The 57,671-nt window shown below is 73.7% G+C and carries 42 protein-coding genes (1 of these 42 only partly in view); 12 read left to right on the top strand and 30 right to left on the bottom strand.

All coding sequences use genetic code 11. From position 1 onward, the window contains the following. The first annotated feature begins 33 nt into the window (after window positions 1-33). Window positions 34-1,347: a DUF4872 domain-containing protein gene (locus tag ACPFP2_RS01070; protein ID WP_424085095.1), complete on the top strand. Its 1,314-nt coding sequence runs from the start codon at window positions 34-36 to the stop codon at window positions 1,345-1,347. Window positions 1,348-1,390: 43 nt separating this feature from the next. On the opposite strand, the gene ACPFP2_RS01065 is transcribed toward ACPFP2_RS01070, so the two are convergent. After that, entirely contained in the window at window positions 1,391-2,965 is a 1,575-nt protein-coding gene (locus ACPFP2_RS01065; protein ID WP_424085093.1) for a 4-hydroxyphenylacetate 3-hydroxylase family protein, read from the bottom strand. 286 nt (window positions 2,966-3,251) lie between these two features. On the opposite strand from ACPFP2_RS01065, the gene ACPFP2_RS01060 reads away from it, so the two are divergent. Then, window positions 3,252-4,877, top strand: a complete 1,626-nt coding sequence (locus ACPFP2_RS01060) for an MFS transporter (protein ID WP_424085091.1) — start codon at window positions 3,252-3,254, stop codon at window positions 4,875-4,877. A gap of 307 nt (window positions 4,878-5,184) precedes the next feature. On the opposite strand, the gene ACPFP2_RS01055 is transcribed toward ACPFP2_RS01060, so the two are convergent. Then, complete coding sequence (locus ACPFP2_RS01055) at window positions 5,185-6,579, bottom strand: FAD-dependent oxidoreductase (protein WP_424085090.1); 1,395 nt, start codon at window positions 6,577-6,579, stop codon at window positions 5,185-5,187. Between the two features lie 353 nt (window positions 6,580-6,932). Between ACPFP2_RS01055 and ACPFP2_RS01050 the strand changes: the two genes are divergently transcribed. The 4 genes from ACPFP2_RS01050 to ACPFP2_RS01035 all read left to right on the top strand — a co-directional run bounded on the left by ACPFP2_RS01050 (window position 6,933) and on the right by ACPFP2_RS01035 (window position 10,986). After that, window positions 6,933-7,988, top strand: coding sequence for an RNA polymerase subunit sigma-70 (locus ACPFP2_RS01050; protein WP_424085675.1), 1,056 nt, complete (start codon window positions 6,933-6,935; stop codon window positions 7,986-7,988). A 254-nt stretch (window positions 7,989-8,242) separates the two neighbouring features. After that, a complete protein-coding gene (locus ACPFP2_RS01045; protein WP_424085088.1) occupies window positions 8,243-9,424 on the top strand; it encodes an acyl-CoA dehydrogenase family protein in 1,182 nt (393 codons plus the stop codon). 31 nt (window positions 9,425-9,455) lie between these two features. Next, window positions 9,456-9,878: an SgcJ/EcaC family oxidoreductase gene (locus ACPFP2_RS01040; RefSeq protein WP_424085086.1), complete on the top strand. Its 423-nt coding sequence runs from the start codon at window positions 9,456-9,458 to the stop codon at window positions 9,876-9,878. A gap of 94 nt (window positions 9,879-9,972) precedes the next feature. Then, the gene (locus tag ACPFP2_RS01035) at window positions 9,973-10,986 is read left to right on the top strand and encodes an SDR family NAD(P)-dependent oxidoreductase (RefSeq protein WP_424085084.1); all 1,014 of its coding nucleotides are present in this window, start codon (window positions 9,973-9,975) and stop codon (window positions 10,984-10,986) included. A 64-nt stretch (window positions 10,987-11,050) separates the two neighbouring features. Here the strand turns inward: ACPFP2_RS01035 and ACPFP2_RS01030 are convergent, their stop codons facing one another. The 4 genes from ACPFP2_RS01030 to ACPFP2_RS01015 are packed head-to-tail and all read right to left on the bottom strand — an operon-like array spanning window position 11,051 to window position 18,866. After that, window positions 11,051-12,442: a condensation domain-containing protein gene (locus tag ACPFP2_RS01030; protein WP_424085082.1), complete on the bottom strand. Its 1,392-nt coding sequence runs from the start codon at window positions 12,440-12,442 to the stop codon at window positions 11,051-11,053. 14 nt (window positions 12,443-12,456) lie between these two features. After that, the gene (locus ACPFP2_RS01025; RefSeq protein WP_424085080.1) at window positions 12,457-13,956 is read right to left on the bottom strand and encodes a tryptophan 7-halogenase; all 1,500 of its coding nucleotides are present in this window, start codon (window positions 13,954-13,956) and stop codon (window positions 12,457-12,459) included. 30 nt (window positions 13,957-13,986) lie between these two features. Then, window positions 13,987-15,594: a tyrosine 2,3-aminomutase gene (gene cmdF / locus ACPFP2_RS01020; RefSeq protein ID WP_424085078.1), complete on the bottom strand. Its 1,608-nt coding sequence runs from the start codon at window positions 15,592-15,594 to the stop codon at window positions 13,987-13,989. 5 nt (window positions 15,595-15,599) lie between these two features. Beyond that, entirely contained in the window at window positions 15,600-18,866 is a 3,267-nt protein-coding gene (locus ACPFP2_RS01015; RefSeq protein ID WP_424085076.1) for a non-ribosomal peptide synthetase, read from the bottom strand. A 280-nt stretch (window positions 18,867-19,146) separates the two neighbouring features. Here ACPFP2_RS01015 and ACPFP2_RS01010 point away from each other — a divergent pair, with 280 nt between their 5' ends. After that, window positions 19,147-19,437: a phosphopantetheine-binding protein gene (locus ACPFP2_RS01010; protein ID WP_363879099.1), complete on the top strand. Its 291-nt coding sequence runs from the start codon at window positions 19,147-19,149 to the stop codon at window positions 19,435-19,437. 279 nt (window positions 19,438-19,716) lie between these two features. Here ACPFP2_RS01010 and ACPFP2_RS01005 read toward each other — a convergent pair whose 3' ends face one another. The 13 genes from ACPFP2_RS01005 to ACPFP2_RS00945 all read right to left on the bottom strand — a co-directional run bounded on the left by ACPFP2_RS01005 (window position 19,717) and on the right by ACPFP2_RS00945 (window position 39,334). Beyond that, window positions 19,717-20,406, bottom strand: coding sequence for an O-methyltransferase (locus tag ACPFP2_RS01005; RefSeq protein WP_424085073.1), 690 nt, complete (start codon window positions 20,404-20,406; stop codon window positions 19,717-19,719). A 188-nt stretch (window positions 20,407-20,594) separates the two neighbouring features. Continuing rightward, the gene (locus ACPFP2_RS01000; RefSeq protein WP_424085071.1) at window positions 20,595-21,959 is read right to left on the bottom strand and encodes a cytochrome P450; all 1,365 of its coding nucleotides are present in this window, start codon (window positions 21,957-21,959) and stop codon (window positions 20,595-20,597) included. Then, window positions 21,956-22,537 (bottom strand): flavin reductase family protein, encoded by a 582-nt coding sequence (locus tag ACPFP2_RS00995; RefSeq protein WP_424085070.1) that lies wholly within the window; start codon window positions 22,535-22,537, stop codon window positions 21,956-21,958. Before ACPFP2_RS00995 ends, ACPFP2_RS01000 begins: the two co-directional genes overlap by 4 nt. 19 nt (window positions 22,538-22,556) lie before the next feature. Next, window positions 22,557-22,997, bottom strand: a complete 441-nt coding sequence (locus tag ACPFP2_RS00990; RefSeq protein ID WP_424085068.1) for an acyl-CoA thioesterase — start codon at window positions 22,995-22,997, stop codon at window positions 22,557-22,559. Between the two features lies 1 nt (window position 22,998). Beyond that, on the bottom strand, window positions 22,999-28,749 hold the full coding sequence (locus ACPFP2_RS00985) for a type I polyketide synthase (RefSeq protein WP_424085065.1): 5,751 nt from the start codon (window positions 28,747-28,749) through the stop codon (window positions 22,999-23,001). Next, window positions 28,746-29,756 (bottom strand): enediyne biosynthesis protein, encoded by a 1,011-nt coding sequence (locus ACPFP2_RS00980; RefSeq protein ID WP_424085063.1) that lies wholly within the window; start codon window positions 29,754-29,756, stop codon window positions 28,746-28,748. Before ACPFP2_RS00980 ends, ACPFP2_RS00985 begins: the two co-directional genes overlap by 4 nt. A gap of 5 nt (window positions 29,757-29,761) precedes the next feature. Beyond that, window positions 29,762-31,711, bottom strand: a complete 1,950-nt coding sequence (locus tag ACPFP2_RS00975) for a CRTAC1 family protein (protein WP_424085061.1) — start codon at window positions 31,709-31,711, stop codon at window positions 29,762-29,764. 372 nt (window positions 31,712-32,083) lie between these two features. Beyond that, entirely contained in the window at window positions 32,084-33,079 is a 996-nt protein-coding gene (locus tag ACPFP2_RS00970) for a DUF1702 family protein (protein ID WP_424085059.1), read from the bottom strand. Window positions 33,080-33,149: 70 nt separating this feature from the next. Beyond that, on the bottom strand, window positions 33,150-34,211 hold the full coding sequence (locus tag ACPFP2_RS00965) for a carboxymuconolactone decarboxylase family protein (RefSeq protein WP_424085058.1): 1,062 nt from the start codon (window positions 34,209-34,211) through the stop codon (window positions 33,150-33,152). Further along, window positions 34,208-35,863: an FAD-dependent oxidoreductase gene (locus ACPFP2_RS00960; RefSeq protein ID WP_424085056.1), complete on the bottom strand. Its 1,656-nt coding sequence runs from the start codon at window positions 35,861-35,863 to the stop codon at window positions 34,208-34,210. The genes ACPFP2_RS00965 and ACPFP2_RS00960 overlap by 4 nt, the downstream gene beginning before the upstream one ends. Beyond that, on the bottom strand, window positions 35,860-36,432 hold the full coding sequence (locus tag ACPFP2_RS00955) for a DUF5987 family protein (protein WP_424085054.1): 573 nt from the start codon (window positions 36,430-36,432) through the stop codon (window positions 35,860-35,862). The genes ACPFP2_RS00960 and ACPFP2_RS00955 overlap by 4 nt, the downstream gene beginning before the upstream one ends. Before the next feature lie 396 nt (window positions 36,433-36,828). After that, entirely contained in the window at window positions 36,829-38,352 is a 1,524-nt protein-coding gene (locus ACPFP2_RS00950; protein WP_424085052.1) for a polyketide synthase dehydratase domain-containing protein, read from the bottom strand. 31 nt (window positions 38,353-38,383) lie between these two features. Beyond that, complete coding sequence (locus tag ACPFP2_RS00945; protein ID WP_424085050.1) at window positions 38,384-39,334, bottom strand: DUF1702 family protein; 951 nt, start codon at window positions 39,332-39,334, stop codon at window positions 38,384-38,386. 476 nt (window positions 39,335-39,810) lie between these two features. Here ACPFP2_RS00945 and ACPFP2_RS00940 point away from each other — a divergent pair, with 476 nt between their 5' ends. The 5 genes from ACPFP2_RS00940 to ACPFP2_RS00920 all read left to right on the top strand — a co-directional run bounded on the left by ACPFP2_RS00940 (window position 39,811) and on the right by ACPFP2_RS00920 (window position 46,196). Beyond that, window positions 39,811-40,617 carry a TIGR03084 family metal-binding protein gene (locus ACPFP2_RS00940; protein ID WP_424085048.1) on the top strand — a complete coding sequence of 269 codons (807 nt, stop codon included), beginning with the start codon at window positions 39,811-39,813 and terminating at the stop codon, window positions 40,615-40,617. A gap of 468 nt (window positions 40,618-41,085) precedes the next feature. Further along, window positions 41,086-41,829 (top strand): helix-turn-helix domain-containing protein, encoded by a 744-nt coding sequence (locus ACPFP2_RS00935; protein WP_424085046.1) that lies wholly within the window; start codon window positions 41,086-41,088, stop codon window positions 41,827-41,829. A gap of 847 nt (window positions 41,830-42,676) precedes the next feature. Further along, window positions 42,677-44,122: an MFS transporter gene (locus ACPFP2_RS00930; RefSeq protein ID WP_424085044.1), complete on the top strand. Its 1,446-nt coding sequence runs from the start codon at window positions 42,677-42,679 to the stop codon at window positions 44,120-44,122. A 104-nt stretch (window positions 44,123-44,226) separates the two neighbouring features. Beyond that, the gene (locus ACPFP2_RS00925; RefSeq protein ID WP_424085042.1) at window positions 44,227-44,700 is read left to right on the top strand and encodes a winged helix-turn-helix transcriptional regulator; all 474 of its coding nucleotides are present in this window, start codon (window positions 44,227-44,229) and stop codon (window positions 44,698-44,700) included. 131 nt (window positions 44,701-44,831) lie between these two features. Then, window positions 44,832-46,196 carry a cation:proton antiporter gene (locus tag ACPFP2_RS00920; protein ID WP_424085040.1) on the top strand — a complete coding sequence of 455 codons (1,365 nt, stop codon included), beginning with the start codon at window positions 44,832-44,834 and terminating at the stop codon, window positions 46,194-46,196. A 155-nt stretch (window positions 46,197-46,351) separates the two neighbouring features. Here the strand turns inward: ACPFP2_RS00920 and ACPFP2_RS00915 are convergent, their stop codons facing one another. The 11 genes from ACPFP2_RS00915 to aroB form a co-directional block, all read right to left on the bottom strand. Further along, a complete protein-coding gene (locus ACPFP2_RS00915) occupies window positions 46,352-47,725 on the bottom strand; it encodes a cellulose binding domain-containing protein (RefSeq protein WP_424085038.1) in 1,374 nt (457 codons plus the stop codon). Window positions 47,726-47,772: 47 nt separating this feature from the next. Next, the gene (locus ACPFP2_RS00910; protein ID WP_424085036.1) at window positions 47,773-49,101 is read right to left on the bottom strand and encodes a pectinesterase family protein; all 1,329 of its coding nucleotides are present in this window, start codon (window positions 49,099-49,101) and stop codon (window positions 47,773-47,775) included. A gap of 299 nt (window positions 49,102-49,400) precedes the next feature. Continuing rightward, entirely contained in the window at window positions 49,401-50,078 is a 678-nt protein-coding gene (locus ACPFP2_RS00905; protein ID WP_424085034.1) for a DUF2238 domain-containing protein, read from the bottom strand. Between the two features lie 226 nt (window positions 50,079-50,304). Next, window positions 50,305-51,243, bottom strand: coding sequence for a mycothiol conjugate amidase Mca (gene mca / locus ACPFP2_RS00900; protein WP_424085673.1), 939 nt, complete (start codon window positions 51,241-51,243; stop codon window positions 50,305-50,307). 75 nt (window positions 51,244-51,318) lie between these two features. Further along, window positions 51,319-52,074, bottom strand: coding sequence for an SDR family NAD(P)-dependent oxidoreductase (locus ACPFP2_RS00895; RefSeq protein WP_424085032.1), 756 nt, complete (start codon window positions 52,072-52,074; stop codon window positions 51,319-51,321). Continuing rightward, on the bottom strand, window positions 52,071-53,396 hold the full coding sequence (locus ACPFP2_RS00890) for a glycosyltransferase (protein WP_424085030.1): 1,326 nt from the start codon (window positions 53,394-53,396) through the stop codon (window positions 52,071-52,073). The genes ACPFP2_RS00895 and ACPFP2_RS00890 overlap by 4 nt, the downstream gene beginning before the upstream one ends. After that, window positions 53,390-54,346, bottom strand: a complete 957-nt coding sequence (locus ACPFP2_RS00885; protein WP_424085028.1) for a sugar phosphate isomerase/epimerase family protein — start codon at window positions 54,344-54,346, stop codon at window positions 53,390-53,392. The genes ACPFP2_RS00890 and ACPFP2_RS00885 overlap by 7 nt, the downstream gene beginning before the upstream one ends. 45 nt (window positions 54,347-54,391) lie before the next feature. Further along, on the bottom strand, window positions 54,392-55,381 hold the full coding sequence (locus ACPFP2_RS00880; protein ID WP_424085026.1) for a BadF/BadG/BcrA/BcrD ATPase family protein: 990 nt from the start codon (window positions 55,379-55,381) through the stop codon (window positions 54,392-54,394). Beyond that, entirely contained in the window at window positions 55,368-56,288 is a 921-nt protein-coding gene (locus ACPFP2_RS00875; RefSeq protein ID WP_424085024.1) for an SDR family oxidoreductase, read from the bottom strand. The genes ACPFP2_RS00880 and ACPFP2_RS00875 overlap by 14 nt, the downstream gene beginning before the upstream one ends. Continuing rightward, window positions 56,285-56,956, bottom strand: a complete 672-nt coding sequence (locus ACPFP2_RS00870; protein ID WP_424085022.1) for an HAD-IA family hydrolase — start codon at window positions 56,954-56,956, stop codon at window positions 56,285-56,287. The genes ACPFP2_RS00875 and ACPFP2_RS00870 overlap by 4 nt, the downstream gene beginning before the upstream one ends. Then, a protein-coding gene (aroB, locus tag ACPFP2_RS00865) for a 3-dehydroquinate synthase (protein WP_424085020.1) crosses the window boundary here: on the bottom strand, window positions 56,953-57,671 show its 3' portion. Its footprint extends 412 nt past the window's final position; the window shows 719 of its 1,131 coding nt (coding positions 413-1,131); its start codon lies off the right edge, out of view; its stop codon occupies window positions 56,953-56,955. The genes ACPFP2_RS00870 and aroB overlap by 4 nt, the downstream gene beginning before the upstream one ends.

Below are 57,671 nucleotides of genomic sequence, written 5' to 3'. Positions count from 1 at the left end.
CGGCCACCAGCGACAGCGCGCCCGAGGGGGACCATGACCACCCGCAAGCCCAGCGAGTCCCGGATCCGGACCCGGATGGCCCGCACCGGGGAGAGCTACGCGACCGCGCGGGCCGGGCTCTCCGGCGCCCGGACGTCGCCGAAGCCGGTGACCGACGCCGGCTGGGCGCTGCGCGGCGGCCTGCACGCCGAGACCTCGAACGTGACCAACGTGCTGGCCCACCTGGGCGGGGCCACCCCGGCGCGGCTGAGCGAGGCGATGCTGCTCGGCGTCGGCGGCGGCCTGGGGGCCGGCTACATGCTGTGGGAGATCAAGGGGCAGACGCCGAACCTGTTCCTGGGCTTCCGGTACCGCTGGACCTTCCACGACTGGGCCGAGCGCACCATGGACCGGCTCGGCGTGGGCTACCAGGTGAAGACGACCGGCAGCAGCAAGACCGCGGCCGGCGCGTTGCACGAGCAGCTCGCCGACGGCACCCCGGTCCTCGTCGCGCCGGACCGGCAGGTGGTCGGCTACTGGCACCTGCCTCCGGAGGCCGCGCTGGCCGGCCGGGGCCGTCCGGTCTTCTCCGGCGCCCGGCGCAGCCCGGTGGTGGCGTACGCGGCCACCGACGACGGCATCCGCCTCGACGACCGCAACCTCGCCCCGCTCACCGTCGACGCGGACACCCTCGCCGAGGCCCGCGCCCGGGTCAGCTCCACCAAGAACCGCATGATCGTGGTGCACACGGTGCCGGAGGAGTTCGCGCTGGCCGACGCCGTACGGGCCGGCATCGCCGACTGCATCGCGCAGCTGGACGCCAAGGCCGCCACGGTGGCGCTGCCGGCGTGGAGCAAGTGGAGCCGACTGGTGACCGACCAGCGCAACGCCAAGGGCTGGCCCAAGCTGTACGGCAAGGGCGGGATGGCCACCACGCTGCTGTCGGTCTGGGAGCACGTCGAGCCGGCCGGGCTCACCGGCGGCAACCTGCGCGACCTCTACGCCGACTTCCTGGACGAGGCGGCGCCCCTGCTCGGCGACTCCGCCGACGCGGCGGCCGACGCGGCGGCGCTGTTCCGGCAGGCGGCGCAGCTGTGGCACGAGGTGGCCGAGACGGCGCTGCCCTGGGACGTGCCCGAGTACGCCCGGATCCGGGAGCTGGTCGCCACCATCTCCGCCGGCGTCGCGGCCGGCGACTCCGCCGTCGCCGAACGCGCCGAGGCCGCCGACACGCTGTGGGACCTGATCGCCGAGTACGACCGCAAGCCCCCCGCCGAGCCGGACCTGACCCGGCTGTCCGAGCAGATCCAGGCGGTCCACGACACCGAGCGGGAGGCCGTCGGGGCGCTGCGTCACGTGCTCCGGTGACCCGCCGGCCGGCGGCGGGCGCCCGACCTGCCGCCGGCGTGGCTCACTGGTCGCGCAGCACGTCGCGCAGTCCGCGCAGGTCCTTGAACGAGGAGAGGTCGTCGACCCGCCAACCCTCCAGGTCGTACTCCGCCAGGCACTGGTCGACGAACGCCTTGTAGCCGTCCAGCTCGCCGCCGAGGATCTGGGCGTTGAGCAGCTCGACCCGGGTGTTCTCGTGGTTGCCGGCGTAGTTGCGCTCGTACAGCTCGTGCCGGCCGCCGAACTCCGAGCCGACCGCGTCCCAGAGCAGCTTCATCAGCTTGACCCGCTCCACCGCGTCGACGCCGCCCGAGCCCCGCACGTACTTGTCGAGGTACTGGCGCAGGTCCGGGTTGGCGAAGTCCTCGGCGCTGGAGTTGACGTAGATCAGGCCGCTGGCCACGTCCTGGAGCACGATCTCCCGTACCCGGGCGTAGCCGACCTGCATGAACCACCGGTACGCCATGCCGTAGGCCGGGTTGGGCAGCACCGCGCCGTTGTGCCAGGCGATCGGGTTGCGGGCGGCGGCGTCGGAGAGCCCCCAGAACAGGTTGCGCCAGGCCAGCACCTCCCCCAGCCGGCTCTGCACGCCGCGGAAGTCGGCCGTACCGGTCGTCTCCAGGGCCTTGGCGAGCAGGCCGGCGATGAACTCCAGCTTGACCGCGAGGCGGGTGCACCCGTGGAAGGTGAAGCGCTCGGTGAAGCCGGACCGGCCGGCGAACATCTGCACCTTGCCGAGGTCGCCGTAGATGAAGACGTTCTCCCAGGGGATGAGGACCTTGTCCAGCACCAGGATGGTGTCGTTCTCGTCCAGCCGTGAGGAGAGCGGGTAGTCGAACGGGCTGCCCATCACCGCCGCACTGGCCGAATAGGACGGCCGGCAGATCAGCTTCATCCCGGGCGCGTCCATCGGTACGGTCGCCACCAGGGCGAACTCCCGCTTGCGCACCGGCAGGCCGTAGTGGGCCAGGAAGTTGTGGTGGGTCAGCGCCGAGGCGGTGGCGACCACCTTCGCGCCGCTGACCACCACCCCGGCGTCGGTCTCCCGTTCCACGTGGACGAAGACGTCGGAGACCTCGTCCGGCGGCCGGGACCGGTCCACCGGCGGATGCACGATGGCGTGGTTCCAGTAGAGGACCTTCTCCTGGGCCTCCCGGTACCAGCGGCGGGCGTTGTCGGCGAACGGCTCGTAGAAGTCGGCGTTGGCGCCGAGGGTGCCGAGGAACGAGGCCTTGTAGTCCGGGCTGCGCCCCATCCAGCCGTAGCTCAGCCGGGCCCACGCGGCGATGGCCTGCTGGTCGGCCACCAGGTCCTCGGCGGAGTGGGGGGTGGTGAAGAACCGGTGCGTCCAGCCCTCGCTGCCGGTGTCCGTCGGCGCGGTCAGCACCGGACGGGACTGCGGGTCGTGCAGCGCGTCGTAGAGCCGGGCGGTCATCCGCACCGGGTTGTGGAAGGCCGGGTGCCTGGTGACGTCGCGCACCCGGTCGCCGTAGAGGTAGATCTCCCGGCCGTCGCGCAACGACTCGACGTACTCGTCACCGGTCATCGGGCGGGTCCGGCGCACGCCGGTCGCCGGACGGTCTGCCAGTTCGGTCATGGATCGCCTTTCGCCGGGCCGGGCAGGCCGTCGGGGCGGAACGGACCGGGCGATCGGCATGCCGGCCCTGGTCCGCCTTCAGCATGGTGAGCGCCGGAGGGCGGGACAAGGCCGTACGCCGCAGAGCGCAACCGGGAAGACGCCGGGTGCGACGTCACGCCCGGTCGCCACCCCCGGTGGGACTTCCGTGACACCGGAGTCGCATAGAGCGATGACTTTCCCGGAGCCGTGCCGTCTCAACAGTGAGCCGCAGGACAGCGCGGCCGATATCGAGAGGACCAAGAGCATGACTACAGTCGACGGGCAGGCGGGCGCAGCCGCTGCCCCGGCCGTGGCTCCCAAGGCCACCTGGCGGGAGTGGCTCGGGCTGGCCGCGATGTGCCTGCCCACCATGTTGACGACGGTGGATCTCAACGTCATGTTCCTGGCGTTGCCACACGTCACGGCGGACCTGGGCCCGAGCAGCACCGAGCAGCTGTGGATCTCGGACATCTACGGCTTCATGATCGCCGGCTTCCTGGTCACCATGGGAACGCTGGGCGACCGCGTCGGACGCAAGAAGGTCCTGCTGTTCGGCGGCGCGGCCTTCCTCGCGTCGTCACTGCTGGCCGCGTTCGCGACCTCCACGATCGTCCTGATCATCGCCCGCGCCCTGCTCGGTGTGGCCGGCGCGACGCTGATCCCGTCGATCCTCGCCCTGCTGCGGACCATGTTCAAGGACCCGAAGCAGATGGGCGCCGCGATGGGTCTGTGGGGCACGTCCCTGATGGCCGGTGTGGTGCTCGGCCCGGTCATCGGTGGTCTGATGCTCGGCGCGTGGTGGTGGGGTTCGGTGTTCCTGCTCGCCGTCCCGATCATGGGCCTGCTGCTGATCGCCGGCCCGGCGCTGATCCCCGAGTCCAAGGACCCGAACGCCGGCCGGCTGGACCTGTTCAGCGTGGCGCTGTCGCTGCTGGCCATCCTGCCGTTCGTCTACGGCCTCAAGGAGTTGGCGCGCAACGGCTGGGAGCCGCTGCCGGTGGTCGCCCTCGTGGCGGGGCTGGTCTTCCTCGTCGTCTTCCTGCGCCGGCAGGCCACCCTGGCCCACCCGCTGATGGACCTGAGCCTGTTCAAGATCCGCGCCCTCTCGACGGCCCTGGCGATGGCCCTGATGATCGCCTTCGTCATGGGCGGCGCCGGCCTGATGGCCAGCCTCTACATGCAGATGGTCGAGGGGCTCAGCCCGGTCCGGGTCGGCACGCTGCTGCTGATCCCGTCCATCGTGATGATCGTCGTCGGCAACCTGGCGCCGGCGATCGCCCGCAAGGTCCGCCCCGCCTACGTGCTCGCTGCCGGCTCGCTGATCGCGGCGATCGGCATGGTGGTGCTGACCCAGGTCGAGAGCACCGCCGGGCTGACCACCCTGCTGGTCGGTCTCGGCGTCGTCTACGTCGGTGGCGCCTCCGTCGGCCCGATGACGCCGTTCCTGGTCATGTCCAACACGCCACCGGAGAAGGCCGGCGCCGCCGGCTCGCTCTCCTCGGCCGTCGGCGAGCTGGGCGTCGCCCTGGGTGTGGCCATCCTCGGCCTCATCGGCACCGCGACGTACCGGGGTCAGGTCGACGTCCCGGGCGAGCTGCCGGCCGACGCGGCGGCCACCGCCAAGGAGAGCATCGCGGGTGCCACGGTGGTCGCCGAGCAGGTCGGTGGCCCGTCCGCCGGCTCGCTGCTCGACTCGGCCCGTGAGGCGTTCACCAGCGGCCTGAACACCGTCGCGCTCGTCTGCGTCTTCGTCTTCGTCGCCCTGGCCGTGGTGGCGTTCGTCGGGCTGCGGCACGTGCCGTCGCTCGGGGACATGCCGATGCCGGGCATGCCGCCGAAGGAGCCGAAGCCGGCGGCCGACGCGGCCGGGTCGGCGCAGCCGGTGCACTGACCGCGGTGGACGGGTAGCGCACCACCACACCACGGCCGCTCCGGTCACCCCCTGCGGGTGCCCGGGGCGGCCGGTGCCGTTCCCGGGGACGTGGGTCCCGCGCCGGTGCGGCGGCGGCGCCGCCCCGCCCACCCGCACGTGCCCCGCTGAGCAATGGCTGGACGTGAGCGCGCCGGGCCCCAGGGCCGTCCCCGAGCGGTGGCGGACGTGACGGAACCCCGGCCCGGGGCCGGGTCCGGGCGGTGGGCGGACGTGCGGCGCCCCGGGCCGATGGTCGGCCCGGGGCGGCGTGCGCAGGTGGGGCGGGTCAGGCGGCCGGCGGGGCCACCGTACCGGCCGTGGGCGCGGCGAGCGAGGGGTTGGCGGGCGGGGCGGCCGGGCGCAGCGGCGCGTGCCGCAGCACCCGCAGCACCATCGACGGGCGCATCAGCGCCTGGGGCGGGTCGATCAGCCCGGCGACCCGCATGAAGCCCTCGGTCACCCGGGCGTCCCGGGTCGCCGCGTACTGCACCCGGGCCATGTAGGCGTTGCCGACCCGCACCTGGAGGGTGCGCCGACCCTGGACGCCCGGGAAGTCCAGGTCGCCACCGGCGGAGATGTCCCACGGGGTGTCGATCACCCGCGACACGTCGGCCATGAACGCCCCCGTCTGCGGCGGCCGGCCCCGGCGCAGGTGCTCCCGCAACGTCAGCGCCTCGATGGAGGCGACGCTCATCCCCTGCCCGTAGACCGGGTTGAAGCTGCACACCGCGTCGCCCATGACGAGGAGCCGGTCGGGCATCCGGGTCAGCCGCTCGTAGCGACGCCGGACGCTCGCCGGGAAGGTGAACGACACCGGGTCGTCGAGCGCCTCGGCGTCGTGCACCGCGTCGTAGACGTCCGGCACCGGCAGCGAGCGGACGAAGGCGAGGAAGCCCTCGGGGTCGGTCGGCGGGTGGTCGCCCAGCACCCCGGTCAGCGACAGGATGCAGACGTCCCGGCCGACCTGGCCGAAGAACGCGCCGCGGGGGTGCGCGGGCGAGGCGACCGGGTTGATCGACTGCACGCCGTCGAACATCTCCGGACGCAGCCGGTAGTGCCGGGTGGTGTAGGCCAGCCCGACCTTGACCCGCTCCTCCTCCGGCCGCTGGTAGCCCAGTTCGGCCAGCCACGCCGGCGTACGCGAGCCGCGCCCGGTCGCGTCGACCACCAGGTCCGCGTCCAACTCCTGTGCGGCGGCGCCGTCGGCGCGGGGACGGACCCGTACGCCGACCACGCGCTCCCGGTCGTCGGTGGTGACCAGGCCGAGGACGTCGTGCTGCTCCAGGAACCGCACGTTGGGCAGGGCCGCCACCCGGCTGCGGACGTGGTGCTCCAACACCGGGCGGGGCGCGGTCACCGAGACCAGGCCGGTGTGGGCGGGGCGGATCTTGCGGGCGTTGAAGAACCAGCGCATCTCGCCGAGGTCCCCGGTCGGCACGCCGGCCGCGCGCAGTTCGTCGGTGATGCCGGGGAAGAGCTCCTCCATGTTCAGGTGACCGCGGGCGTGCAGGCCGTGCGCGTGCACCGTGTGCGGCGCGCCGCGCCGGGGCTCGCGTACGCCCAGCAGCGTGTCCCGGTCGACGACCAGGACCTCGCCGTAGGACTCGGCCAGCACCCGGGCGGCGAGGACGCCGGCCATGCTGCCGCCCAGCACGACGGCGCGTCTACCGATCTCACTCACTGCCGCAACCTCCCTGACGACGACCAGTTCCCACCCACCGGCGACGACGCGGCCCGTGACGCCGCGGCGGTCGCCGCCGCACACCGGAGCACCTCCGCCCCCGACCGGCACGGCGTCCCCGGCGGGTCGCCGTCGACGGTGGGGCGGGCGTCGCCGCGGCGGTCGCACGGCCAGCGTCACGGTCACCCGGTGCCGGTCGCATCCTCTGCCGTGCGGTGCGGGTGACGGCCGGGTGCGCCGAGTGGCGCCGCCACGACGAAAGGTGAGCTGAGCGGCACCGCATCCGTGCTACGGTTTTGGCCGACCGTCATCGATCAGTTGCTGTCGGGAGCGGGGCACGATCAGTGAGCCGTGTGAAGGTCAACTCCATCGAGTTCGAGGCACGCCCGTCGACGCCCCTCGACGAGGTGGCGTTCGGCCGTCTGGTCGAGGGTCACCGCCGTGAGCTGCAGGTCCACTGCTACCGGATGCTCGGGTCCTTCGAGGACGCGGAGGACCTGGTCCAGGAGACGTTCCTGCGGGCCTGGCGCAAGCGGGACACCTTCGAGGCCCGGTCCACCTTCCGGGCCTGGCTCTACCGCATCGCGACCAACGCCTGCCTGGACTTCCTCAGCCGCCATCCCCGGCAGCCGCGTGCCGGTCGCAGCCCGCTGCCGACCGAGGCCGGCCCCCGTCCCACCACCTCGGACGAGGTGTACTGGTTGCAGCCCTATCCGGACCGGCTGCTGGAACCGGCCGCGCCGGCCGACGCGGAGCCCGACGCGGCGGTGGTCGCCAAGGAGACCATCGAGCTGGCGTTCCTGGTCGCCATCCAGCACCTGCCGCCCCGCCAGCGCGCGGTGCTGATCCTGCGCGACGTCCTCGGCTGGCCCGCCGCCGAGGCGGCCGAGCTGCTGGAGGTCAGCGTCGCCTCGGCCAACAGCGCGCTGCAACGGGCCCGGGCCAACCTCAAGGACCACCTGCCGCCCCGGCGGATCGAGTGGGCGCCCACGGAGGATCCGACCGACGAGGAGCGCGCGCTCCTGCAGCGCTACATGGGGGTGCTGGAGCGCGCCGACACCGGCGCGATGGCGCAGCTGCTGCGGGAGGACATCCGGATCACCATGCCGATGCCGGTGCCGTGCGTGCCGGGCATGCCCGACCCGGCCTGGTGGGACCGGTCCTCCTTCCTGTCCAGCCTGCGCGACGTGCTCGACCCGGGCTCGCCGGCCTACCTCGGCCAGTGGCGCAGCGTGCCGACCCGGGCCAACCGGCAGCCGGCGGCGGCCCACTACGTGCGCCGTCCGGGCGACACCGCCTTCCGTCCGCAGGTGCTGGAGGTGCTCCGGATCGCCGACGGCAAGATCGTCGAGATCACCGCCTTCGAGCCGGACCTGTTCCCGGCGTTCGGCCTGCCGGCGGCCCTGTGACCGCTCGCCCCGCCGCCGGGGCGACGACCGGCCGCCGTCGCGGGTCGGGCGAGCACTCTGACGTGCGGCGGAGTACCGCCCGCCGCAACGCATTCGGGGAGATGCGGGGCCCGTCCGGCCTCTGTGATCCTCGGGGTTGACCGGCCGCGCCGACCGGCGCCCGTCCTCGGCGGAGCAGCCCCGCACCGTACGCGCCCGATGGGGGCGACGGGGGACGTCCGTACCGCCCAGCCGACATGTCCAAGGAGGGTGCTTTGCTCACCACCGATGTCCCGACGCGCGAGGACCTCGTCCGCCGCGCCTCCGACCTCGTACCTGTGCTCCGTGGGCACGCGGCCTGGTCCGAGGAGAACCGCCGCGTCCACGACGAGACGATCGCCGCGATGGCCGACGCCGGCATCTTCCGGTTGCGCCGGCCGGTCCGCTACGGCGGCTACGAGGCCGACACCCGGACGCTGGTCGAGGTCGCCTCGGAACTGGGACGGGGTGACGGCTCCGCCGCCTGGGTCGCCTCGGTCTACTGGATCCCCACCTGGATGACGGGCCTCTTCCCCGACCACGTGCAGGACGAGGTCTTCGCCACCCCGGACGTGCGGGTCTGCGGCACGCTGAGCCCCACCGCCCAGGCCACCCCGGTCGACGGCGGCGTCGTGGTCAACGGCAAGTGGGGCTTCATCAGCGGCGCGCTGCACGCCCACTGGCAGGAGATCGTCGCGGTGCAGATCAGCCCGCAGGGCGAGCCGATGCCGATCCTGGCGCTCGTGCCGATGTCGGAGCTGCAGATCATCGACGACTGGCACACCAGCGGCCTGCGCGGCACCGGCAGTGTCAGCACCGTCGCCCAGGACCTGTTCGTCCCCGCCGACCGGGTGCTGCCGCTGGGCGCCATCGTGCAGGGGCAGGGCGCCTCGGTGGCCAACGCGGGGTCGCCGATCCACCGGGCCCCGCTGCTGCCGGTCGCCTCGGCCTCCTCGGTGGGCAGCGTCGTCGGTCTGACCCGCGCCGCCCGGGAGGTGTTCTTCGAGCGGCTGCCCGAGCGCAAGATCACCTACACCGACTACGGCAGCCAGCAGGACGCGCCGATCACCCACCACCAGGTGGCCGACGCGGTGATGAAGAGCGACGAGACCGAGTTCCACGCGCAGCGGCTGGCCGCCCTGGTCGACGGCAAGGCCGCCGACGGTGCGGAGTGGACCGTCGAGGAGCGGGCCCGGGCCCGCGCCGAACTCGGCGCGGTGTGCCGGCGCGGCAAGGAGGCGGTGGACGTCTTCGCCCTCGCCAGCGGCGGCTCGTCGGTCTACAACGACGTGCCGATCCAGCGCATCGCCCGCGACGTGCAGGCGATCAACCTGCACGCGCTGATGAACCCCACCACCAACGCGGAGCTGTACGGGCGGATCCTCTGCGGCCTCGCCCCCAACACCCTCTACATCTGAGCGTCCCCTCCACGACGGAAGGATCCCTCCCGTGACCACGAACAGCCTCGCACCGGACGTGTCCGCCGACGACCAGGCCGCCGTGGCGGCAGTGCCCGGGCGCATCGTGCAGGCGTGGGCGGCCAACGACGCCGACGCCTTCGCCGACGTGTTCACCGCCGACGGCACGATGATCCTGCCCGGCCTGACCCGCAAGGGTCGCGACGACATCCGCGCCTTCATGGCCCAGGGCTTCGCCGGGCCATACAAGGGCACCCAGGTGACCGGGCAGCCGTTCGACGTCCGCTTCCTCAGCTCCGACGTGGCGCTCCTGCTCACCGAGGGCGGCGTCCTCGCCCCGGGTGAGACGGAGGTGGCCGCCGAGCGCGCCATCCGGGCCTCCTGGCTGCTGGTGCGCACCGACGACGGCTGGCGACTGGCCGCGTACCAGAACAGCCCGCGCGACGCCGGCTGACCCGGCACGTCCCACGGCGCCGGTCGGAGTCCCCTCCGACCGGCGCCGTCGACGTGTCGACCCCACCCCCACCAGCAGGACAAGGAGAGCGGACGTGCGTGTACTGGTCACCGGCGGCACCGGCTTCATCGGGTCGCACTCGGTCGCGGCCCTGTGCCGCGCCGGACACGAGGTACGGCTGCTGGTCCGCGACCCCGCCGCGGTGGACCGCGCGCTGGAGCCGTTCGGGCTGTCCGGACGGGACGTGCGGGCCGTCGTCGGGGACGTGACCGACGAGGAGTCGGTGCGACGGGCGGTCGACGGCTGTACGGCGGTGCTGCACGCCGCGTCGGTCTACTCATTCGACACCCGCCGGCACGCCCGGATGCGGGAGGTCAACGTCGGCGGCACCGAGGTGGTGCTCGACGCGGCCATCGAGGCGGGCGTCGATCCGGTCGTGCACGTGTCGTCGTTCGTCGCCCTGGCGCCCACCGGGGGACGTCCCCTCGCCACCGACCTGCCGGTGGGCCGGCCCCGGGAGCGGTACATGGCCACCAAGGCCGCCGCCGAGGAGGTCGCCCGCCGGTACCAGGAGGCGGGGGCGCCGGTCGTGGTCACGTACCCGATGGCCACCCTCGGCCCCCACGACCCGCACCTCGGCGACCAGCTCGGCCGGCTGCGGGCGTTGCTGCGCGGGCAGCTGCCCGTCTGGCCGGGCGGCGGGTTCCCGGTCGGCGATGTCCGCGACGTCGCCGACCTGCACGTCGACGCGCTGCGCCCCGGGCAGGGAGCGCGCCGCCTGCTGGCGCCCGGCCGGCACCTGTCCACCCGCGAGTTCGTCGCGACGGTACGCGAGGTCACCGGCCGCCGGCTGCCGGTCGCCTACCTGCCGTCGGCCGCGGTGCTGCCGGTGGGGGCCGCCACCTCGGCGGTGCAGCGGGTCTGGCCCTGGCACATCCCGGTGGAGTACGGCGCTGTCTACACCTGCCACTGCGACCTGCGCACCGGCGGCGAGGTGCCGGCGCCGTCCCGCCCGGTCGAGGAGACGATCCGGGACGCCGTCGCGTGGCTGCACCGCACCGGTCGGATCACCCGACGGCAGGCCGGCCGGGCCGCGCAGCCGGACTGACCGGCCGTACGACGACGCCGGCGGTGGCCCTGCACGGGTCACCGCCGGCGTCGTCGTACCCGGGTCAGGGGCGGTCCGGCCCGCCCAGCAGCTCGACGAGGGTCTGCCGGAAGGTGGTGACCATCGACCGGACGGTGCTCTCGACGAACAGGTTGGTGGTGAAGCCGATGCTGCCGACCAGGCCGCCCTCGGGGGACGCCTCCAGCCCGAACAGCACCCCGTCGGGGATCTGCGAGCCGACCGAGGCCGACACCACCCGCCGGCGCATCGCGGCGAAGTGCAGGTCGCCGTGCTGCTGGCCGAACATCATGTCCGGTGACTGGGTCACCTGGAGCACGCAGGCCGCCGCGTTCGGGCCGATGGCCTCGTTCATGACGTCCGGGGCCTCCTCCAGGATCTGGATGAACGGCAGCTCGTGCGCGTACGCCGCGAGGCAGGCCGCCCGGGCCCGGACGATCACGTCCGGGAAGTCGTCGGCGCCGGTCAGGTCGACCCGGATGGGCAGGAAGTTGTAGAACGAGCCGACGGTGTTCTGCACCCAGGCCGGATGGCGTCCGGGGGTGAAGGTCGGCACCACCAGGTCGGTCCGTCCGGTCTGCTCGCGCAGCTGGGTCAGGTACGCGGCCAGCAGCACCATGAACGGGGTGCTGCGGGTACGCGCCGCCAGGTCGGCGGTGGCCCGGCGGAACTCCTCGTCGAGCAGGAAGCGGTACCAGGAGGTGACGAAGGGCTCCTCGGACCGGGTGCGGTCGGTCGGGACGGCGACCACCTGCGCGCCGCGCAGGTTCTCCCGCCAGAACTCCCGCGCCCGGCGGACCTTCTCGCTGGAGAGGTTCTCCTGCTGCCAGCGCACGTACTCCCGGTACTGCCGCACCGGGGGCAGCTCCGGGGCCCGGCCCTCCCGCCGGGCGGAGTAGAACTCGGCCACGTCGCGCAGCACCAGGTGCACCGACCAGCCGTCCACCGCGGTGTGGTGGGCGGCGAGGACCAGCACGCCGTCGCGGGCGTCGAAGCGGCCGAGCACGGCCCGCAGCAGCGGCATCTCGTCGATGCCGAACACACCGGCCTCGATCTCGTTGGCGAAGTCCTCGGCGACGAGGTCGCGGTCGCGCTGCGGTCCGGCCCGCAGGTCGCGTACCTCCAGCGGGACCGCGGCGGGCGGGCGCACCAGCTGGTACGCCTCCTCCCCGTCGCGCACGATCGAGGTGCGCAGCGTCTCGTGCCGGACCACCACGTCGTCGAGGGCCCGGCGCAGCGTGTCGACGTCCAGCTCGCCGGTGACCCGCCAGCCGCCGACGATGGTGTACCGCGGCCCGAACGGCCCGGTCTCGTCGCCGTGGTCGATGTGGTGCAGGAACTGCTGTTGCAGGGAGAGCGGGACGCGGGTCCCGGTCTGCTCCGTCGCCCCCGTCGGATCACCGGCCGGTGTCGGTGGGGGCAGCAGGGTGTCGGTCATCGGGCTCCCTTCCGTCAGCCGGCCGGCTGCGACGGCGTCGACCAGTGCAGACCGTCGGTGGACGGCACCAGTCCCCCGTCGCGTACCGGGATGTTCTCGTCGGTGCTCTCGCCGAGCTCCGCCTGGATCTGGATCCGGGTGCCCTCCTTCGACACCGACCGGGCCAGGGTGGAGCGCAGCAGGTCACGGTCCTCCCCGGCCTCCTGCACCGGCTGCGCCACCATCTCGGCCAGCTCCTGGTACGCGGCGCCGCGCCGCCCGCTGTTGGCGGGAGAGACGAGCGCGGCCTCGTTGGAGGAGCCGCCGCCGACCAGTTCCACGAATGACTCGACCTCGGAGGCGACGTTGTTGGTGACCTTCTTCGCCTTCCAGAAGTAGGAGTTCTCGTCCTGGTGCATGTCGTAGAAGGCGACCAGGAAGTCGTGGAACCGGGCGTACTCGCGCCGGTAACGCACCTCGAACTCCTCGAAGCAGGTCGTCTCGTCGACCCCGCCGCGCAGCACCGTGTTGATCGACCGGGCGGCGAGCAGCGCGCTGTAGGTGGCCAGGTGCACGCCGGAGGAGAAGACCGGGTCGATGAAGCACGCGGCATCGCCGGCCAGGACCAGCCCGGGCCGCCAGAACTTCTCCTGGATGTACGAGTAGTCCTTGCGCACCCGGATCTCGCCGTACGGACCCTCGGTCACCCGGCGGGCGTCGGAGAGGTAGTCGGCGATCATCGGGCACTGCTGGATCAGGTCGAGCAGGGCCTTCTCCCGGTCGCCCTGGGCCCGGTCCAGCGCCTCCGGCATCAGCACCGCGCCGACGCTGGTCAGCTCGTCGGTGAGCGGGATGTACCAGAACCACCCGGCGTCGAAGGCGACGGCGAGGATGTTGCCCCGGTTCGGCGCGGGCAGCCGCTTGCCGCCCTCGAAGTAGCCGAACAGGGCCAGGTTGCGGAAGAACTCGGAGTAGCGCCGCTGGCCGCCGACCCTGGTGTGGATCCGGCTCTTGTTGCCGGAGGCGTCGACGACGAACCGGCTGCGCACCTCGCGCCGGACGCCGTCCGGGCCGCTGAGGAGCACCCCGTCGACCCGGTCGGTGTCCGCGTCGACGAGCACGTCCACCACCGACGTCTCCTCCCGGACCTCGACGCCCTTGCGCCGGGCGTTGTCCAGCAGGATCTGGTCGAAGCGCATCCGCTCCACCTGGTAGGCGGTGGCGGCGTCGCCGGCGAACTTCGACGACAGGCCGAAGGAGAAGGTCCACGGCTCGGGGTTGGCCCCCCACCGGAACGTCCCGCCCCGCTTGGGCATGAAGTTGGCCTGGCGCAGGTCCTCCTCCACACCGAGGATCCGGCAGATGCCGTGCACGGTCGACGGCAGCAGCGACTCCCCGATCTGGTAGCGCGGGAACCGCTCCTTCTCCAGCAGCAGCACCCGGTGGCCCTGCATGGCCACCAGGGTGGAGATGGTGGAGCCGCAGGGGCCGCCGCCGACCACCACCACGTCGTAGTCGTACCCGTTGTCCATCATCGGACCTCCCTACCCGGCGTCCGCCGGAGCTCAGCGCAGCTCGACATCGGTCTGTCCGAGGGCGGCGACCAGCTCACCGCGGGTCAGCGCGTCGGCGACCCGCTCGATCTCGTCGGACATGAAGCGGTCCCGGTCCAGGGTGGGCGCGATGCCCCGGACGAACTCGTACGCCGCCGCGGCGGCGGGGCTGAGCCCGTCGCGCCGTCCGGAGATGTCCACCGCCTGGGCGGCGGCGAGCAGCTCCACCGCGAGGATGTGCTGGTTGTTGCCGAGCACCCGGCGGGCGTTGCGGGCGGCGATCAGCCCCATGCTCACCACGTCCTGGTTGTCGCCGTTGGACGGCACGCTCTGGGTGCTGGCCGCGCCGATGGTGCGGTTCTCGGCGACCAGGGCGGTGGCCGGGTACTGCGCGCCGGCGAAGCCGCTGTTCAGGCCCGGGTCGCCGGTGACCAGGAACTCGGGCAGGCCGTAGCTGAGGTGCCGGTTGAGCAGCCGGTTGGTCCGCCGCTCGGACAGCACGCCGAGCTGGGTGAGCGCGATGGTCACGAAGTCCATCGCGAAGGCGATCGGCTGGCCGTGGAAGTTGGCCCCGTGGAAGACCTCCTGCCCCTCGAAGAAGAGCGGGTTGTCGTTCGCCGAGTTCAGCTCGATGTTGAGCTTGTTGGTGGCGTGGTAGAGGGTGTCCCGTACCGCCCCGAGGACCTGCGGGATGGCGCGCAGCGAGTACGCCTTCTGCATGTACACGTCGGTGCGCTGGACGTCGACGCCGTCCTGCTTGCCCTCCGCGAGCTGGCTGCGCAGCTGCCGGTGCTCGACGGTGAGCGCGCTGCCGCGCATCAGGGCCCGCATGTTCGCCGCGGTGTCGATCTGCCCCTGGTGCGGCCGGGCCACGTCGTGCCCCTCGGCCAGGAACGGGCTGGTGGAGCCCTGCAGCGTCTCGATCACCAGGGCGGTGACGATCTCGGCCTGCCGGACCTGGTCCATCGCCCGGCCCACCACCAGCGCGCCGAGGCCGGTCATCGCCGAGGTGCCGTTGATCAGCGCCAGCCCCTCCTTGAAGCGCAGCTGCATCGGTTCGATGCCGTGCTCGCGCAGCACCTCGCCGGTGGGCACCCGGCGGCCGTCGCGCAGCAGGTACCCCTCGCCGATGACGGTGCACGCGATGTGCGCCAGCGGAGCCAGGTCACCGCTGGCGCCGAGCGAGCCGATCTCCGGGATGGCCGGGGTGAGGCCGAGGTTGAGGTAGAGCGCCAGCCGTTCCAGCAGCTCCGGGCGGACCGCGGAGTGCCCCTTGGACAGCGCGTTGAGCCGGGCGGTGACCACGGCCCGCGCCTCGTCCTCGGCGAACAGCGGGCCCACCCCGGCGGCGTGGCTGCGGACCAGGTTGGTCTGCAGCTCCACCTCCTTGGCGGTGTCGACCAGCATGTAGATCATCTCGCCGTAGCCGGTGGTGACGCCGTACACCGGGACGTCCTGGCGCACGATGTCCTCGAACAGCATCCGGCTCTTGCCGGCACGGGCCAGCGACGACGACGCCACCTCGATGGGCGCGCCCTCCTCGGCGACCCGCCGCACCCCGGGGATGTCCAGGTCCTCGCCCGTGATTTCCACCGCCTGCGCGGTCTTGGCCAACGTCAATGCACTCACTCCATCGCGTCCGTGACAGCTCTCAGGTCTGCCGAATCCGCTGGTACCGAACTGTCGTGGGCCGCGCCCGCCGCCTCGACCAGGGCAGCCATGCCGGCCAACGTGTTGTGGGTGAAGCACTCCCGCAGCGCCACCGTGACGCCGAAGCGTCGCCGGATCCGCGCCACGAGCGGGGGGACGAGCAACGAGTGCCCACCGGCGGCGAAGAACGTCGCCTCGGCGTCGAAGCGCCCCCCACCGAGCAGGTCCGACCAGATCTCGGCCAGTCCCTGTTCCACCGGGCCGGTCGGGGCCCGGCGCACCGGGGCCGACCTCGGCGCGGGCAGCCGACGGCGGTCCACCTTGCCGGCCACGGTGCGGGGCAGCCGGTCGGGCACCGTCTCGAAGGAGACGAGCACCATCGCGGTGCCGAACCGTCGCCGCAGGTGGGCCCGCCACTCGCCCGCGCCGGTGAGCGGGCCGCCGTCGGGTCCGCGACGCGGCACGACGTACGCGGTGAGCCGGACGACCAGGCCGTCGGAGTCGGTGACCGGCACCACCACGCACTCCGCCACCCCGTCGTGGGCGGTCAGCGCCGCCTCGACGTCGGCCAACTCCACCCGGGTGCCGAGGAGCTTGACCTGGTGGTCGCGGCGGCCCCGGAACTCGAGCAGGCCGTCCCACCGCCGCCGGGCGAGGTCGCCGGTGCGGTACCACCGCGGGCCGGTCCCGTCGTCGGGGTGGCCGACGGGGGCCCGGAAGGCCGGCGCGCCCGCGCCGCCGCCCACGTAGCCGTCACAGACGTGCCGGCTGCGGATGACGATCTCGCCGGTGACCCCGGTCGGGCAGGGCCGGTCCGCCTCGTCGAGGACCAGCACCTGCCGCCCGGGGATGGGCCGGCCGATCGGCACGGTCGCCGGCACCGGGCCGGTGATGTCGTGCCAGGTGGCCGCGATCGTCTCGGTCGGGCCGTAGATGTTGGCCAGCCGGGTGTCCGGCAGGACCCGGCGGAACCCGTCGACGAGCGGGCCCGACAGCGCCTCGCCCATCAGCACCAGGCGGGTCAGGCCGGTGGGCCGGTCGGCCGGCTGCCGGGCCGCGATCACGGCCAGCAGCTCCCGGGCGAAGCTCGGTACGGTCTGCAGGAAGGTGATCCGCTCCCGCACCAGCCAGTCGGTGAACTTCTCGGGGTGCACCCGGATCCGCTCCGGCACCGGGTGCAGCGTTCCCCCGCCGACCAGCGTGGCGAACACCTCGCAGAGACTCGGGTCGTGCTCCGGGGTGACCCACTGGGCCACCCGGGCGCCCGGCCCCAGCCGCATGGCGTCGGCCATCCAGCCGACGAACTGGGCGAACGCCCGGTGGGTCTGGGCGATGCCCTTGGGCCGCCCGGTCGAGCCCGAGGTGTAGGCCACGTAGGCGGTCCGCGACCCGGGGTCGTCGACCGCCGGCCCGCCCGGATCCGCCGGCAGCTGCGGCAGCGCGGTCACGTCGACCAGCCGGCCGTCGAGTTCGTCGCGGAACCAGCGGGCCAGGTCGTCGGCCGGGTCCTCGCCCGCCCGCAGCAGGCAGGCCGGGCGCAGCTCGGCCAGGACCGCCCGGCCCCGCTCCCCCGCGTCGCCGGTGCCGAACCAGACCAGGTGCCCGCCGGCGCGCAGGATGCCCAGCGACGCGGCGAGCTGCCACGGGCCGGGCGCCATCCGGACCGCCACCGGCGCGCCGTCGACGGGCAGCCCGCGCAGGTACCCGGCCACCGCCGCCGCCCGGCGCTCCAGCTCGCCGTACGTCCACCGGTCGGGCACGCCGGCCACGGCGAGCGCGTCCGGGATCCGGTCGGCGTGCCCACGGATGGTCTCGTGCACCGGCGGGGGTTCGGCCGTCGGGCCGTCCGGCGCCGGGTCGGCCGCCGCCGGGGCGTCCAGCGGCAGCCGGTCCAGTGGGGTGTCCGGGGCGTCCAGCGCGGCCGACAGCAGCGTCCGGACCTGCCCGAGCAGGCCCGCCGCCGAGGCTTCCTCGAACCGGTCCCCCCGGTGGCCGAGCGTGCCGGTGACCGAGGGCCAGGTCCGGCGTACGGTGACCACCAGGTCCGCGACGGTCGGCCCGCCGTCGGTGATCTCCGCCGGGCGCGTCTCGGCGCCGGCCAGCCGCAGCTCGGCCTCCGGCCCGGGCACGGCCAGCACCACGTCGCAGAGCGGCACCCGGCCCGGGTCCCGGTCGACGGGCAGTTCCTCGACCAGCCGCGCGAACGGCAGCTCGCGGTGCGCGCAGGCGGCCCGGAAGGCGGCGGCGGCGCGAAGGACCGTCTCGGTGAAGGTGGGGCCGCCGCCGAGGTCGGCGCAGAGCACCAGCAGGTTGTCGCAGGGGCCGACGAGCCCGGTGAACCTCGGCGGGAGCACCGGTACGGGCATCACCACGCTGACCCGGTCGTCGTCGCCGTAGCGGTGCAGGACGGCCTGGAGGGCGGCCAGCAGCACCACCGTCGGGTCGGCCCGGCGGGCCCGGCAGAACGTGGCGAGCCGGTCGGCCAGCTCGGTACCCCAGTCGAACGGGACCAGGCCGGCGGGGGCCGACGGCCTGGTGGCGGGGTCGTGGTCGGCCGGCAGTGCCACCGGTGGCGGGGGCGGGGTCAGCGCGGCGGTCCACCAGTCGCGCAGCCGTCGTCCGGCCGCGGCGGCGACCAGGTCGCGCTGCCAGCGGGCGTAGTCGGCGTAGCGCAGGGCCGGCGGCAGCGACAGCGGGCCGGCCGTCGCGGGCTGCACGGCCGCGGCGTAGCAGGTGGACAGCTCGTCGACGATGACGGAGACCGACCGGTCGTCGGCCACCGCGCGGTGCAGCGCCAGCACCAGCCGGTGCGCGGTGGGACCGGTGCGCACCAGCGTCAGCCGGGCCAGCGGGCCGTCGGTGGCGTGCTCCGGGGCCGTGGCGGCCGCCGCGCAGACCCGGTCGGCGTCTCGGTCGCGGTCGGCGTCGGCGAGGTGGGTGAGGTCGACGTGGACGAAGGCGCCCTCGACGTCGGCGGAGACCACCGGCACCGGGCGGCCCGCCCGTTCGGCGAGCCGGGTACGCAGCACCTCGTGCCGCCGGAGCACCGTCCGCCAGGCCACCCGCAGCGCCGGCGCGTCGACCGTCCCGTCGACCTGCCAGGTACGGACGATCCGGTGCACGCCCCGGTACGGGGCGAGGTGGTCGAGCAGCCACACGCCGTCCTGCGCCCAGGACGTGCGGACGGGACCGGCATCCGTTCCGGATGTGCCGGCCAGCGTCGTGTCTCCGCTCGTTGCCACGGTCGAATCGTGGCACGCAGCAATGGGGTGGTCTTCTCAACAATTGCGATCTCGAAAGCGAGCACGCACAATTGCCCGCCCGGATTTCCCCGAGCGGCCCGACGCGGGAAGAGATACCCGCGCGCCGCCTCGCGACACCGTCCTCAGCCGCGCAATCGCAAGGATGCGCGGGCCCACCGGCCGCACGGAGCATGGGTGCGCGGTACGCCGTGCCTGCTGCGGTCCGGCGGTGGCCGGCCGGCCACGGGTACCGGACCTGGCCAGGAGGGGAGCACTGCGCATGACGGAGATCGATCTGAGCGGTTCGAGTCAGTCAGCGGTCGAAAAGCGTGTCGAGGCGATCTGGCGCGACGTTCTGCACATGCCGCAGGATCGGCCTGACGCCACTTTCTTCGAATTGCAGGGACAGTCCATCTCGGCGGTTCGCATCGTCACCCGTATCGAGGACGAACTCGGTGTGGTGGTGGACGTCGGGCTCCTCTTCGAGGACCCGGACCTGACCACCTTCACCGCGGCGGTGGTGGCCGCCGCGCTGCCCGGGCGGGACGCGCAGGCGGCCAGCCCCGCCTGACCCGCGCCCGATCCGACGTCGCGGATCCACTCTCGGGGGTGGGTCCGCGTCGTCGTGTCCGGCCCCGGATCGGCGGCCGGGCCGTCGGGACCACGTCGACGGTCGTGCCCACCGACGCGGGACCGCGTCGGCCGGCGGGCGCGGCCAGCAGTCCGGACCGCAGGGTGAAGCTCCGGCGCAGGGCGGCGGGCACTGCGGGATCCACGGCGCGCGGGTGCGCGCCGGCGGCGCACACGACGGGACCCCGGGCCGGCGGGCCCGGGGTCCGGTGCGGACGCCTCAGCGGCGCCGGGCGATGGTGAGCCCGTCGGCGATCGGCAGCATGACGCTCTCGAAGCGGTCGTCGGCGGCGAGGGTGGCGTTGAAGGCGCGCAGCGTCTGCGCGGCGCGGCGGGGCAGACCGGGCTCGGCCAGCTCCGGGTCCAGGACGTACCCGTCGAGCAGCACGTTGTCGGCCAGCAGCAGGCCACCGGGGCGCAGCAGCGGCAGCACCGCCTCGTAGTAGGTGGGGTAGTTCATCTTGTCGGCGTCGATGAAGACCAGGTCGACGACCGTGTCGGCGGGCAGGGACCGCAGCGTGCGGGCCGCCGAGCCGAGCCGGAAGTCGATCCGGTCGGCCACCCCGGCCCGCTCCCAGTGGGCCCGGGCGATGTCGGCCCACCGGTCGGTGACGTCACAGGTCACCACCCGGCCGCCCGGGGCGAGCCCACGGGCGATGGCCAGGGCCGACACCCCGGTGAACGTCCCGATGTCCACCGCCGTACGCGCCCCGACGAGCCGGGTCAGGATGGTCAGCAGCGCGGCCTGTTCGACCGTCACCATCATCCCCGCCGCCTCGCCCACCGCGAGGGTCGCGTCGACCAGCCCACTCAACGCCGGGTCCGGCGGCGAGCTGGAGCGGGTCAGGTAGTCCTGGACCGCCTGGTTCACCGGCACGTGCTTGACCTCGGTGAATCCCGCGTTGCTCATGCGTCACCTTCCCGACGTGCCGGCCGTGCCGTCGCACGTCCATCGATCCGCGGTCGCGACCATCGTCGACCCGCGCCCCGGGCGGGGGCATCCTGTGGTGTGCGGCGCCCCGGACGCGACGACCCGTACGGTCGCGCGCCCGGGGCGCGGCGGTCGGCGCCACGGTCGGCGCCGGAGACGTCCGGCGCTCACACCGTCGCCGAGGAGACGGCCGTGACCCGCATCGGCAGCCCGCCCCGGATCCGCAGCGAGAGCATCGGCTCGGGCACCACCTGGTACGTCGGGTCGGCGGTGAGCCGCAGCTCCCGCACCACCATGGCGGTGACGAAGGTGGCCTCCATCAGCCCCAGGTTGTTGCCGACGCAGAACCGCGGTCCGGCGCCGAACGGCACGTACGCGTACCGGGGCCGGCCTCCGGAGCGGGCCGGGTCGAACCGGTCGGGGTCGAACCGGTCCGGCTCGTCCCAGAAGTCCGGGTGCCGGTGCAGGGTGTACGGGCAGATCAGCACGTCCACACCGGCCGGCACGTGGTACCCGCCGATCTCGTCCGGCCCCTGGGAGATGCGGGACAGCATCCACACCGGCGGGTAGAGCCGCATCGCCTCGTTGATCACCTGGGCGGTGAACCGCAGCCGGGCCAGGTCCTCGTACACCGGCAGCCGGTCGCCGAGCACCTGCACCGCCTCGGCGCGGACCCGCTCCCGGACCTCCGGATGCCGGTCGAGCAGGTGGAAGGTCCAGCCCAGCGTGCTGGCCGTCGTCTCGTGCCCGGCCAGCAGCAGGGTGACCAGCTCGTCGCGCATCCGCAGCCGGCCGACCCGGGGATCGGCCTCCTGCCGGGTCGAGACGATCAGCCGGGACAGCGCGTCGTCACCCTCCTCGCCCCGGGCCCGCCGCTCGGCGACCAGCGCGTCGACGACCCGTTGCAGCTCCCGCCGGGCGCGCCGGAACCGGAGCTGGTGGGGCAGCGGCAGCCAGGTCGGCACCGAGCCCATCGTGACCATCTCGAACATGGCCTGGTCCTGCATGACCTCGAAGGCGTGCCCCACCGAGCGGTGCCCGCTGAGGTCGCTGTCGAGCAGGGTCCGGCCGAGCACCCCGAGGGTGAGCCCGGTCATCTCCTTGACGATGTCGACCGGCGCGCCGTCGCGGTGCTCGCGCAGCCGGTCGACCAGCCGGGCGGCCTCCTCGACCACCGCGCCGGCCTGCGCCGCGATCCGCTTGGCCTGGAACGCCGGCTGGATCACCCGGCGCTGCTTGCGCCACAGCTCGCCCTCGCTGGTGAGCAGGCCGTCGCCGAGGGCCCGGCGGGCCTGGGCCAGCCCGACCCCCTTGTGGTAGTTCTGGCTGTTGTCGGCCAGCACGTGCTTGGCGTGGTCGGGGTGGTTGAAGAAGTAGAGCGTCTTGAACCTCGGCCCGAGCCGGACCGCGTCGCCGTAGCTCGCCGCCGTACGCATCATGCCCAGCCGGTCCCGGCCGAGCTGCCAGAGGGTACGCAGCATCGCCGGCCCGGTCGGACCCGCCGGCACCCGGCGGACCTGCGGGGCCGTCATCCCGTCACCCCGCCCCGGGCCGTGGCGTGCCACGCCGGCACGCCGTCGGCCAGGTCGACGCCGTCCGGGGTGAGCTGCCGGAACCGGCCGTGGACGAAGAGCACCCCGTCGGCCTCGGGCTCCCGGCGCGCCGAGAGCAGGCTGCCCACGAAGATGGTGTGGTCGCCACCCTCGTAGGACCGCCACAGCTCGCACTCGAAGTGCGCCAGCGCCCCGGTGATCAGCGGGGCGCCGGTGACCCGGCCGGGGGCCCAGTCGACCGCGTCGAACTGGGCGGCGCCCAGGGGGCGCCGCCGGTTCGCGAAGTGCCGGGCCACCGGCTCCTGGTGCGCGGCCAGCACGGAGACTCCGAACTGGCCGCGCTCCTGGAGGCTGCGATGCATGATCGCCTGCTGCTCGACGCAGACGAGCACCAGGGGCGGGTCGAGGGACACCGACGTGAACGAGTTCGCCGTCATCCCGTGTGGACAGTCCCCGCCGACGGTCACCACGGTCACGCCCGTGGCGAACGAGCCGAACGCACGGCGCAGCTGGACGGGGTCGGACGGCTCGACGACGGACTCTGAGTGGACGTTCACGTGTACCTCCCGTGGGTCGCTACGCCGCCCGTACCCGTGCCCGGTAGGGCGCCAGGGCCCGGGCCAGCGACTCCGGGACCCGGGCGGGGCTGGTGCGGTTGTTCGGCCCGCGCATGCAGGCCACCCGTTGCCGGCCGCGGGCGACCAGCAGCTCGCCGTCGGGGTGCAGCCGGACGTAGTCGAAGCTGAACTCGATCTGGGTCTGTGCCAGCTCCACCAGCCGCATCCGGATGGCCAGCTGGTCGAAGGCGGTGATCTCCGCGAAGAACTCGCAGTCCACCTTCAACGTGAACAGCTTCAGGTCGTCGCGCAGGTCGTCGAGGACGTCCGTCGCCTTGTCGTGCAGGAACATCTCCCGGCACCGTCCCTGCCAGCGCAGGTAGTTGACGTAGTAGACGTTCCCGACGAGGTTGGTCTCCTCGAAGCCCACCGTGTGCCGGTACTCGTAGTAGTCCTCCATGTCAGGACCACCCGTCGGTGAGGACGGCCAGGACGACCGGCGCGGCCGCGTCGCCCACGGTGGTGGCGAGGGTGGCCACCCGCACCGGGCCCGAGGCGAAGACCAGCCAGCCGTCGTGCTGCGCCGGGGTCAGCGCCACCGGCGCGTGCTCCGGCAGGCCGGCCTGACGCAGACAGGCCAGGACCGCCTCGATCCGGGTCCCGGCGGTGTCCCGGTCCTCACCGGGGCCGCCGACCACCTGGTCGAGCAGCGTGCCGTGCCGGCCCAGCGCCGCCGACCATTCCTCGGCCGAGCGCGCCGGCACCGGCCGCACGTCGCAGCCGACCTGGGCGGTGGCCGCCACGGCGAGGCTGAGTCCGGCACCGTGCGAGACCGCCACCGCGCGGTCGCCCACCTTCTCCGGGCGTCCGTCGGGGTCGCGGCGCAGCGACACGGCGTGCCCGAGGGCACGGCCGACCGCCAGGGCGTCCCGGTCGCCGGCGTCGGCCTCGCCGTCCGGCTCGACGGCGACCGCCACGGCGGCGCCGATCAGGTCGCCCAGGGTCCGCTCCACGTAGGAGCCGAGCAGCGGCGCCACCCAGGGACCCCGGCCGTCCTTCTTGCGTACGGCCCGCAGGTGCAGGCCCTCCCACCGCTCGACGACCTCGCCCGTGCCGGTGCGCAGCGCGATGTCGTAGACGTAGGTGTCACCGTCGCGCTCCCGCTCGGTGGCGCAATAGCGCAGCGGCTCGTCGACCCCCATCCGGGCTCCGGCCGGGTACAGCCGCTCGATCGCCACCGGCAGCAGCGTCGCGTCCGGCACGCAGACCTGGTTGCCGTGCATCAGCGCGTCCCGGACTCCCGGGTCGCCGAGCACCAGGGTGCTCGACAGGTAGGCGCTGAACCAGTCCGTGCCGGGCACGGTCGCCACGTCGGCGTCGACGTCGCGGGCGGCGGCCCGGTGGAAGCCGCGCAACCGCTGGAAGCGGGCCCCCTGGAACAGGGTGTCGCCGTACAGGTCCCGGGCCGGGTCCAGGGGCACCGGCGGCAGGTCGTCGGCGACCTGCTCCGGCGGGCCGGCCGGCACCGGATCCGCGTCGAAGCGCAGCAGCGCCTCGAAGTGGTCGGCGGCGAACCCGGTGTCCGCGGTGCGGATCACCGCCCGCACGGTGTCGTCGGCGGTGACCAGGGCCGCGATCCGGATGGTGGTGCTGCCGTGCGGTGGCACCACGATCGGCCGGGCGAACCGGGCCTGTTCGATGACCGGCACCTGTTCGCGGCCGGTGACCGCCATGGCCGCCTGCGCCATCGCCTCCATCCCGAACACCGCCGGGAAGAGCAGGTTGCCGTCGAGCAGGTGGTCGGGCAGGTACAGGTCGCTGCCGGCGGTGAGTTCGACGTCGGTGACCAGTTCGACCCCGTGGTAGCGGACCTGGGGCCGGTCCACGAAGCGCAGCAGCGGCAGCTCCGGCTCCTCGAAGCGCAGCGTGTCCAGGCCGTCGGCCCGTCCGCTGACCACCACCACCGGCGGGGTGTCCGGGTCGCCGACCAGCCGGCGCAGCACCGCCACACCCTGGTCGGGGGTGATCGGGGTGATGCCGTCGCGGGTCAGCGACTCGACGACGGACAGCCGCTCGCCCATGCCGACGCCCGACCAGACCGACCACTCCAGGCAGACCGCCCGGCAGTCCGGGTGGGCGGCGCCGAAACGCCGGGTCTGCTCGGCGAGCCGGTCGTTGGCCGTGGCGTAGTGCGCCTCGCCCCGCAGCCCGGCCCGGCCGATGATGCTGCCGAAGGTGACCAGCAGCTTCAGCCGGTCGGCGTCGACCGCCGCCAGGACGGCGGCGAGCCCGCCGACCTTGGGCGCCAGCGCGCCGTGGAAGGCGTCCATGCCCAGGGAGGTCAGCGCCGCCGGCTCGTTGCGTCCGGCGCCGTGCAGCACCGCGGTGACCGGGCCCAGCAGGCGCTGGGCCTCGTCCACGGCGGCCCGGACCGCCTCCGGGTCGGTGACGTCGGCCCGGAAGTACCGGGCCTCGACCCCGGCCGCGGCGAAGCGCTCCAGGTTGGCCGTCAGCTCCGCGTCACCGGCCAGCTCGGAGCGGCCCAGCACGGCCAGCTTGGCCCCGGCGTCGGCGGCCAGGGCGAGCGCGCACTCGGCGGTGATGCCCTTGCCGCCACCGGTGACCAGCAGCACGTCGCCCGTGGTGAGCGGCTGCTCGGTCCGGCCCGGGGTGATCGGCAGGGCCCGCAGGACCTGCTCCCGGCGTCCGCCCGAGGAGTCGTAGTGGACCTCGTGGTAGCCGTCGGTAGCCGCGACCTCGGCCATCACCCGCTCGGCGGCGTCCAGCTCCGTCGGCAGGTGCACCACCGTGGTCCGGATCCGGGGGTCCTCCAGCCGCAGGGTGCGGGCCAGGCCACTGGCCCCGAGGCCGTGCTGCACCACCACGAAGCGGTCGCCCGCCCCGCCGGCCAGCACCGCCCGGGCTCCCTGCAGGGCCGGTTCGAGCTGCTCCGGAGGGCAGTCCGCCGGCAGCCAGACCAGCACGCCGCCGCCCACGCCACCGGTGGCCAGCGCCTGCCGGACCTGCTCCGCGCGCGGGTCGGTGAGGGCGCCGAAGAGCTGCCACGTCCCGGACGGCCCGGCGGGGCCCGGCACCGGCGCGGGCGTCTCGACCAGGTCGACCGCGAACGCCCGGATGAAGGTGGCCACGCCGGCCACCGACTCCGGCTGCGCCAGGTCCTCGGTCAGGCCGGTGCCGACCAGGGTGTCCAGCGCCTCGGCGACCTCCCGTACGGTCGCCGTGGCGACGTTGGTGGGCAACCGCGACGGCGGTACGCCCAGCCGCTGCGCGGCCTGGTTGACCACCTGGCTGACGGTGATCGAGCTCAGGTGCAGGTCGTCGAGGAGTCGGCTGTCCTCGCCGACCATGTCCAGCGGCAGCTCCGCCCGCTCGGCGACGAGCTGGCGCAGCACCAGCGCCGCGGGCTCCCCGCTGGGCGCGGCGCCGGCCGCCGCGTCGGCCTCGACGGCCCGCTGCCGCGCCTCGGGCAGCGTCACCTCGGGCACCGTCTCGCAGGGGCTGGTGAAGAAGGTGAACTCGTCGACGTCCTTCAGCGGCCGGACCAGCCGGCCGTCGAAGAGCTGCGGGTGCACCCGGGCGGCCCCGACGACGTACGCCGCCGCGGCGACCCGCAGCACGCTGGCCATCGTCTCGTCGTCGGTGTCCAGCGCCACCGCCGGCACCGACACGTCGGTGCGGGCCAGGTCGGACAGGATCCGTCCGGGACCGACCTCGACGAACAGCTCCACCTCCTTGGCGGCCAACGCGACGGCCTGCGCGAACAGCACCGGGTCGGTGATCTGGTTGCGCAGCAGCACGGCCAGGTCGGTGTCCGCGGGCAGCTCGGCGCCGGTCACGGTGGAGATCACCTGCCGGTCCAACGGATGGAACCGCTCACCGGCGAGGTACCCGCCGAACGCCTCGGCCGCCTCGGCGACCAGGGGCGAGTGGAAGGCGTGCGAGACCCGCAGCCGCTTGCCGGCGATGCCGGCCGCCTCGGCGCGCTCCAGCACCCGGTCGACCGCCTCGACCGGGCCGGAGACCACGGTCTGACGCTGGCTGTTGTAGCCGCCGATGACCACCGGGTCGTCGCCGAGCAGCCGGCGTACGGCCTCCGGGTCGGCCGGGATGCCGGCCATCGCGCCGTCGGGGCGGCCGTGCTCGGCCATGGTGCGGCCCCGGGTGGCGGCCATCCGCAGCACCGACGGCAGGTCCATCGCCCCGGCCCAGTGCAGCGCGGTCAGTTCGCCGAGGCTGTGCCCGACGGCGACGTCGGCCTCGATGCCGAGCGCGGAGAGCACGCTCAGCCCAGCCACCGACCCAGTGACGATGCGCGGCTGGGCGACCTCGGTGGCCACCACGTCACCGGTGGGCAGCGCCGCCTGGGTGACGATCCGGTCTGCCTGGGTGAACCGGCGACGCAGCGCCTGGGCGGGCCGGCCACGGCCGGTGCCCTGCCCGGGGAAGAGGAAGCCGACCCGGGCGGAGCCGCGGGCGTGGCCGAGGAAGGCCCGGCCGTCCGCGGCGTACAGCCGGGTCTCCCCCGCCTGGAGGGCGGCGTGCACCCGCAGCAGCTGACGCTCGGCGTCCTCCGGCGAGCGGGCCACCACGGCGGCCCGGTACGGCCGGTCACCGAGCTCCCGGTAGAGGCCGGCGGCCAGGTCGCCGAGCTGGGCGTAGGAGAGCTTGACCACCTGCCCGGCCAGGACGCCGACCCGCTCGGCCAGCTCGGCCGGGGTGTCCGCGTCCAGGGCGAGCAGCTCGACGTTCTGCGCCCGGGCCGCCATCGTGCGGGTCCGGGCGTCCGGCGAGCGGCGGGTGCCCTCCTCGCCCTGGAGCACCAGGTGGGTGTTGATCCCACCGAAGCCCATCGCGGTGATCCCGGCACGCAGCGGCGTGTCGGCCGGCCACGGCTCGGCGGTGGGCAGCACCCGCAGCTTCGCCCCGTCGGCGGTGAGCACGTCGTGCGGCTCCTCGCAGCCGACGGTCGGCGGCAGCATCTGGTGGTGCACCGCGAGGACGGCCTTGAGCAGGCCGGCGACCCCGGCCGCCGCCTTGGTGTGCCCGATCATCGCCTTGATCGAGCTGATCGCGGCCGGTGTGCCGGACGCCCCGGCGGCGCGACGCGCCTCGGTCAGCGCCCGCAGCTCCGTCGCGTCACCGACCTCGGTGCCGGTGCCGTGCCCCTCGAACATGGCGACGGTCTCGACGCCGAAGCCGGCCCGGTCGTACGCCCGGCGCAGCGCCAGCCGGTAGCCGTCCTCCTCCGGCCGGGTGATGCCGCCCTTGCCGTCGGAGGACACCCCCCAGCCGGCGATCGAGGCGTAGATCCGCCGGCCCTGCGCCACCGCGTCCTCGTGGCGCATGAGCACGACCATGCCGCAGCCCTCGCCCGGCCAGAAGCCGTTGGAGCCCCGGTCGTAGACCTTCATCTCGCCGCGGGCCAGCGCGCCGGTCTTGGCGAAGCCGATGATCTCGAAGGGGTCGATCGACAGGTCGACCCCGCCGGCGACGGCGACGTCCAGTTCCCCGTCGGCCAGGCCGCGGCAGGCGGTCAGCACCGACAGCAGGGAGGAGGAGCAGGCGCCGTCGACGGTGTAGCCGCCGCCCTTGAGGTCGAAGTAGTTGCAGATCCGTCCGGCGATGGTGTTGGACAGGCCGCCGGCCAGGGTGTCCTCGTCGATCTCCGGGAACGGCGCCTTGTAGCGCTGCTCCAGCGCGCCGAGGAAGTCGGCGAGCTGCTCGTCGTCCCAGCCCTGCTCACGCAGGGCGGTGCCGACGGTCCGACGCACGTACGGCCAGCGCAGCCGCAGCACGTTGGCCCGGGAGAACTCCCCGGTGAGGGTGTTGCCCACCACCACGCCGGTCCGCTCGCGGGGCAGGTCCTCCCCCATCGGGAAGCCGGCGTCGCCGAGGGCCGAGGCGGCCACGTCCAGGGCCAGCCAGTGGGTCAGGTCGGTGGAGCGGTACGTGCTGCCGGCGATGCGGAACTTCATCCGGTCGAACTCGTACCCCTCGATGACGGCCGCGTTGCGCGCGTAGAACCGGTCCGGGACGCTGCGGTCGGCGTCCCAGTAGTCGGACAGCCGCATCCGCTCGTCCGGCAGGCGGCGGAAGGCCCGCCGGCCGGCGATCACGTTCTCCCACAGCTCCCGCGGCGACGCGGCGTCGGGATATCGGCACGCCAGGCCGACGACGGCGATCGCACTCATGCCGGTACCGCCTCCTTGTGCGAGTTGGGGCCCGCGGCGAGGGCGTCGGCGCCGGCGGGGACCGGGGCGGGCACGCTGCCGGGGGTTCCGCCGGCGGTGGCGGCCTCACGCTGCTCGCGGACCTTGTTGGAGATGTGCAGCGCCCACAGGTACATGCCGCGGATGAGGCAGACCCCGGCGGTGGCGAAGAAGAGCCCGTACGCGATCCCCGCGCCGGTGATCACCCCGTAGAGGGTGGCCACCCCGGCGCCGAAGGCGAGCTGCGAGGCGGGGCTGGACGGGCTGGTGCCCGGGTCGGTGATCATGTAGTTCGTGAACAGCACGAACGCCACGCTGGTCATCATGCCGAGGGCGCCCAGGATGGCCGTGTCGAGGATGAGGCCGCGCACCACCGCCTGGAGCACGAACGCGGACAGCCAGCCGAGGATCAGCCACATCCGGCCGGTGAGCTTGGCGTTGAGCATGGTCCCGGCGGTGACGATGATGGCCGGGATCAACCAGTCGCCGAACGCGTTGGTGTGCTCGGTGAAGTGGTAGGGCGGGGCGATGCTGGCCCACGGGAAGAGGATCAGGATGATCGCGATGCCGAAGTTGGACGGGTTCATGTAGTGCCGCAGCCGGCCCTTCACCGGGGCCCGCAGGATCCACTTCGCGGCGATCGCGACGGTGACGCCGAACATCATCACCCAGACCCGGTCGTTGACGTAGGTCAGCATGTTGACGGCCAGCGAGGTGATGTGCGCCGGGAAGAGGAACTCGACGAACCCGCGCCGGCCGGCGCCGAGGAAGCGCGGCGCGCGGCCCTCGGCCCGGGCCCCGATCACCTCGAGCACGATCTCGACGGTGTACCCGGTGGCGAGCGCGATGAAGGGCCACAGCCAGGGCTGCTCGAAGCCGAGGTAGGTGTAGCCGACGATGTTGAAGATCGTGATCGAGATGGCGAAGCGGCGGAGGGCCGTCGTGGTCTTGGTGTCGTGTCGGACGGGGCTGGTCTTGGTCTCGGCCATCTCCGTTACCTCTCGTTGGCCTGCGAGCCGAGCTGCACGTCGTGCCAGCCCGGGGTCAGCTGAAGGTCCTGCTTGCGGATCTGTCCGGTGCGGTCGCGCCAGCAGAGGCTGACCTGCACCGGGCCGGTCACGTCGGCGCCGAGTCCGATGTGCACCTCGTTGCTGCGCTTGCCGGAGTGCCCGCCGCCGCCGTCGACCTTGGAGACGAGCTTGCGGCCGTCCGGGGTGGTGACGGTGACCTGGGCGCCGACGGCGGGTGAGCCGCGGCCGGCCGGGTCGGCGGACTGGTGGGTCAGGCGCAGGCCGAGGAAGGCGCCCGCCTTGGGGCTGGTGTTGTGGTAGAAGATCGGCTCCGCCCACTGCCGGGCCACCGCGAGGTCGAGCCGGCCGTCACCGTCGGCGTCGCCGGTGGCCAGCCCCCGGGTCGGTACGGGGATGTCCAGGCCGAGTTCGGGGGCGATGTTGACGTACCGGCCGTCCTCGCCCCGCACGAAGAAGTGCAGCCGCTGGCTGCCGCCGACGTCGTCGCCGGCGCGCACGTTCGGCCACCAGTCCGGGTTGTGCACCACGGTGTCGTTGGCGGTGGCCAGCTCCTGCAGCTGGGGCCAGCGGTTGACCTCGCCCCGGACGAAGCCGGTGGCCTGGGCGATGGCGAGCCGGCCGCCGTTGTCGAAGTCGGCCATCTTGACGTCCCAGCCCCAACCGGACCAGGCCAGGCCGAGGTCGGCGCTGCGGTCGTAGAACGGCGCGTCACCGCCGCTGAACTTCGTCTTCACCTCGGCGTGGTTCTTGGCGGTGTTGATGAAGGCGTAGTTGCTCTCGTGGATGCCGAACGGCGTGGTGATGTTGCTGACGAACAGGTCGTACAGGCCGTCGCCGTCGATGTCGCCGAAGTCGGCGCCCATCCCCTTGAACGAGTCCTTGCCGAGCACCTTCGACTTCGGGACCGTCGCGCTGCGCACCCCGTCGACCAGGACGAACTCGATGTTGCCCGGGGTGGAGCGGTTGTAGAGCAACCGGTCGGGGCCGAAGTCGTGGGCCAGGTACAGCTCGGGCAGCAGGTCGCCGTCGATGTCGGCGGCGGAGGCGCCGAGGGCCCAGCCCTTGGAGACAGCGCGGGGGATCACGTTGTCGACCCGCTGGAAGGTGGCGGCCGGCTCGGCGCCCGGGGTGCCGCCGGTCCACCGGAAGATGTAGTCCTCACCGCCGTTGATGCCGTTGGACATCGAGTCGTTCATCTCCACCCCGCCGTCGACGGTGTCGTCGAGGACCGGGCTGTGCGGGAAGTAGTTCCCGACGTAGATGTCGACGTGGCCGTCGCCGTCGAAGTCGTCGATCGCCACGGCGTTGGTGTTCCACAGTGGGCCGTTGTACTCGTCGGCGCCGACGCCGGGCACCAGCTCGACCGGACGGAAGGCGGCGTTGCCGAGGGCGAGCGCGCCGCCGCGGGCGAGGAAGAGGATCGGCGTGCGGCCCCAGTAGTAGACCAGCAGGTCCATCCGGCCGTCCTCGTTGAAGTCACCCGGCGCGCAGCCCATCGGGGCGGTGATCCGGCTGATCGGCAGCGGCGCGGCATCGAGCGCGAACGGCTGGTACCGCTGCTCGCCCTTGCCCGGCGTCGGCGTGACGATCGTCTGGTCCGTGCGGGGATCGGTCACGCAGAGGTCGTTGGCCAGGCCGTCGGCGTCCAGGTCGTTCATGGCGATGCCGGCACCCACGGAGGAGATCCAGGCGTCGATGTTGGTGTAGGCCTTGTTCACCTTGCGGATGGACTGCTGGACGGCTCCGGAGGGCAGTGCGATGCCCATGGGCTCGAACGCGTACCGGGACGCCAGCCCCGACCGCTCCTCGGCGGATGCGCTGGGCAACCGGACGGCGAAGAACATTCCGACCACGAGTGCGAGGCCGATGATCCCGGCTAGCTGCCGGCGCAGCAAGCCAAACGTCGCTGACATGAACTCAAGACCTCCCGTTGGTGACGGACTCGTCGGTGGTGACTCCACCGCGCGTCGCGGTGGCGTACCGGCCCGGGCCGGTCGGGTCACGGGCCGCCGGCGCCGTACGCGTCGCCGGTGGCCCGCCCCCGACCGGAGGCGGTCGACACGCGACCGGGTCCGGCGCCGGAGGGCCCGGACGGGGACCGGTGGTGTCGCCCGCCATTCGGGGGGACGTGTCAGCAGATCCTCACAGGACGCCAGAAACCCGGGCTACTCGAAAATTGCTGAGCATTGTCGTACATCGAATTGATGACACATATAAATATGATTCCCGATCACCGGGACAGGGTTTTCGAAAAAGACTGGCCAGGCCACGGTAATGGCGGCGGATTAATCTGTCGCAACGTGCGCTGTCCTGTCGAAATGCTGACGGATGTTGGTCCGCCACGTCTCGTAGGGTGGCCTCGGCCCGCCGTCGTCGGCGCCCGGCGCGGTGTCGTCGGCCAGGGCGACGGCCGCCGGCACGGACAGCTCGGCGAGCGCGGCGGCGGCCACCGCCGAGTGCGGGGGCACGAAACCCGCGTGCACCCGTGCCCGCACCGCGAACACGCTGCCCAGCGCCAACTCCGGCGCGTACGGGCCGGCCCAGCGGCGCAGCGTCGCGAGGTCGGCCTCACCGCACCCGCCGGCGAAGGTGGCGGCCAGCCCGACCCCGCTGTACAGGTCCGCCCGGCGTTCCGGGGCGAATCGGCGCACGGCGGCGTCCACGTCGGCGACCCGGGCGCCGTGGATGAACCACAGGGCCCGACCGATGCCCTGGTCCACCGCCCGGCCGAAGTAGTCCGGCCGCCCCTGCCAGGCGTACGGCGCGGGCACCCGCTGCTCGTCGACCCACTTGCGCACGTCGAAGTAGGCGAGGTCGAAGCCGTAGCCGTCGACGGCCAGCCAGGTCATCGTCGGGTGGAACGGCCCCGGCTCCAGCTCGGGCACCACCTTGCGCCACAGCGGCCGGGGCAGCCGGGCCATGGCGAAGCCGATGCCGATGTAGGCCAGGAAGAGGTGCGGGGCGCCCGGTCCGGTCAGCAGCTCGCGGGTGCGTCGCCGCCGGCCGCCGCCCATCGCGTCCAGCACGGTGAAGGCCATCGTCACGCCCTCGTACGCGAACCCGCGCATGCCCTCGTCGACCAGCTCGACCCGGTGTTGCACCTCGGTGAGGTCCCGGGCGTCGATCCCCCACTCGAAGCCGCACACGACGGCCCGGGGAATGGCCTCCAGCCGCGCGGTGGCGGCCGACGGAGGCCCGGGGAAACCCCGGCGGACGAAGCCGACCTCGCTCAGCGCGGGGGCCAGCGCGAGACGGCGCAACGAGCCCAGAACGGTGGACATGGTTCCTCCCGGATGGAGTCGGACAGGACGCTCGCCCGCCACCGGCGGGGTGCCGGTGGCGGGCGCGGGGTCACGACGGGGCAGCCGGTGGGACCGGGTCGAGCGGGACCCAGGCCACCGCCCGGCGGGCTGCCGCCATGCTGGCCCAGGCCGTCAACTCGACCAGGGCCCGGTCGTCGGCCCCGCCGGCGCGCACGCCGTGCACCACCTCGTCGTCGACCTGGTAGGCCGCGAACGCGGTGAGCAGGGCGAGCCGCCCGGCGGGGCGGTCGGCGGCGGGCAGTTCGCGCACCGCGTCGCCGACCCAGGCCCGGCTGAGCCCCGTCGGCCGGCCGTCCCAGCCGTCGAGCCGGGCGGCGACCAGCTCGCGCACCGACTCCGGCACCGAGCGGCGCCCGGCGGCGTCGACGGCCGCGCCGCCGCGGGCGAGCGCGTCGGCCAGCACCGGGTGGCCGGCGGCCCAGCCCAGGTCCGGCGCGGGCGGCGCGGGCGGCAGCAGGTCCAGCGCGACGCCGGCGGGCCGCTCGCGTCGCGCCCCCCGGGCCATCAGCCGGCCGAAGACCCGGCGTACGCCGCCGCGCACCGACTCGGGCACGCCGGCCGGGATGGGCGAGGGGTCGAGGAAGACGTTCACCATCCGGTTGAGGTAGTGGAAGACCAGCGCCACGCCGAGCAGTTCGACGGCCTCGTCGGCGGCGACCGGAGGCACGGCGTGCCGGGCCGCCGCCCGGTCCGTGCCGGCCCGGGCCCAGTCGGCCACCCGGGCCCGCCGGGCGTCGAGCGCCGCGTCGGCGCCCGACCGGACCAGGCCGGCCATCGTCGCCGAGTGGACCTCCACGCAGTACGGGCAGGTGTTGGCCGACGACACGGCGGCGGCCACCGCCTCGCGGGTGGCCCGGTCCACCCGCCCGGCGGCGACCAGCGTCTCGCGCAGCACGACCCAGCACGCGGCCAGCACGTCCGGCGCGGGTGAGTGCAGGCTGACCGGTGGGGCGAGCATGCCGAAGTCCCGCTCCACCTGCGCGTAGACCGAGGCGACCAGGCCCTCGGCCCGTTCGACCGGCACCGGGGTGACCCGACGCACGTGCCCCCGGGAGGGGCGGCGGGCCACCCTGGCGTACAGACCGGTCACCGCCGCAGCGCGCCGCTCACCAGCGGCAGCACGGCGTCGCGGCTGCTGGTGGCCCCGTCCGGCGCGGGCGCGCCGTACCGCACGTCCACCCCGCGCGCCCGCGCGGCCTCGACGATGCCCGGCACCGCCCGCTCGGCGAGCGCGGCGATCGTCATCGCCGGGTTCACGGTCAGCCCGGCCGGCACCGCCGAGCCGTCGGTGACGAAGATGCCCGGATGGTCGCGCAGCTCGTGCCGGTCGTCGAGCGCCGAGGTCGCCGGGTCGTCGCCGATCCGGCAGGACGCCAGCGGGTGCACGGTGTACGCGCCCACCACGTCGTTGGTCCACGGCATCACCCGGGAGAGCCCGTCGCGTTCGAGGATGTCGCGCACCTCGGCGTCGGAGAGCGCCCAGCCGCGCAACGTGTTCTCGGTCGGCTCGTAGCGCAGCGAGCCCCGGGCCAGCATCTGCTGGGACAGCCGCATCGCGTTGCCGCTGGGCGGCGGGGCCCCGAACACGCCCTCGTTGTCGTCCTCGCTCATGGTGAAGACCGTCAGCCAGGACTGCCACTTGCGCAGCAGCTCCTTCTTCTCGGCGCCGAACCAGGTCGGCCCGAGGGCGTCCGGCACCTGGGCCAGGATGGTGCCGAAGCCCGGCGGGAAGTAGAGCTGCTCCAGGGAGTACCGCTCGTACTCGGGCAGGGACCCGTCGAGCTTGTCCCAGGTGGCCACGCAGGGGCCCTTGCCGATCTGGTACGCCTCGTACGGCACCCCGTCCGGCCGGCTCAGACCGAGCACGTCGCGGATACGCTCCTCGTCGAAGATGGCGGTGTTGAGCCGTTCGCCGTTGCCGGAGAAGTACCGGCCGACGGCGTGCGGCATGGTGCCGAGGGTCGGCTCCGAGCGCTGGAGGATGACCGGCGTGGCCCCGGCCCCGGCGGCGAGTACGACGATCTTGGCGTCGATCGTGCCGCTGCCCACCTCGACCCGGTAGTCGACGTCGTCGAGGACGGTGTAGTGCACCCGGTAGCCGCCGTCGTCGGTGCGCGACAGGTGCTGCACCTCGTGCAGCGGGCGGATCTGCGCGCCGTGCGCCAGCGCGGCCGGCAGGTAGTTCAGCAGCAGCGACCGCTTGGCGTCGAAGCGGCAGCCGGACATCATCCAGTTGCAGTTGGTGCACTTCTCCTGGTCGAGCGCCACCGGCACCGCGTTCGCGGTCCGTCCGGCGTGGTCGCAGGCCGCGCCGAACAGCCCGCCGGAGAACGGCACGGTGTCCCAGGTCGTCTGGGTCACCGGCAGCGCCTCGGCGACCCGGTCGTACCAGGGTTCGAGGGAGTCGCGGGAGATCGCGGCCGGCCACATCCGGTGGCCGAAGCGTCCCTGCCGGTCGAAGACGAACCGGGGCGCGCGGGGCATCGCGGCGAAGTAGACGACGCTGCCGCCGCCCACGCAGTTGCCGCTGAGCACGCTCATCCCGTCACCGATGACGAAGTCGAAGATCCGGGTCGACGACGAGCCGAACTTGAAGTCGTGCTGGAAGTCCTCGCCGGACAGCCACGGCCCGCGCTCCAGCACGACCACGCGCGCGCCGCCGGCCGCGAGGTGGTACGCCGTGATCGCGCCGCCGAAGCCGCTACCGATCACCAGGACGTCGGTGCTCTCGGAACTCGTCATGCGGGGCTCCCGGAGGGGGTGGTGTCGGGGTGCGGCCGGGCCAGTTGGCGGCCGTAGCTGTAGGTGCCGAAGCGCCACAGCCCGTCGGCGTCCGGCGGGCGGAAGCCGATGGTGTTCAGCCCCGCGTGGCCGGCGGCGAGCGCCTCCACCGTGCTGGTGTGCGATCCGGCGTCGAAGGCGATGGTGCTGAACATGGCGAGGCTGATCCACGCCTCCCGCTCGGGGTGCCCGCGGTCGGTCAGTCGCTGCACGAGCAGCACCCGGTGCGGGTAGTCGAGCGAGACGAACGGCGGGACCTCGGGATCCAGCTCGATCCCGGCCTCGGCGGCGTACCCCCGGGCGTGCTCGTTGAGCCCGTCGGCCAGCGCGTCCAGCGCCGGGGCCATGCCCCCCTCGGCGGAGCGGAGCACCTCCAGCGCGCCGGAGGCGACGGCCCCGCCGCCCTGCGACACCCCGGCCACGGCGCGGTCGCCCGGCCACCGCTTCTCGCCGGGCAGAATCGTGTCGGCATACGCCTCCAGCGCCATCGTCCGCGCCTGGTCGACTTCCATTTCCGTGGGCACGGGCATCACCTCCGACGATCATTGCGAATGGACAGGAAACGCGTGACGCGCCAGCGGACGCCTGCAATTCAGGTCGCTGCGAAAGTGGCTCACCGCAGCCCGCGACATTCATCCGTCATGGCGTACCCCAATGGTGTACGGAGGCCGCCGCCGGCACATCTCGCGTTTTGCTTTCTGTGTCCACAATGGACGAGGTTCCGGGCGCGGGGCGACCGCCAGGTGGACACGGGCACGGCAGGGACCAGGGATGTGCGGGGGCCGCACGATCGCCGGAGTCCGGGCCGGGAGCCGGACGGGCGGCGCGACGGCACAGCCGCGGAGTTCCCGGCGACGACCCCCACCTCGGCCGGCACGGACGCCTCCCCCGGCGGCGACGGCCGCCGGGGCGCCGCCGACGGTGGCTCAGACCTCCGACGCCACCGCCACGACCAGTTCGTCCGGTCCGCCGCGCAGCCCCACCACGCAGGTGGCGACCCGCCAGCCGCCGGCGGTGAGCAGCACCCACCGGTCCGGGGTCCCCCGGTCGTACGTGAGCGGGGTGACCGCCGTGACGCCGACCTTGTGCAGCGACTCCAGCGCCGACCACACCCGGGTCGCCGCCGTGGACAACGGCTCGCCGGTCTCGGCGGCGATCAGGTCGGCCAGGGCGAGGTGCCCGCCGAGCAGCTGGCGCCACTCGGCGCGCTCGCGCCGGGCGACGGGTTCGAGGTCGCAGCCCACCGGCGTGCGCGCGGCCACCGCGAGGGTGTTCGTCGCGCCGTGCGCGGCCGACACCCACCAGCCGCCGCCGACCTCGGGCCGCCCGTCGGGGCGGTAGCGCACCGTCGTGCCGGCGCCGAGCAGCCGGGACACGGCCAGGGCGGTGTGCTGCCGACGCCGCTCGCGGCGCAGTCCCGGCTCGAGCACGGTGGCGGCGTCGAAGCCGACCAGTTCGGTGAGCCTGCGGTGCAGGTAGGGCCCGAGCACCTGCGCCGGCCACGGACCGGGCGGCCGACCGCCCGGCCGCAGCCGCAACCGCAGGCCGGTCCACCGCTCGACGACCCGTCCCCCGGCCAACGCCTCCAGGTCGAACCGGTGCACGTCACGGTCCTGGTCCCGGCGCAGGGCGTGCAGCGTCACCTGCTCGTACGGGCCGGCGCCGGCCAGCCAGATCCGGTCCACGCCGAGCGGTTGCAGCACCGCGTCGGGGGCCCAGGGCTGCAGGGCGTGCAGGAAGGCGTCGCGCAGGCCGGGGTCACCGAGCACCAGCGCTTCCGGCGGGGCCGCCGCGAACCACCACGTCGCGCCGGCCCCGGCCAGTTCGGCCACGCAGCCCGACGCGGTGATCTCGCGGTAGCGCAGCAGGCGGCGCAGCCGCCGGCCACGCCGGACCAGCCCGTCGTACACCTCGCGGGCCGGGTCGATCGACATCGGTGGCGGCTCGACGGGCCGCGCGGGGGGCACCGGCAGCGCCGCCGGGACGGGCACGGTGGCCGCCGGGTACCGCACGACCGGCACCCGGTCCGGCACCCCGCCGGCGCCGCGGTGGCGCAGCCGGGCGCGGACGTGGTCGACCTGACCTCCGGGGTACGCGCTGCGCAACGTCACCTCGGCCGTGCTCGCCTCCGACCCGGCCACCGCGGTCAGTCGCAGCTCGACGGCGCGGTCGCGGGGCACCACGAGCGGCGCGCCGAACTCGACCGCCTCGATCACCGGCGGTCCGAGGTGGCCGGTGAGCGCGGCCCACGCCTGCGCGAGCGCCTCCAGGGCGCACGCGACGGGGAGCACCGGCGCACCGCCGTCCCCCGGGTCGTCGAGGTACGGGTCCTCCCCCGGTCCCAGGGTCGTCCCCGTCACCAGCAGCCGGCCCGGCTCGTGGACGAGCACCGAGGTGGTGAAGCGCGCGGCGAGCGCCGCCGTGCGGTACGCCGTCGTGATCCGCTCCACCGTGCCCACCTTTCCCCGGCCGGGTCGTCCGTCAGGCGAAGTGCGCCTGGATCCGTCGACGCCAGATCTCGTACGCCGGCTCGGTCCCGTCCGGCGGGAGGGTGTCCCGCTCCCGCTCGGTGATCCCCGCCGCCTCCTGCGGGGTGCAGCCGCAGAAGATGCCGGTGGCCAGGGGCGTGTGCTCGGTGGCCAGGCCGGCGAGCAGCCGCGCCTGGGCGGCGAACGCCGAGCCCTGGGCCAGTTGCGGCCGGTACCGGCCGGCGTGGACGTACAGCTTCTTGAGGTCGTCGGAGTCGGCGCCGCCGGCGTAGGTGGCGGCCAGCCCCATGCCGCTCCACAGGTCGCCGTGGCGGGACTCGTCGAACCGGCCGATCAGCTCGGCCGCCACGTCGGGGTCGGCCCCGGCGACGAACCAGCTGGCCCGTCCGATGCCCTGGTCGACGGCGTGCCGGGCGTAGTCGCCGGGCACGTCCGGGGGCCAGGTGACCGGCTCGACCTCCTGGCGGCGCACGTACCGGTCGGTCTCGAAGTAGGCACGATGGAAGCCGAGGCCGTCGAGCACCAGCCAGCGCAGCAGCGGGTCCGGCGCCGGGACGGCCCGCCAGCGCCACCGGGGCAGCTTGGCGTACGCCCAGCCGATCCCGACGTAGGCCATGTAGATGTGCGGCGCGCCCGCGCCGGTCAGGAAGCGGGCGGTCCGCCCGCCACCGGGGGCGACCCCGTCCAGGATGGCGTAGCCCATGGCCGCGCCCTCGTAGGCGAAGCCACGGAACTGCCGCTCGATCAGGTCCAGGCGGTCGATGTCGGTGTCCTCGCGGGCCTCGACCGCGGCCCGGAAGCCGGTGAGGAAGCTGGCGCCGACGGACTCGAGCCGACGCCGGGTGGGCTCGTCCTTGACGTGGAATCCGCGCCGGCTCATCGTCGTCTCGACGGTGTCCGGCGTCATGAGCTGCGCGCGGAGTGTGCGCCACAGGCCTGCCATCGGGCTCTCCCCACGGATGACGGACGCCGGCGGCGTCCGTGTCCTCGTCCGGTGCATCCGGATGGGCCGAGGCTATGGCCGACGCGCGGCGGTCGCCTACTTCCTGGTTGCTCTGCGTGATCCCCCGATCACCGCAAATCACGAGTTTGTGCTGGTGAGAGCGACGGGAGCCGGTCGTAATTGCTGCTCAAGAGCCGGTCGAGTGACGGCACGAACAGAGAAGGAATGCGGTCGTCAACTGGGGCACACTCGGAAAGTCTATTCGACGTAGATCACGTCCCGCAGGGCGTGCCGACGCATGTCAGGCAATTTTCCGGCATCGCCGGGAACGCCGTCACAGCATTCCGAATCCGATATCGGACGACGAAGTTCGTCAATCGGTATATGTGCGCGACATTGAGTCGGTACACCGCGCGGGGCCGGCGCGCCGAACAGGCACCCCGCCCGTCACGACCTATCAGGAAGAGGGTACCGACGTGACCCAGGCACCCGACGTGATCGCCGATCTCACCGCGGAGAGCGAGGCTCTCGACGCCCTGGTGGCACAGCTGGACGCGGACCAGTGGGACACGGCCACCCCGGCGCCCGGCTGGACGATCCGGCACCAGATCGCCCACCTCGCCGCGACCTTCCGGCTCGCCGGGTTGGCCGCCGCGCAGCCGGCCACGTTCCAGGAGGTGGTCTCCCGGCTCAGCGACGACTTCGACGCCAACGTGGCGGCGGCCATGGCGGATTTCGTCGTCGAGCCGCCCCCGGTCCTGCTGTCCCGCTGGCGCGCCGAGCGGGCCACGGCCGAGAAGGCGCTCGCCGCCGTGCCGCCCGGCCAGCCGGTGCCGTGGCTGGTGCGCGCACTGCCGGCGCCGGTGCTCGCGGCGGCCGGGATGATGGAGGTCTTCGGGCACGGCCAGGACGTCGCGGACGCCCTGGGAGTGCGCCGGACCCCCACCGACCGCCTCGGCCACCTGGTCGGATTCGCCGTCCGGACCTGGGACTTCGGGTACCTGGCGCGCGGACTGACCCCGCCGGACGTCGAGTTCCGCTTCGAGATCACCGCACCCTCCGGCGCGCTGTGGACCTTCGGTCCGGAGGACGCCGCGCAGCGGATCACCGGCCCGGCCGAGGACTTCTGCCTGCTCGTCACCCGACGCCGGCACCGCGACGACCTGGCCCTGCGAGCGGTCGGCAGCGAGGCCGACCACTGGCTGGACATCGCCCAGGCGTACCGGGGTCCGGCCGGGTCGGGTCGCGCCCCGGGCCAGTTCACCCGGGCCGGGAAGCAGTAGCGCGTCAACCGGATTCCACTCCGGACCGGGTCGGATATCTGTCCGGCGCAGTTCCGTCCACCGGCCGGGACGCCGGATCGCCCCTTGTCCGACGTTCCGGCCGGCGGACACCCGACAAACCGGATGGAACAGCCAGAGATTGCCCGGCAACAGATACTAATGTCACCGCATACGAGGCAAGCGTCCATTTTCGCCACCCCTGACCAGTCTCCACACGAAACCCTATGTCGACCTGCGTAAATATGCATGTTGATTGTGGAGGCACGTGAGGGCTAACATAAACACACCGTCGCCACGTAATTGCTCTACGTCAATCCCTGCAGCTTCTTAACACGCAATTGCCTCCGGGTTAACGAGCCCGGAGGCGAGCGGGACCGGCGTATCGCCACGCGCCACATCTGACCGTGTCGAGGCACCGACACGAGACCCTGCGTCACACGCGCACCAGCCATCGGATTGGGGGATGCGATGGAAGACAGTATCCAGAGAGCCGTCGGTCGGGTCATCGAGGCCATCCGGGAGGACCTAGCGGAACAGCACACCGTGGACGGCATGGCGAAGACCGCCATGTTCAGCAAGTTCCACTTCACCCGGATCTTCCAGCGGACCACCGGCATCTCTCCGGGACGCTTCCTCATGGTCATGCGGTTGCACCGCGCCAAACAGCTGCTGCTGTCCACGTCGTTGAGCGTCACCGAGATCACCCATGAGGTCGGGTACGCCAGCGTGGGCACGTTCAGCTCGCGGTTCAGCAGCAGCGTCGGCGTCTCGCCGAGCACCTTCCGCAGGCTGGGCGGGGTGACACCGCAGGTTCCCATCGACCACCGGTCGGTCCCCCAGCCGCCGGTCCCGGCGATCCAGGGCACCGTGCACGCGCCCGATTCCGACCGCTCCGGCGACCGGATGGTCTTCGTCGGACTCTTCCGCGACCCGGTGCCGCTCGGGCGTCCGGTCCGCTGCACCGTCCTCGAACGCCCCGGAGCCTACCGGTTGGAGAGCCCGCCGCCGGGGCAGTGGTACGTCCTCGCCTACTCCAGGACCCGCGACAAGCAGAGCTACTGGCGCGCCAACCCCGAGGACCAGGACGCCCTGATCGGCGCGCACGGGCCGCTGACCATCTGCCGGCGGCCGGGCTCGATCGAGGCCGACCTCCACCTGCGGCGGATGACCCCGCTCGACCCGCCGATCCTGCTGGCCCTCCCCGTCCACTGACTCCACACCGACCCGCCCCGCCCTGACCGCCCCACCGCGCTCCGTCGACCGGGTCCCCGGGCACGCTGGCGGACCCGACGGGGTCGGAGCGCGGGGGCCGACCGCGACCACGTGACCGATCGGGTGCCCGCGCCACCGCCGGCAGCCACCCGGGCCGGCCGTCACGGCGTGAGCCGTCACGGTCGGCCCGCCGGCGTCGCGGCCCGGCGTCACCACCTGCTCCCGGCGCCTTCGGCCGTACCCGGACAGTCGCCCTCCCGGCGCCTTCGGCCGTACCCGGACGGTCGCCCCTCCCGACGGACCCGGCGTCCCGGGCCTGCCGCGCGGGCCCGCCACCGGCCGACGGTCGTCGCGAACCGGACACCCCGCCCCCGGCGCAGTCCGGCGGGGCAACGTCCACCGCGCCGACGCAACCGGGCCGCGCGACCCGCCACTGTCCGCTCCGGAGGCGCTGACGTTCCGCGAGGCCGCCGCAGCCGCTCGATGTGACCGCGCGGGCCCGCCGAGCGTGGTGGAGACTGCACGCCGGGCAACCCGGCGTCCACCCCTGCGGCCTGCTCTTGTCAGGATGTGCGGCGCTGCCGCGCAACTCGGGTGTGGAGGGTCGTGCTGGCGACTCTCTGCTGCTATCTTCATTGCCCAACGTGAGTTTCAAATCCGCACCGAGTGGTTGTGGGCGGCGCCGCCTGAGCGGCAGCCAGGGCGGCGCACCCAGACACAACCCGGTCGTCGTACCTCGGGTCCGTCCGTCGTACCCGTGGCCGCCGCGGGCCGGTGACAGCCCGCGGCACGCCTGACGCGTGCCGATGCGGCTAGCTCCCGCATCACCGGGAACCAAGGGGCTGGGATGGTGGACAACTTCAGCGGACCGTCACCGTCAGCGGCGCAGCTCGGCAGACGCCAACGGCTGGCCCTCGGCGCGCTCGGCGCCTCGTTCCTGATGGTGGCGGTGGACAGCACCATCGTCTACGTCGCCATCCCGAGCATCCAGCGTGGGCTGACGCTCTCCACGGCGACCGTGCAGTGGCTCATGTCGGCCTTCCTGATCAGTTTCGGGGGCGTGCTGCTGCTCAGCACCCGGCTGACCGACCTGTTCGGCCGCCGCCGGTTGTTCACCACCGGCCTGGCGGTGGTGACCGCCGCCTCGCTGCTGTCGGCCGTGGCCTGGTCGGGCGGGGTGCTGATCGTGGCCCGCGCCCTCCAGGGCACCGGCGCGGCGCTGGTCGCGACGACCGCGCTGCCGCTGCTCGCGCTGGCCCTCGGCAACGGTCCGGCCCGCTCCCGCGCGCTCGGCCTGTGGACGGTGATCGGCGCCTTCGGCGGCACCGCCGGGCTCCTGCTGGGCGGGCTGCTCACCGACGGCCCCGGGTGGCGCTGGGTCTTCCTCGTCAACGTCCCGGTGGGGATCGCCGCCGCGCTGCTCGCGCCGGTCCTGCCCGCCGACCCGTGCGCCCGCTCCGGCCGCCCGCTGGACGTGGCGGGCGCGGCGAGCCTGATCGGCGCCCTGGCCCTGTTCGGCTGGACGATCGTCGGGGCGTTCGCCGCGGACGCCTCGGCCCCCAACGCTCTGCTGCGCCTGGCCGGCGCGGTCGTGCTGCTCCTGCTCTTCCTGATCGTCGAGTCACGGGCCGCCCGACCCCTGGTACGCCTCGGGCTGCTGCGCTCCCGCACCCGACTGGCGGGTCTCGTCGTGCTGTTCACCGCCGGCACGGTCGTCGACGGTGTGCTGCTGTTGATCACCCTGTACGGCCAGGAGTCGCTGGGGTTGTCCGCCACCGGCTTCGGCGCGCTGATGGTCACGCTGACCCTGCCGTCGGTGATCGGCTCGTACGCCGGTCAGGCGGTGGCGCTGCGGCACGGGCTGCGGATGGTCGCCATGGCCGGCATGGCCCTGGCCGGCGCCGGCCTGCTGGCGCTGGCCATGGTGCGCGGCCCGCTGGCCACCGGGAACATCCTCAGCGTGCTGCCCGTCATCGGGGTCGGCGCGGGCGCCGCCTTCGTGGCCGCGCAGATCGCCGTCACCCTCGGGGCCACCGACGCCGACTCACCGGCCACCTCGGGTCTCACCGACGCCTCGTTCAGCATGGGTGGGGCCATCGGGCTCGCCACCGTGTCGGCCGCCCTCGTCGCGCACCAGGCGACGCCCGGTTCACCGGCGGCGCCCGCGCAGGTGGCCGCCGGCCTGCAGACGGCGTTCACGGTCGCCGCCGGCCTCGCCGTCGTCGGCCTGCTGGCGGCGCTGCTGCTGCTGCGCGGCGGCGCCCGCCTGCCGATCGGACGGTTGGACATGTGATGTGCGCAATTTCTACGGGGTCGGGTCGGCCGAACGGCCACTACTATGACTCAATGTCTCGACGCGGGTACGGACAGGATTGCTCGATCGCACGCGCTCTCGAGGTGGTCGGTGAGCGCTGGACACTGCTCATCATCCGCAACGCGATGGTCGGCGACTGTCGCTTCGACGCGTTCCTCAGCAACCTCGGACTGGCCCGCAACGTCCTCGCCCAACGGCTCAACACCCTGGTCGAGGCGGGCATCTTCGAACGGGTCCCCTACAAGTACCGCCCGCTGCGGCACGAGTACCGGCTCACCGCGCGCGGCCGGGAGCTGGCGCCGGTGCTGACCGCGCTGATGCAGTGGGGAGACAAGCACTTCGCCGGTGACGGCCAGCCGGAACGGGTCACCGTCCACGCGACCTGCGACCATCCCGTCGATCTGGTGGTGGTCTGCCCGTCGTGCGGCGGACCGGTGCCGGCCGACGAGGTGGCCACCCGGCCCACCACCCCGTCCGGATCCGCGGCCGCACCGACGGCCACGATGGACGGTGATTCTCCGGCCGCTCTCGCCGCAGCCCTGCCGACCGGCTCCTGACCGCCCCCGCCGGCCATGCGATCCGGTGTCCACCATGGACCGGATCCGGCGAGACAGGGCAACACGGGAGACGCCCGCGACGGGGCCAGACCGGAGAATAAGGGGACGCATCCGGCAAGGAGGTCGTCCCCGTGGTCCTGTCCGCCTCCGCGGCACCGTTGGCCCACCACCAACTCCTGGTCTTCCTCACCGCCGTGGCGGTCCTGCTGCTCCTCGCGCGCCTGCTCGGCGCGCTCGCCGAACGCCTCGGCATGCCCGCCGTGGTCGGCGAACTGCTCACCGGCGTCGTCCTCGGCCCGTCGCTGCTCGGACACCTCGCCCCGGGGATCACCGGGTGGCTGCTGCCCGACGACCCGGGGCAGATGCACCTGCTGGACGCGGTCGCCCAGCTCGGCCTCCTGCTGCTCGTCGGCGTGACCGGGACCCACGTCGACCTGACGGTGCTACGCCGCTACCGCCGGGCAGCGACCGCGGTCAGCGCGTGCGGCCTGCTGATCCCGCTCGCCCTCGGCATCGGACTGGGCCTGCTGATCCCGGCCTCGGTGTCGGCGACACCCGACGCGCAGCGGTGGACGTTCGCGCTCCTCGTCGGGGTGGCGATCTGCGTCTCGGCCGTGCCGGTCATCGCCAAGACCCTGTCGGACATGCGCCTGCTGCACCGCGACATCGGCCAGCTCACCCTCGCCGCCAGCGCCATCGACGACGTGGTCGGGTGGCTGCTGCTCTCCCTGGTCGCCACCGCCGCGACCGTCGGGCTCACCACCGGCACGGTCGGCCTCGCCGTCGGGTACCTGCTCGGGTTCGTGGCGTTCGCCGCGACGGTGGGACGGGTCGTGGTGCGCCGCGTGATGGAACGTGCCGCCCGCTCCGGCGAGCCCGGCCCGGCGGTGGCCGGGGCCGTCATCATCGTGCTGGTCGGCGCGGTGATCACCCACTCACTGGGCATGGAGGCGCTCTTCGGCGCGCTGGTCGCCGGAGTCCTCATCGCCGCCACCCGGTCGGCCCAGGTGCTCCTCGCGCCGCTGCGGGCGATCGTGCTGTCGGTGCTCGCCCCGCTCTTCCTCGCCACGGCCGGCCTCCGGATGGACCTCACCGCGCTGGCGGAGCCGGCCGTGGCGCTGACCGGCCTGGCCGTGCTGGCGGTGGCGGTCGTCGGCAAGTTCGCCGGGGCCTTCCTCGGCGCGTGGCTCGGCCGGCTCGACCGGTGGGAGGCGCTGGCCCTCGGCGCGGGCATGAACGCCCGTGGTGTCATCCAGGTGATCGTCGCGCTCACCGGGCTACGCCTCGGCGTGCTGAACACGGCGATGTACACCGTCGTCGTCCTGGTCGCCATCGTCACCTCACTGATGACACCACCCCTGATGCGCCTCGCCACCGGCCGGATGGCCGAGGGCGAGGAGGAACGGCTGCGCCTGATCGAGCACGACACCTGGCGGGGCCGGCACCCCGTCGGCAGCGCGCCACCGGCCGCGGCCGCCCGTACCGAGAGCGCCTGAGGCCCGATCGGAAGGCCCTGACCCGACCACCGGGACTGCGCCGTCGCCGACCGGGCGGGCCGGGTCCGGGCCCGGCCCGCCCGGCGACCGGCGTCGCCGGCGCGGCGCGGCCCACCCTCGACCAAGGGGCGGACCGCGCCGCCGGCACGAAGGACTCAGAGTCCGATGCTGGACTGCGGCCCGGCGTAGGTGCGCACCAGGCTCGGCACCTGGGACGCGGGGTCGAGCCGGTAGGAGTAGAAGCTGGACGGGTTGAACGCGGACCCGCCGGTCTGCTGCTTGCCGGTGGAGTTGACCACGATGCTGCCGGACTGGCGCAGTTCGGCGGTGGTGTCCTTGTAGTACGGGTCCTTGACGCCCTCGAAGTAGCTGTTCTCCAGCACCATCTTGGTGTGGCCGCGCGCGTAGTTGCCGTAGCCCGTGATGCTCTTCAGGTAGTTGTTGTACAGGTGGGCGTAGGCGACGTTGTCCGTGCTGGGGTTGCGCGGGCCGGTGTGGTGGATCCAGTTGTGGTGGATGGTCATCCGGGCCGTGACGTTCTCCGTCCAGCCGATCCCGAACGCCTTGTTGCCCTCGGCGATGACGTTCCACGACACGGTCAGGTTCGTGGTGTCCTTGCGACTGTCGATGAGACCGTCGTTCATCCGGACGATCCTGTTGTGGTCGATCCAGACCCGGTTGGCGGTGTCCATCTGGATACCGTCGTAGTCGAAGTCCTTGTCGTCCGGGTCGTCCGAGGCCACCCGGGTGTCCCGGATGGTCAGGTTCCGGATGATGACGTTGCTGGTGCCGGCGCCCAGGAAGAACCCACCGTTGACGATCTGGCCATTCGTGCCGACCCCGACGATCGTCTTGTTGGACCTGACCGGGATCTCCTTGCCGTACGGGCTGACGGTGATCGCCGCGTCGACCCGGATCACGTACGGGGCGCTGGCGCTGACGTACCTCTCCAGGTCGGCCTGGTTGGTGACGGTGACGGTGGCGCCGCCCGCCCCGCCGGTGGTTCCGGCGGCCCCGGCGAACCCGTCCGGCGCGTTCGAGTACGGCCCGCTCGGCGGTGGAGTGGTCGGCGGAGCGGTGGTCGGCGTGCCCGTGGTGGGCGCGGGGGCGCCGGTGCAGGTCGTGCCGTTGAGTGCGAAGGTCGTCGGCGAGGGGTTGGCGCCGCTCGTCGAGCCGGTGAACCCGAAGCTGACACTCCCGCCCGACGCGACGGCCGCGTTGTAGCTGACGTTCGTCGCGGTGATGTTCGACGTGCCGCTCGGGATGGACGCGTTCCAGGCCTGGGTCACCTGCTGACCACCGGTGAACGTCCAGGTCAGCTTCCAGCCGTTGATCGCGTCGCCCAGGTTGGTGACGGTGACGTCGGCGTTGAAGCCGCCGCTCCACTCGCTGCTGACCCGGTAGTCGACCCGGCACCCGGCGGCGGCCTGCGCGGTCACCGCCGTGGCCACGCCGGCGGCGGCCAGCACGGTGGTCGTGGCCAGGACGAGCGCGGACCGCCACGGCCCGCGCGCTTTTCTCACAGTCATGACATCTCCGGGGTACGTGGTGCTGGGGGTGTGGTGGGTGGGGGTGTTCACATCGGGTTCCAGCCGTCGGCGCCGGCCAGGTACCGCTGCGGGGTGTAGTTGGCCGCCTGCGCGTCGCTGAGCTGCGGACGGTTGCCGTTGACCGTCGCGCCGGCACCGGTGTTCCGGTACTCGAGGAAACGGGCGTTCTGCCAGGTGTTGCCGCTCATGTCGGTCCAGGGCTGCGAGTTCCTGATCGTGGCGCTGAGGGTCGACTCGCGGTACAGGACCTGGGCGCCCTGCCGCCACGGCCGGCCGAGCGTGGTCACGTTGTTCGCCGCTCCGGTGATCGTCGACCGGTAGAACAGGAAGCCGTAGGTCTTCGCGGCGTCCGTGCTCGCGGCGGTGATCGGTCCACCCGACGACCGCTTCTCGTAGATCGAACTGGTGTCGAAGACGATCGTGCCGCCGCCGAAGATGAAGTCGACGGTGCCCTCCACGTAGGAGTTCTTCACGTACGCCCGCGTCCGGTCGTTGACCAGGAAGGTGTCCTGGTCGCCGAGGAGCCGGACGTTGCGCAGCACCGCCCGATCGGCGTTGAGGTGCAACGCGACCGCCTGGTGGCCGCTGGTCGTCGAGCTCTCGTCGAAGTCGTTGGAGATCGTGAGGTTCTCGGCGACGAAGTTGGCGCCGTCGACGAACATGCTCGCGCTGCCGGACGTCCCGTGGGTGCCCGCGGAGTTGTGGTAGACGAGCACGACGTTCGACGGCGACGAGCCCAGGCCCTGGAGGGTGAGGTGGGGCTTGTTCGCCGGCACCCGGACGACCTGCCGGTAGGTGCCGGGCTTGATGGTGATGACGACCCGCTGGGTGTTGTTCGCCGGGACGGCGTCGATGGCGTCCTGGACCGTGCGGTAGGTGCCGGTGCCGTCGGCCGCGACCGTCGGCCTGCTCGCCGGCGGGGGCGTGGTGGGCGGTGGTGTGGTGGTGGGGGCTGTCGTGCCGGTGCAGGTGGTGCCGTTGAGCGTGAAGGTGCTCGGGCTCGGGTTGCTGCCGGTCCAGCTGCCGTTGAAGCCGACCTCGATGGTGGCGTTGGTGGCGATGGCGGCGTTGTAGTCCACGTTGGTGGCGACGACGCTGCCGCTGGTGGGACTGGCCGTGAAGCCCCAGGCCTGGGTGATGCTCTGCCCGGCCGGGAACGTCCAGCCGAGGCGCCATCCGTTGACGGCGTCACCGAGGTTCCTGATCTTCACGTTGGCGGTGAAGCCGCCGGTCCACTGGCCGGTGACCTCGTACGTCACCTGGCAACCGGCGGCGGCCTGGGCCGAGACGGCCGTCGCGACGCCCGCGACGGTGGTGCCGAGGGTGACGACGGCGGCGGCGATGACCGCTGCCACCCGTCGTCGTCCTGGTCGGTGGTTCACGTGTGGCTCTCCCCTGGGTCCTGATGCGTGGTGGCACGGCCGACGACGCGGGCCCGGCGGCGGTCGCGGCGTCGACCCGGTGGCTGACGCGGTGGTGAGGCGTCAGCGGCACGACGGGGCGGGTCACGCAGCCCGTCACAGGAGCAGACGGGTCACCGACGGGTGGATTACGGAAATCAGCCGGAAACTTCACGCCACACGAGCGGCAGCGCCGCGCCCGACGCGGGCGACGGACCCCGGATGGCGAGTGCCGGGCAGCGGCGGGGCTGCGCTCAGCGCTTGCGGCCGCCCGGACCTTCGGCGACCAGCTCGCCGCCCACCCGGCGCGGCGTCGCGGGGGCGGGCGGGGGCAGCTGACGGTCGTGCCACCGGCTGAGCAGCACCAACGACGTGATCGCGCCGAGCAGCGCCAGGAACATGTCCCACTGGGTGTCCCAGACGTCGCCCTGGGTGGCGAGGAAGTCGTCGGCGGCCGATCCCGCGGCCACCGCCGCCCACCATTCGATCAGCTCGAAGAAGGCGCTGAAGGCCAGGCAGGCGCAGACCACGAGTGGGCCCAGCCATCGGCTGGCCCGCAACGGGGAGCGCCGGACCAGGATCTCGCGGACCAGGATTGCCGGCACGAACCCCTGCGCGAAGTGGCCGAGCCGGTCGTACGGGTTGCGGGACAGGTCGAGCACGTCGCGCGCCCAGTCGCCGATCGGGGTACGCGCGTAGGTGTGGTGCCCGCCGACGACGAGGATCAGGGCGTGGACCGCCAGCAGGCAGCACAACAGCGTGGTCAGCGGGAAGCGACGCCAGGTGAGCAGCACGAGCGGGATCCCGACGATCACCCAGACCGTCTCCAGGAGCCAGGTGAGCCGGTCGTACGGCCGGATGCCGGACACGACCAGCGCGACGACGACCAGGCCCAGCAGTGCCTGCGGCAGGACAGGGCGTACTCGGGTCACCGGGACCGCCTGTTCGTGGGGTGACGGGCGGGCCATCCGCCGACGGGACGCCGACGATATCAACGCACGCCACTCGTGACGACCATGAGAACGGGCGAGGGCGACGAGCCCGGCGGCCGGCGGCCACCGCCGGTTGGCCCCGTACCAGGACGGGCCGGGGCCGGGCGGGACCCGCCGCGGCCGTGACGGTGACGGTGGACGCCGGCCGACGGACGCGGCCGACCGGTCACCGGCGCTGCGGTGCCGCCGGCGCGGGTCTCGGGCTCGGCGCGGGACGCGAGGTGGTGGAGTCGCCGTTCGTCGCCGTGGCGGAGCCGTCCGCGGCGTCGATGCCGGCGAACAGGTCGTCCTCGGGCAGGGACGTCGGGACGACCGAGGACGCGAGTTCGAAGTCCTCGGTCGGCCAGAGTTCCCGCTGCAGGGCGAGCGGCACCGCGAACCAGTGGCTGTCCGGGTCGATCTGGGTACGGTGCGCCCGCAGCGCCTCGTCCCGCCGGTCGAAGAAGTCGGCGCAGGGCACGCGGGTGGTGATCCGGTGCGTCACGTCGCGCTCCGGCGTCCACTCCTTCAGCCAGTCGTGGTACGGCGACGGCAGTCCCCCGGCGATCAGCGCGTCGTGCAGGACCCGCATCTTCGCGCCGCACCACTCGTGCACGTAGTAGAGCTTCAGCGGCTGCCAGGGCGCCCCGAGCGAAGGGTGGGCGGCACCGTCGGCGGCGAGGGTGAAGGCGGCTCGGGAGATCTCGTGCGAGCGGATGTGGTCCGGGTGCGGGTAGCCGCCCCGCTCGTCGTAGGTGATCATGACGTGGGGACGGAAGTCCCGCACCACCGCCACGAGCGGGCCGACCGCCTCGGACAACGGCAGGGCGGCGAAGGTCCCCGGCGGCAGCGGCGGCACGGGATCACCCTCGGGCCAGCCCGAGTCGACGAAGCCGAGCCCCTGCTGCCGTACGCCGAGGATCTGCACCGCGGCGGCCAGTTCCTCCCGCCGGACCTCCGGCAGCCGCCGGCGGACCTCGGGGCGGTCCATCGCGGGATTGATGATGTCCCCGGCCTCGCCGCCGGTGCACGTCACGACGAGCACGTCCACGCCCCGGGCGGCGTAACCGGCCAGGGTCGCGGCGGCCTTGCTGGACTCGTCGTCCGGGTGGGCGTGCACGGCCATGAGCCGCAGTGGCGACGGTGACGACATCGGCGTCCTTCCTGCTCTCCGTCGGTGTGTGCCGGCGGGTGGGCGGTCTCAGCGGGCGGCTCGGACGAGCGCCGCTCCGCCGTCGACGTTGATGAACTGGCCGGTGACGTGGGCCGCCGCCGGCGAGCAGAGGTACGCCACCGCGTCCGCGACGTCGGCCGGCCGCTGCGCCCGGTCGGCCGCCGGTTGCCGTAGCGGCACCCGGTCCTCGGCGACCCGGTCGAACTCGGCGCGGTCCACGGCCCGCCACTGCGGACTCCACACGAACCCCGGCCGGACGCCGTTGGCCCGTACCCCCTGGTCGGCGAGCACGACCGCGAGCGAGGTGGTCCAGTGTTCGAGGGCGGCCTTGGCCGCGCCGTACGCCGGGGACACCGCCCACGGCATGGTCGCCGCGATGGAGCTGACGTTGCACACGCACCCGCCGGCGACCAGCCGGCCGTGCACCGCCCGGGTCAACCGGTACGCCAGCGACAGGTTGAGCCGCAGGATGTCGTCCCACACCTCCTCCGGCGGCCAGTTGACGTCGGTGACCGGGCGCAGAGCCGGACGACGTTCCCCGCCGAGCACGTTGACCAGCACCGACAGCCGGTCGGGCAGCTCTGCCGCCAGGGTGGCGACCGCCCGCGGGTCGCCGAGGTCGTGCTGCCGGAACTCCGCGCCGGGCGGCATCGGCGCACGGGGCGCGGCGAGGTCCACGCCGATCACCCGGTCGACCACGCCCCGACCGAGCAGCCGTTCGACCACGGCGGCGCCGATCGTGCCGCTCGCGGCGGTGACCAGGGCGGTGGACGGGGCGGTCATCGCGCCTCCTCGGCGGTCGGCGTGGCGACGAGCGGCGTCCCGGCCGGTCGGGACGTCCGCCGGTCGACGATCGTCCGGTAGTCGCGCACCAGCCGGGCCATCGTGAACCGCTCGGCGACGACGTCGGCCGCGGCCGCGCCGAGACGGCGGCGCAGCTGCGGCTCGGCCAGCAGGTGCCGCAGCGCGGCGAGCACCGCCGAGCGGTCGGTGGGATCCACCAGCAGCCCCGTCCGGCCGTGGTCGATCTGCCGGCGGATGCCGCCGACGTCACCGGCGACCACCGCCCGCCGCTTGACCATCGCCTCCGTCACCGCCAGGCCGAAGCCCTCCTCCAGGCTCTTGTGCACCACCACGTCGGCGCGCCGCTGCACGGCGTTGATCAGGAGGGCGGCCCGGGTCTCGTCCCGCAGTGAGGTCAGCAGGAGGTGCACCCGGTCGCGGTCGGGCCCGCGCATCGCGTCGCGCTCGGCCCGCACCTCGTCGAGCACCCGCAGCCCCTCGGGATCGTCGGGGATCTCGGTGGGGTCGACGCCGGCCAGCACCAGGTGCACGTCGTCCGGCAGGTCGGGCACGAGCCGTACCACGCCGGTCATGTCCTTCAGCGGATCCCACCGGGCCACCTGGGCCACGACCCGGGCGCCGGGCGGGAGGGGACGGTCCTGCTCGACGGTGGCGACGGCGTCGGGGGCGGGGTGCGCGCCGACCAGACCGGTGGCGGCGAGCGTGGCCTCGACGGCGTCCGGTGACAGGGGGCGGTTCTTCGGCCCGTCCGGGTCGACGGCGGGCGGGACCACGTGGGCCGCCACCGACGGCGGGGCGAACTCGGGCAGCGTCGTGACGACGCCCTCCAGGGCGGCGAGGTCCGCGGCGAAGGTGTCCCACACCAGGGCCGGGCCGTCGACTCCCGACCTGGTCGTGCCGATGTGGCAGTGCCAGATCACCCGGGCGCCGGCGGCGGCGAGCGCCGGGGCGAGCCCGAGGGTCTGCGGGTCGTGCAGGGCGACCAGGTCACCCGGGCCGACCTGCCCGGCGAGCCACCGGGCCTGGGGCGCCAGGACCGCCCGGTAGTGGGCCACCGCCCGCGCGTCGAGGGCGCCCGCGTCGCCGGTGCCGTGCAGCAGGTGGTGCAGGTTCTTGGTGGTACGGAAGAAGTCGTGATCCCCGGCGATCACCGCCCAGCCGGTCGCGATGCCGGCCGCGGCCTGCGCGGGGACGAGCCCGTGCAGCAGTTCGGCCACGCCGCCGCCGGTCGCCGTCGCGTTGACGTGCAGGACCCGCCCCCGCCCCGGCGGCGGTGGCGTCACCCACGTCGGCCTCACCACGTCCGCCCCTCGGGCCGCCGGGCCGGGACGACGCGCCGCAGCAGGTCCATGCTCAGCCGGATGCTCTGCTGCCGGGGCAGGAGCGCGTCCTCGTGCTCGATGTAGACGGTGCCGTCGAAGCCCTCGTCCTGCAACGCGGCGACGATGCCGGGCCAGTCCATCTCGCCGAGGCCCAGGGCGCGGAACCGGATCGGCGGCTGCGGACCGTACCGGCTCCAGCCGGCGCCGGGCGGGGCGGCCGACCCCTGCCACCGTTGCAGGTCCTTGGCGTGGACCGCGGCCATCCGGACGCCCCACGACCGCACCGCGTGCACCGGGTCGTGCCCGCAGGCGGCGAGGTTGGCCGGGTCGACGCAGAGCCGCAGCACGTCGTGCCACTGCGGGTTCTCGGCGAAGAGCAGGTCGGCGCTGGCCCGGTCGTAGACGATCTGCTTCGGATGCGGCTCGATCAGCACCGTCACCCCGGCGTCCCGGGCGGCCCGCACGATCGGGTCCAGGTGCTCGCGACACTCGGCGATGTTGTCCCGCCAGCTGACGTCGCTGCCCCACCAGGACAGCCAGCGGGCGAAGTCCGGGCAGCCGGGCAGCAGCCGGACGGCGTCCGCCCCCAGCCGCTGCGCCAGGCGGATGGTGCCGGTCGCGCAGGTCGTCGCGTGCCGCCGCTTGTCGGCGGTGTCGCCGGGACGGACCGGGTCGGTGTGCGGGCCGTGCGGGCCGAGCAGGAGCTGGGCGTCGCGGCTGTTGCTGACGCAGCCGACGTCGCGGCCGGCCAGCAGCCCGGCGACCTCGTCGAGGTAGTCGGGGTCCTCGGCGCACCGCAGCGGGTCCACCAGCCCGAGGGAGCTGTCGGTGGGCAGGTCGAGGACGACCGGCCCGAACTCGTCTACGTGGTCGAGGGCCGTCTTCAGCCCGCCGCCTCCGAAGGCCGCCAGACACAGGCCCAGCCGCATGATGTCCTCCTCTCCTCCCGGCCGTCCGCCGGTCGGGCCCCGGGTTCAGGTCGTCAGGATCCAGGCGTGCCGCCGGTCGATCGCCTCCGGCACCGCGAGCGGGCGCCCGCCGGTGAGCATGTGTCGCAACGCCCCGAGCACCGTCTCCGCGCTCGTGTCCACCTGCTCGACGTGACCGGCGCCGAGGTCGGCGCGCAGCCGGTCGGCGACCATCGCCTGGAACGGGGGGCAGCCGCTGAAGACGCCACCCACCGTCGCGACGGCGAAGCCCGCCGGCAGGGACAGCCGCCGGCGCACCGCCCGTACGCCGGTGACGAGTTCGCCGGCCGCGCGGTCGAGGATGTCCGCGCAGACCGCGTCGCCGTCCAGCCAGCCGGTGCACACCAGCGGCGCGAGGTCGGCGAGACGCTGCTTGGGGTACGGCTGGGCCGCGATGGCCCGGGCGAGCCCGGGCAGGGTGACCCCGCTCGCCCGGGTCAGCAGGGAGACCAGGGCGGTGCGTGGTCCCCGGCCGTCCAGTGCCCGCACCGCCGCACACAGGCCCTGCCGTCCGATGTCGACGGCTCCGCCCTCGTCGCTGCCCAGGTACTCGCATCCCCCGGCCCGCGCGACCGTGCCACGCCGGTCCACTCCGAGGAACCCGGAGCCGGTGCCGCACACCAGGGCGATGCCCGCGCCGGCCAGCGCCGGCACCCCCCACAGCAGCGGGACGACGTCGTTGGAGACCACGAGCCGGGCGGAGAGGCCGGCCCGTTCGGCGGCCCGGCGCAGCCGGGTCAGCTCCGGCTCCGGATCCTCCGGGTCCAGCGCGGCGCTGGCCAGCCACCCCAGCACCGGCGCGACGCCCGCCGCGGCGATCCCGGCGAACACCTCGTGCAGGGTCCGGTCGGCCGCCGGCCCCGTGGCGTGCGGGTTCACCGACGGCCGGACCCGGTGCTCGCGGGTCCCGTCGGGCCGTACGGCCAGGACGCGGGTGTGGCTGCCCCCGGCGTCGATCGCGACGAGGGTGGCGGTGCCCGGGTCAGCGCCCGGCACGGGCGTTCCCGAGCACGGATCGGACGTCGGCGAGCATCGCGCGCAGCCCGGCCTCGGCCGACATCGGCAGCCATCCGTCGACGCCGAGCATGGGGCCGAAGTCGTCGCAGGCCAACGAGGAGTACCTGGGTCGCGAGGCCCACTGCGTCTCGGCCCGCCGGCAGGGCCGGACCCACCCCTCGTCGGCCCCGGACAGGCGGTAGGCGAGCCGCGCGAAGTCGTACCGGCTCAGCTGCTCGGGCCCGGCCAGGTGGCGGACGCCGACGGGCAGCGCCGGCGCCGCGCACAGCGCGGCGAGCACGTGGGCGACGTCGGAGACGTGCACGGGGGTGAAGTCCTGGTCGACCGGCGCCCGCAGGGGCTCCTGCCGTTGCGCGGCGGTCAGGCAGCGTTGTGCGTAGGTCGCGCGGTGCTGCTCCGTCCAGCCGTACACCAGGCTGACCCGCAGCACGAGGCCCTGCCCGGTGTCGAGCACCGCCCGCTCCGCCGCCGCCTTCACCCGGCCGTACGCGTTCGCCGGGGCGACCGGGTCGGTGGGGCGGCGCAAGGGCCGGTCGCCGGGGAAGACGTTGTCGGTGGAGACGAGCAGCGTCGGCACGCCCAGCTCCGCGACCGTCCGCGCGGTGCCGACGTGCACCTCGGCGGCCTGCTCCTCGTGGTCGTCGATCCAGGTGACGTCGCTGGGCCCGTGGGTGAGGACGACGGCCCGGGGGCGCAGTCGTCGCACCGCCGCGCCCAGCGCGCTGCGACCCGGCGCCCCGGAGAGGTCGACGGGCAGGTGCTCGCCCGTCGGGTCCGGGGTGAGGCCGACGGTCACTGTCGGGTGGCCCTGGCTCCTGAGCCGCCGTGCGACGGCGGCCCCGATGAGGCCCCGGCCCACCGTCAGCACGGGCGGTGCGGGCGTCATCCGTCCACGGCCTCTCGGAGGCGGAGCACCAGCCCCGACGCGGCCGACGTCACGGCGAGGCCGCCCAGGTTCTCCACCAGCGCGTCGAGGTCCGACGTCGGGCCGAGCACCGGCCCCCGGACGCCGATGACCCGGCAACCCGCCGCGCGGGCGGCGAGCACGCCGCTGCTCGCGTCCTCGATCACCACGCAGTCCCGGGGGGCGAGGCCGAGGCCCCGCGCCCCGGCCCGGTATCCCTGCGGGTCGGGCTTTCCGCGCGTCACGTCGTCGGCGGTGACCAGGACCGCGGGTACCGGCAGGCCGACGTGGCTGAGCCGGGACACGGCCAGCGCCCGGCTGCCCGACGTGACGACCGCCCAGCGGTCGCCGGGCAGCTGCGCCAGCAGCGCCGCCGCGCCGGGGCAGGGGCGCAGGTCGACCGTGTCCTCGGCCTGCTCCTTCTCCAGCGTCACCGCCTCGGCTGCGGGGTCCAGGTGCGGGGCCAGCGCGGCGATCGTCTCCGCCGTCGGCCGCCCGTGGCAGGAGGTGAGCACCCGCGCCGGGTCGAGGCCGTGCCGCCGGGCCCAGCCCTGCCAGGAGCGGTCCACGGTGCTGCCGGAGTCGACCAGGACGCCGTCGAGGTCGAAGAGGATGCCGGCGGCGTGCAGGCCGCCGTCGGAGGCCGTCACCGGTCCGGCTCCGACAGCCGGCGCAGCACCGAGAGCACCTCGTCGTCGCCCACGTCGTCGACGATCGCCGTCTCCCCCAGCCGGATCGGCAGCACGAACCGGATCCTGCCGTCGCGGATCTTGCGGATCTGGTCGAGGGCCGCGACCACGGCGTCCGGCTCGACCGGGGCCGGCAGGTCCGTGATGCGTACCGGCAGCTCGACGCGGCGCAGCAGCCGCACCAGGCGGTCGTGCAGGCCGGGGGCGAGGATGCCCCGGTTCGCGGCGATCTCGGCCGCCACCGTCATGCCGAACGCCACCGCCTCGCCGTGCAGCACGGGCCCGTAGCCGGTGACCGTCTCGACGGCGTGCCCGATCGTGTGACCGAAGTTGAGGGGACGGCGCAGGTCGTTCTCATAGGGGTCGTGGGCCAGCAGCTCGCACTTGACCGCGCTGGAGGCGCGGACGAGCCCTTCCAGCGCGTCCATGTCCCGGTCCAGGACGCGGTCCGCCACGTCGGCGATGAGCTCGAACAGCGCGGGCGACCCGATGACGCCCTTCTTGATCGCCTCGGCGAGTCCGGCCGCGAGCTGCCGCCGGTCCAGGGTGGCGAGGTAGCCGACGTTCGAGACGACGGCCTTCGGCTGGTAGAACGCGCCGATCAGGTTCTTGGCGCTGGTGTGGTCGACGGCGACCTTGCCGCCGAGCGCGGCGTCGACGTGCGCGAGCAGGGTGG

Source organism: Micromonospora citrea (genome assembly GCF_049629545.1).
Lineage (GTDB): Bacteria > Actinomycetota > Actinomycetes > Mycobacteriales > Micromonosporaceae > Micromonospora > Micromonospora citrea_A.
This window is presented reverse-complemented; position numbering and strand designations above follow the sequence as displayed.

Coding starts and splice junctions, on each gene's coding strand:
- ACPFP2_RS00875 (WP_424085024.1), bottom strand. CDS start 56,288: ATGACGCCCGCACCGCCCGTGCTGACGGTGGGCCGGGGCCTCATCGGG.
- ACPFP2_RS00980 (WP_424085063.1), bottom strand. CDS start 29,756: ATGGCCGAGACCAAGACCAGCCCCGTCCGACACGACACCAAGACCACG.
- ACPFP2_RS00975 (WP_424085061.1), bottom strand. CDS start 31,711: ATGTCAGCGACGTTTGGCTTGCTGCGCCGGCAGCTAGCCGGGATCATC.
- ACPFP2_RS00915 (WP_424085038.1), bottom strand. CDS start 47,725: ATGACTGTGAGAAAAGCGCGCGGGCCGTGGCGGTCCGCGCTCGTCCTG.
- ACPFP2_RS01060 (WP_424085091.1), top strand. CDS start 3,252: ATGACTACAGTCGACGGGCAGGCGGGCGCAGCCGCTGCCCCGGCCGTG.
- ACPFP2_RS00930 (WP_424085044.1), top strand. CDS start 42,677: ATGGTGGACAACTTCAGCGGACCGTCACCGTCAGCGGCGCAGCTCGGC.
- ACPFP2_RS00960 (WP_424085056.1), bottom strand. CDS start 35,863: ATGACGAGTTCCGAGAGCACCGACGTCCTGGTGATCGGTAGCGGCTTC.
- ACPFP2_RS00885 (WP_424085028.1), bottom strand. CDS start 54,346: ATGCGGCTGGGCCTGTGTCTGGCGGCCTTCGGAGGCGGCGGGCTGAAG.
- ACPFP2_RS00990 (WP_424085068.1), bottom strand. CDS start 22,997: ATGGAGGACTACTACGAGTACCGGCACACGGTGGGCTTCGAGGAGACC.
- ACPFP2_RS00970 (WP_424085059.1), bottom strand. CDS start 33,079: ATGTCCACCGTTCTGGGCTCGTTGCGCCGTCTCGCGCTGGCCCCCGCG.
- ACPFP2_RS01000 (WP_424085071.1), bottom strand. CDS start 21,959: ATGACGGCCCCGCAGGTCCGCCGGGTGCCGGCGGGTCCGACCGGGCCG.
- ACPFP2_RS01070 (WP_424085095.1), top strand. CDS start 34: ATGACCACCCGCAAGCCCAGCGAGTCCCGGATCCGGACCCGGATGGCC.
- ACPFP2_RS01010 (WP_363879099.1), top strand. CDS start 19,147: ATGACGGAGATCGATCTGAGCGGTTCGAGTCAGTCAGCGGTCGAAAAG.
- ACPFP2_RS01030 (WP_424085082.1), bottom strand. CDS start 12,442: ATGACCGACACCCTGCTGCCCCCACCGACACCGGCCGGTGATCCGACG.
- mca (WP_424085673.1), bottom strand. CDS start 51,243: ATGGCCGTGCACGCCCACCCGGACGACGAGTCCAGCAAGGCCGCCGCG.
- ACPFP2_RS00935 (WP_424085046.1), top strand. CDS start 41,086: ATGGAAGACAGTATCCAGAGAGCCGTCGGTCGGGTCATCGAGGCCATC.
- ACPFP2_RS00945 (WP_424085050.1), bottom strand. CDS start 39,334: ATGGCAGGCCTGTGGCGCACACTCCGCGCGCAGCTCATGACGCCGGAC.
- ACPFP2_RS01065 (WP_424085093.1), bottom strand. CDS start 2,965: ATGACCGAACTGGCAGACCGTCCGGCGACCGGCGTGCGCCGGACCCGC.
- ACPFP2_RS00955 (WP_424085054.1), bottom strand. CDS start 36,432: ATGCCCGTGCCCACGGAAATGGAAGTCGACCAGGCGCGGACGATGGCG.
- ACPFP2_RS00895 (WP_424085032.1), bottom strand. CDS start 52,074: ATGACCGCCCCGTCCACCGCCCTGGTCACCGCCGCGAGCGGCACGATC.
- ACPFP2_RS01025 (WP_424085080.1), bottom strand. CDS start 13,956: ATGATGGACAACGGGTACGACTACGACGTGGTGGTGGTCGGCGGCGGC.
- ACPFP2_RS01005 (WP_424085073.1), bottom strand. CDS start 20,406: ATGAGCAACGCGGGATTCACCGAGGTCAAGCACGTGCCGGTGAACCAG.
- ACPFP2_RS00985 (WP_424085065.1), bottom strand. CDS start 28,749: ATGAGTGCGATCGCCGTCGTCGGCCTGGCGTGCCGATATCCCGACGCC.